The sequence below is a fragment of the Streptomyces sp. NPDC053755 genome, from assembly GCF_040677675.1.
GTDB lineage: Bacteria > Actinomycetota > Actinomycetes > Streptomycetales > Streptomycetaceae > Streptomyces.
Map to the genome: position 1 here is coordinate 1 of NZ_JBFASK010000033.1, position 56,355 is coordinate 56,355.

The window sequence follows — 56,355 nt, forward strand, 5'->3', positions numbered from 1 at the left end:
ACCACGCGGCGAGCGTGCGTGCCAGGCGTCGCGGGGCAGGCGGGACTCTCGAAACGCGCCCTAGAGCGCGAGACCGGTGAGGACCAGGACCCGCTCGTAGGTGTAGTCGTCCATGGCGTAACGGACGCCCTCGCGGCCGACGCCCGACTGCTTGACGCCGCCGTACGGCATCTGGTCGGCGCGGTAGGACGGGACGTCGCCGACGATCACGCCGCCGACCTCGAGGGCGCGGTGGGCGCGGAAGGCGGTCTGGAGGTCGTGGGTGAAGACGCCGGCCTGGAGGCCGAACTTCGAGTCGTTGACCTCGGCGAAGGCCTCGGCCTCGCCGTCGACCTTCTTGAGGGTGAGGACCGGTCCGAAGACCTCCTCGCAAGCGAGGGTGGTGCCGGCCGGCAGGTCGGCGAGCACGGTCGGGGCGTAGGTCGCGCCGTCGCGCTTGCCGCCGGTGAGGAGGGTCGCGCCGTCCTTCACGGCCTCCTCGACCCAGGCCTCGACACGCTTGGCCGCGTCCTCGCTGACGAGCGGGCCGACGTCGGTGGTGTCGTCCGACGGGTCGCCGGTGCCCTGCGCCTCGACGGCGGCGACGATCCTCGGGACGAGCCGGTCGTAGACCGCCGCGTCGGCGATGACGCGCTGCACGGAGATGCAGGACTGGCCGCCCTGGTAGTTCGAGAAGGTGGCGATACGGGTCGCCGCCCAGTCCAGGTCGGCCTCGGAGGCCCAGTCGCCGAGGACGACGGCCGCGGCGTTGCCGCCGAGCTCCAGGGTGCAGTGCTTGTGGGGCACGGACTCCTGGATGGCGTAGCCGACCTTGTCGGAGCCGGTGAAGGAGATGACGGGAAGGCGCTCGTCCTGGACGAGGGCGGGCATCCGGTCGTTCGGCACGGTCAGGACGGACCAGGAGCCGGCCGGGAGGTCGGTCTCGGCCAGCAGCTCGCCCAGGACGAGGGACGAGAGGGGGGTGGCCGGGGCCGGCTTGAGGATGATGGGGGCGCCGACGGCGATGGCGGGGGCGACCTTGTGGGCGCTGAGGTTCAGCGGGAAGTTGAACGGCGCGATGCCGAGGACGACGCCCTTGGGCATCCGGCGGGTGATCGCGAGACGGCCGACGCCACCGGCGTCGGTGTCGAGGCGCTGGGCCTCGCCGCCGTTGAAGCGGCGGGCCTCCTCGGCGGCGAAGCGGAAGACGGAGACGGCGCGGCCGACCTCGCCGCGGGCCCACTTGATGGGCTTGCCGTTCTCGGCGGAGATCAGCTGGGCGATCTCCTCGGTGCGCTCGACGAGACGCTTCGATACGTGGTCGAGGGCGGCGGCCCGCACGTGCGCCGGGGTGGCGGCGAACTCGTCGACGACGGCGTGCGCGGCGGCGACGGCCTCCTCGACCTGGGCCTCGGTGGGAACGCTCACCGTGCCGACGAGACGGCCGTCCCAGGGGGAGGTGACGTCGAAGGTGGCCTCGCCGGTGGCCTCGCGGCCGGCGAGCCAGAAGGCGTGGGTGGCAGTCATTGCGTCCCGGCCCTTTCGTATCGGTTGGTCCGTCAGTGGGTGTCGCTGACGTGTCTGCGTGCCACGTTAGAGCCGAGTGGGCGAGGCGTCGTTTGTCCGTGGTGGAGTAGTGGGGGGTGGGTCTTCCGACGGTTTGGCGGAAGGGGCGGGGCGGGCGCGGCGCGGCCGCTCCGGCGGGGCGGTCGCACGGGCGGGGCGTCGCGCCCCGGGCGCCGTTCCGGCTGCCCCCGGGTCGTGTCGACAACGCCGCGGGTCAATACACCTGGGGCGTGTTTCGAAAGTCCCGCCTGCCCCGCGACGCCTGGCACGCACGCTCGCCGCGTTGTCGGGATCGTCCACGTACGTCCCGTACGAGGGCGACCCTCCGCCGTGCGATCACACGCACCGGACGCCGCGCGGCCCGCCCTCCGGGCGGACGGCGCTCCTTTCGAAACACGCCCTAGGACCGTCGCTCGGTCGTGACGATGAGGCAGACGCCCGCGACGACGATGGCGCCGCCCAGGGCGATCGGCCAGGTCAGGGCCTCGTCGAGGACGAGGGCGCCGAGGAGGACGGCGACGACGGGGTTGACGTACGCGTAGGTGGCGACGAGCGAGAGGGGGGCGGACTGCAGGAGCCAGGCGTACGCCGTGAAGGCGATCAGCGACCCGAAGACGATCAGGTAGGCGAGCGCGGTCCAGGAGCGGGTGGAGACGGCGGCGAGATCGAGGCCGTGCTGCTCACCGCGGACCAGGCCGAGGGCGAGGCCGCCGAGACCGCCGGCCATCATCTCGTACGCGCTGGCGGTGAACGGGTTCGCGGGCATCGGGATCCGGGCGGAGGAGAACGACCCCACGGACCACATGACCGTGGCGAGGACGACCAGGAGGACGCCGCCGATCCGCACGTCGCCGCTGAGGCCGGGGAGGGTGAGGACGGCGAGGCCGGCGAGGCCGAGGAGCACGCCGGTGACGGCGCCGCCGCCGGGCCGCTCGCCGAACGCGGCCCGCAGGACGACGACCCAGGCGGGCACGACGGCGATGAGCAGCGCGGCGAGGCCGGACGGGATGGAGGTCTCGGCGAGCACGACGAGGCCGTTGCCGCCGAGGATCAGCAGCAGGCCGACGACGACCACGGAGGCGAGTTCCCGGCGCGTGACCTTGAGGGCGGCGGGCCCCTGCCGCCAGGCGATGAGCCCGGCGAGGAGGAGTCCGGCGGTGACGAACCGGGCGCCCGCGGAGAGGAACGGCGGCATGGTCTCGACGACGATCCGGATCCCGAGGTACGTGGAGCCCCAGACGACGTAGACGATGCCGAGCGCGGCCCACACGGCGCCGGAGATCCGGCGGGGCGCGCGCGGGGCGGGGGCCCCGGGGGTACCGGAGGCGGACGTCTGGACCTCGGAGGCCGGATCGACGGCGGGGCTTGTCATGAGCAGGAGACTAGGTAATCCGCGACGCGAAGGCCAGAAATCTGCCCGCCATCGGGCAGGAAGTGGAGGTTGGGCGGACCGGAGAGCGCGGCCCCCAGCGCGGCACGGGTGCGGGTACGAGCACCGGCACCCGCACCGGCACCCTCGCCCGCACCGGTGCGGGTACGAGCACCCGCGCCGTCACCGCTCCCCCGACGCCTCCGCGCCCGTCGCCTTCAACGCCAGCCACAGCTCCATCCGGACGTCCGGGTCGTCCAGGGAGCGGCCCAGGATCTCCTCCACGCGGCGCATGCGGTAGCGCAGGGTGTGGCGGTGCACGCCCAGGTCCGCGGCCGCCGCGTCCCACTGGCCGTGGCGGGAGAGCCAGGCCCGCAGCGACGCGACCAGATCGCCGCGGCCCGTGGCGTCGTGCTCGTAGAGGGCGCGGAGCATGCCGTCGGCGAAGGCGCGCACCGCGTCGTCGGCCAGCAGCGGCAGGACCGAGCCCGCCGCCAGGTCCTCGTGCTCGACCAGCGCCCTGCCCCGTCGCCGCGCCACCGACAGCGCCTGCTCGGCCTGCTTGTACGCGGCGGCCGCCGCGATCGGGCCCGTCGGCGCCGACAGCCCGACGACCACGCCGGCCTCCTCCGCCTCGCGTTCCGCGTATGCCTCGCACACCGTCACGACCGCTCCGCCGTCCCCCGCGAGGACCACCAGGCGGTCCTCGCCCTCGGGCACCGCGAGGACCGTCTCGCCCGCCCGGGCCGCCGCCGACTCCAGCGCGTCGGCGAGCGCCGGAAGCGGCGGCTCGCCCTCCGGTTCCCCGGGCGAGGGCTCCGCGATCAGCAGCCGGAAGGGCGCGTCGAGCAGCCCGCCGTACAGGTCCCCCGCCACGGCCCGCGCGTGGTCCGGCTGCCCCGACAGCATCATCCGCAGCACCGCCGCACCGAGCCGCCCCTCCGCCGCCCGCAGGGAGCGCGACCGCTCCGTCGTCAGCGTCAGCAGGGCGACGGCGGAGTGCACGGCGTAGCGTTCGGCCGTCCCCAGAGGCGCCGCCGTGCCGACCGCCAGCGCGCCCCGGACCCGCCGCCCGGTGCCCAGGGACTGCAGCTCGACCCGGTCGTCGGTGCCCCCGACCACCGCGCTCGCCGGCGCCGGCCGGTCCCGCAGCCGCTCGACGTCGGACGTCAGCCGGGCGGCCCTGCGGGCCGCCCACTCGGGGGACGCGGCGATGACGGTTCCGGAGGTGTCGTACAGCGCCGCCCATCCGTTCACGTGCGCCGCCAGCCGCGCCACGACCGCGTCCGGGCCTTCGGCGAGCGCCGCCCGGGTGAGTTCGCGCTGCGCCTCGAAGCCGGCGGTGACGGCCCGGTACTGGTCCGCCGCGATCGCCGCCGACACCGCCTTGCTGATCGCCAGGAACGGGGTGCGCCGCGGCACCTCCAGGAGGGGCAGGCCCTCCGCCCGGGCCGCGTCGAGGAGCGCCCCGGGGATGTCCTCGTAGTTGACGCCGATGGCGAAGCCGAGCCCGACCACCCCGGCGGCGAGCAGCCGCCGCACGTAGCGGTGCATCGCCTCGGAGTCCTCGGCGTCGAGGGTGAGGGCGGTGGTGAGCAGCAGTTCGCCGCCCTCCATGTACGGGACGGGGTCGGCGAGCTCGCTGACGTGGGCCCAGCGCACCGGGGTGTCGAGCCGGTCCTCACCGGCCCGGACGGTGAGCTTGAGCGCCGAGTGGTGGACGAGGGAGGCGAGGGTGGGCGGCATTGGAGACCGTCGGACCTTTGAGCGAGGGGGCGCCGCTCAGCCGAGCGGCGCCCCCGATTGTGCCAGGGCCCACCGGCTCGCGCGTGGGCTCGTCACCGCCCCGACGACACCGGCCCGGACCCGCGCCCCCCCCGGCCCCGCGCGCCTCGGCCCGGCCCGCGCCCGTGTCACCGCGCCCCGTCCTTCTCCCACCGCCGCGGCCCGGCGGCCCCTCCCGCCTCCGCCCGGCCCGCGCGGTCGAGCGCCCCCTCAGCTCCGCAGGTCCACCAGGAGCGGTGGCGTGTGTTCGCCCCGGACGTGCGCGAGGGAGAGCACGGCGTGCCCGGCCGGGACCGCGTGGGCCAGGTCGGAGGCCGACCAGCGTTCCCGCTCCACCTCGCGTACGGTCACGGCCTCGGCCGTCGCCGCCTTGCCGGTCACCACCCGCCGCATGAAGTGCAGGGCCTTGGTGAGGGGCTCGTCGGAGATGATCTGCCGGTTGGTGACGTCCCTGGTCTGCACCCATTCGGTGCCCCACGTCTCCGCGAACCGCCCGCCGTCCCAGGGGGCGATCCCGGCGAACGCCATCCGGCACCCCACCGCGCCGAGCAGCGCGCCGCGCAGCGTCTCGGGGACCTCCTCCAGACTGCGCAGGGCGAGGACGACCCCGGCGTTCGCCGAGCGCAGCCGCTGCACCGCGCGGACCGATTCGCCGGTGACGGTGTACGAGGCGTCGTCCAGGACCAGGCAGGCGAAGAGCGACCGGTCGCGGCGGGCGAGGGCGGCCTCGGCGAACTGCGCGAGCAGCAGCCGGGAGACGATCCGGGAGGCTTCGGCGTGGCCGCGTTCGGGCAGGTCGACGCGGACCCGGAGCGGGTGCTCGACGGTCCGCAGGGAGAATTGCCGCTCCGCGCCCTCCGTACGGAAGAAGCGGGCGAACGCGGGCCGGTCGAGGAAGGCGATCCGCTCGGCGAGCAGGACGCCGACGTCGTCGCCGCGTTCGGCCTGGCGGGCGCGGGCGTCGAGTTCGCGCAGCTGGGCGGGGTCGCCCGCGACGGCCTCGCGCAGCGCGCCGATCGCCGCCGGCGCTCCGGCCAGCAGTTCGCGCAGCTCGGGGACGGCGGGAAAGCGGTGGTAGGCGCTGTGGAAGGGGCCCAGGAGCTGCGCGAGCGCGGTGGCGGCCCGGCGGCTGTCGGCGGCCAGGTCGCCGACGAGAGCCTCGCCGAGGATCCGGGCGGCCTCGTCGGGGTCGTCGGCGCCGCCGTACAGGTCGAGGTCGTGGGTGGAGTCCGGGCGTCCGACGGAGACGACGACGTCGAAGGAGTCGTCGGGTCCGACGGCGGTGCCGTGGGCGGTGACGGCGATGACGGCCGCCCGGTTGGCGAGGGCCTGCAGGCAGAGCGACTCGACGACCGGCCGCACGAGGCGCACGGTCTTCCCCGAACCGGCGGGGCCGACGGCGAGCAGGGAGGTGCCGAGCAGGCCCGGTTCCAGGGCGACGCCGGTGGTGCGGCGGGCGTAGGGGTTGCGGGGGTGGTCGGCGGCGGTGCCGATGAGGACCTGCGCGGTGGCGAGGTCGTGCGTGGCGGTACGGACGGGCAGGTCGCGCACCCCCGAGGGGTGGGCGCAGGCGGCGGCGCCCCGGGTGCGCACCGCGTCGTCGAAGGCGGCGAGCCGCTCCGGCCGGGTGCGTACGCCCTGCCAGGCCCGGTGGATCCGGGCGTAGTCGACGTCGCCGAGGGTGCCCCGGCGCGTGGCGTCGGTGAGGGTCCCCGCGGCTTCGGTGAGTCCGGCCTCGCGGAGTTCCGGCCATTCGGCGGGGTCGGCGGTGGGCGGGGGTGGCGTCTCGGCGGCCGGGTCGGCCGTGCCCAGGCGGCGGCGGACGGCGGGCCAGGTGCCGACGCGGGTGACGGCCGCGGCCACGGCGGCGGCGAGCAGCACGTAATAGAGGTTGGAGGCCCAGGTGAGCCAGGTCTCGATGTCGCGGGGCATGTCGTTCCAGACGCCCTGGACGAGGACGAACAGCGGCCACAGCGGGACGCCGTAGCGCAGCCAGACCTCGCGCCAGTTGCCGATCCGCCCGAAGCCGACGGCGAGCAGGGCGAGGACGATGGCGTCCCACAGGTAGGTCGCGGCGATGAACCACTGGATGTGGGGGCTGTGCTGCGACTGCCAGGAGTCGGGGACGAGGAGGGTCATCGGCAGCAGCCACCAGTCGTCGACGAAGATCCACCACCCCTCCAGATAGCCGTTGAACAGCAGCGACCAGAGCAGCCAGCCGCAGAGGTAGGCGACGAAGGCCCCGGTGAGGAGCTGGCGGCCGGGCACGAGGTCCGGCTCCTCCTCGGGCCGCTCGCGGTGGCCGAACCGCCAGACGCCGGGGGCGGCCGCGGGCCGGGGCACACGCAGCCAGTCGGCGACGGCGGGCCGGGTGACCGGAGCGTGCCGGGGCATCGCGGGCGAACCGGCGGGCGGCGTGCCGAGCGCGTGCGCGGGCCGCGCCGCGGACGCGCCGTCCGGGGGCGGGGCGTGGGATCCGTACACGGGCGCCGCATCCGCCCCGGCCCCGGCCCCGGCCGGCGGCGGGGCGGCCGGCATCCGCGGGGGCGTCGCCGGGCGTGGCACGGGATTGGCCCGCGTGCCCCGTGCGTCGAATGTGCCTTCGGAATCCATGAACCGCTGCCCCCTGACCAGCCAGGCCCGCCTGTGCACGGTCAATCTAGTGCCCCCACGGGAGTGAGTTCAGCGACTCGCGCCGGTGTCGTGCGCGGGTGCCTATGTCCGCCACGGACAACGACGACCCTCGCAACACTCCCTATCGGCGCATGCCCACCCCCCTCCACCACGCCTAGCCTGCGAAGAGACCACAAGTGCGTCCAGAACATCCCAGGAGCCCCGCATGAACGCTGTCCCGCAGGAGCGGCGCGTCGTCACCGCCATTCCCGGTCCGAAGTCGCAGGAGCTGCAGGCCCGCCGCCTCGACACCGTGGCCGGCGGCGTGGGCTCCGTGCTGCCCGTCTTCACGGCTAAGGCCGGCGGCGGCATCATCGAGGACGTCGACGGCAACCGCCTGATCGACTTCGGTTCCGGCATCGCCGTGACCTCCGTCGGCGCCTCCGCCGAGGCCGTGGTCCGCCGCGCCGCCGCGCAGCTCGCCGACTTCACGCACACCTGTTTCATGGTCACGCCGTACGAGGGGTACGTCGAGGTCTGCGAGGCGCTGGCCGAGCTCACCCCGGGCGACCACGCCAAGAAGTCCGCGCTCTTCAACTCGGGCGCCGAGGCCGTCGAGAACGCGGTCAAGATCGCCCGTTCGTACACCAAGCGCCAGGCCGTCGTCGTCTTCGACCACGGCTACCACGGCCGCACCAACCTCACGATGGCGCTGACGGCGAAGAACATGCCGTACAAGCAGGGCTTCGGCCCGTTCGCTCCCGAGGTCTACCGCGTCCCGGTCGCCTACGGCTACCGCTGGCCCACCGGCGCCGAGAACTGCGGCCCCGAGGCCGCCGCCCAGGCGATCGACCAGATCAGCAAGCAGATCGGCGCCGAGAACGTCGCCGCGATCATCATCGAGCCGGTCCTCGGCGAGGGCGGCTTCATCGAGCCGGCCAAGGGCTTCCTGCCGGCGCTCGTGAAGTTCGCCAACGACAACGGCATCGTCTTCGTGGCCGACGAGATCCAGTCCGGCTTCTGCCGCACCGGCCAGTGGTTCGCGTGCGAGGACGAGGGGATCGTCCCGGACCTGATCACCACCGCCAAGGGCATCGCGGGCGGCCTGCCGCTCGCCGCCGTCACGGGCCGCGCCGAGATCATGGACTCCGTCCACGGCGGCGGTCTGGGCGGCACCTACGGCGGCAACCCGGTGGCCTGCGCCGGTGCGCTCGGCTCCATCGAGACGATGAAGGAGCTCGACCTCAACGCCAAGGCGAAGAACATCGAGTCGATCATGAAGGCCCGCCTGTCGGCGATGGCCGAGAAGTTCGACGCCATCGGTGACATCCGCGGCCGTGGCGCCATGATCGCCATCGAGCTGGTCAAGGACCGGACGACCAAGGAGCCGCACCCCGAGGCGGCGGGCGCGCTGGCGAAGGCCTGCCACGCCGAGGGCCTGCTGGTCCTGACCTGTGGCACCTACGGCAACGTGCTGCGCTTCCTGCCTCCGCTGGTGATCGGCGAGGACCTGCTGAACGAGGGCCTCGACATCATCGAGAACGCGTTCGCCGGAATCTGAGGCGTTCGACACCTGGTGTGAAGAAGCTGTGGGGGGCCGATGGCGGGATGGGGATCCGGCTGTCGGCCCCCTCTTCCGTGACGTACGGTTTCTGCAGATGAGAGAAACACCCCGCTCGCAGGAGACTGCGGGCGACACCAGGGCGGAGCCTCCCCAGCCCCGCCTTGACCGTGCCCTCGCGCACACCGCTGGAGCCTCGGGCTCCGGAACTCCTCACCGATCGGATGGCCGCCCGCCCCACACCCCCCGGGGCGAGCGGCAGCCCGGTCAAGGCGGCCTCCCCGGAACCACCCCCCCTGTTCCGGGGAGGCCGGCTGTCTTCTCGGCGCTCGTCGCCCTCGCCCTCGTCACCTGGCAGGTCCTCGTCGACGGCCCGGCCGCCCGGCTGGACGAACGCCTCTCCCGCGCCCTGGTGGACACCGTCCCGCGCGGCCTGTCCGAACTCGGCTCCGCCCTCGGCGACCTGGCCGTCGCCCTGCCGGTCCTCGCCTGCGCCATGGCGTACGCGTGGTGGCGCGGCCACCGCGCCCAGGCACTGTCCGCGGGCCTCGTCATGGCGCTCGTCCCGGCCCTGGTCGTCCCCCTGAAGGAGTGGACGGCCCGCCCGGGCCCGCTGGAACCCTGGGCCGCCGGCTACTACCCCTCGGGCCACACCGCGACGGCGATGGTCGCCTACTTCGGCGCCGCCTTCCTGGTCTCGAACCGACTGATCCCGGTCGCCGCCGTCCTGACGGCGCTGACGGGAACCGCCCTGATCCTGCGGGGCTACCACTGGCCCCTGGACGTGATCGCCTCGCTCGCCCTGTGCCTCCCCCTGCTGCGCTGGCCCGCGGTGGCCGAACGGTACGGCCGCCCCCCTGGGTGACCGGCGCACGCGCGGCCGGGCCGGAGCCCGTGTCGGCTCCGGCCCGGCTGTTCGACGAGGTGGTGGGCCGGCCGTCAGCTCCAGGCGTAGGCGTCGAAGTTGCGGCTGAACTCCCAGGCGTTGAACCGGTCCCAGTTGATGGACCAGGTCATCAGGCCGCGCAGGGCGGGCCAGGTGCCGTGGGTCTGGTAGGAGCCGCAGTCGGTCTTCCGCGTCAGGCAGTTCAGGGCCTTGTTCACCTCGGCGGGCGTGGTGTGGCCGTTGCCCGCCTGGGTCGATGCCGGGAGACCGATGGCGACCTGGTCGGGGCGGAGGGCGGGGAAGACGCGGTCGGTGTTGCCGGCGACCGGGAAGCCGGTGAGGAGCATGTCGGTCATGGCGATGTGGAAGTCCGCACCGCCCATGGAGTGGTACTGGTTGTCCAGGCCCATGATCGAGCCCGAGTTGTAGTCCTGCACGTGGAGCAGGGTGAGGTCGTCGCGCAGGGCGTGGATGACCGGGAGGTAGGCGCCGGCGCGCGGGTCCTGTCCGCCCCAGGGGCCGGAGCCGTAGTACTGGTAGCCGAGTTGCACGAAGAACGTCTCCGGAGCCATCGTCAGGACGAAGCCGGCGCCGTACTTCGCCTTGAGGGTCCTGACCGCCTGGATGAGGTTGACGATCACCGGGCTGGTCGGGTTGCGGAAGTCGGTGTCGCCGGTCTGGAGGGACAGCGAGTGGCCCTCGAAGTCGATGTCCAGACCGTCGAGTCCGTACTCGTCGATGATCTTCGAGACGGAGGAGACGAAGGTGTCCCGGGCGGCGGTCGTAGAGAGCTGGACCTGGCCGTTCTGGCCGCCGATGGAGATGAGGACCTTCTTGCCGGCCGCCTGCTTCGCCTTGATCGCCGCCTTGAACTCCGCCGGTGTCTCGACGCCGGGGCATTCCGTCGCCGGGCACAGGCTGAAGCGGATGTCGCCCGAGGTCACCGAGGTGGGCTCGCCGAAGGCGAGGTTGACGACGTCCCAGGAGTCCGGGACGTCGGCCATCCGGGTGTAGCCGGAGCCGTTGGCGAAGCTGGCGTGGAGGTAGCCGACGAGGGCGTGCGCGGGCAGCTGCCCGCCCGGGTTCCCGCCTCCGCCGGTGGTCGTGGTCGCCGTCACCGCCGCCGACTTCGGGGACTCGCCGGCGCTGTTCACGGCCGAGACCTGGAAGCTGTACGAGGTGGCGGGCGTCAGGCCGGTCGCCGTGGCGGTGGTGCCGGGGACGGTCAGGATCCGCGTGCCGCCGCGGTAGACGTGGTAGGACGTGGCACCCGGGACCGCCGACCAGGTCAGCGGGACGCTCGACGAGGTGGGGCTGCCCGCCGTGAGACCCGCGGGGGCGGCCGGGAGTTCCACGGGCGCTCCGCCGGGGCCGACGAGGCTCAGGTCGTCGGCGTGGTAGGCGGCGGTGCCGTACCAGCCGTGGGTGTAGACGGTCACCGCGGTGGTGGACGCGCCGGTCCTGAAAGTGGTCGTCAGACGCTGCCAGTCGGTGGCGGAGGGGGTCCAGGTCGAGACGTCGGTCGTGCCGGTGCCGGACGCGCCGAGGTAGACGTACCCGCCGCGGACCCAACCGCTCAGCGTGTAGTCGGAGTTCGGCTTCACCGTGACGGTCTGGGAGCAGCGGGCGTTGTCGCTGCCGGCCGGCGTCGCGCGCAGCGCCTTGGTGCCGCCGTGCACGGGCGAGGAGACGACGGCGCCGCTGCCCGCCGTGCAACTCCAGCCGTCCAGGCCGGACTCGAAGCCGCCGTTGCGCGCGAGGTCGGTGTCGGCGGCCTGGGCCGCGGGGGTGAGGGCGACGAGTCCGCCGGCGGCGAGCACGCCCGCCAGCAGAAGCGTGAGCGGTCTGGTGCGTGGGGAGGTGCGGTCCACAACTGCCTCCGGGGGTGGGGGAATCGAGGTGGAGCGCGCCACAGCATGGTCCAGACCAATCAAGTGGTCAAGACCTCTGCCCGGCCACGCGCCCGGGGCTACCTCCCGCCCGCACCCCTCTCCCCCTTGGCGAGCCGCCCCGCCGCCTCGTGCATCGCCAGCTCCAGGAGCGCCGCGTCGGTGAGCGTCCCCGCCCCGTCCGGCGGCACCAGCCAGCGCACGCCACCGGTCGCCCGGCCCGGGTAGGGCACCACGATCCAGGTACCGCGGCCGGCGCCCCGCACCCCCGTGCCGAGCCACCGCGCCGCCGTGCCCGGCGGCACGAAGAAGCCGGTCCGGGCGTCTCCGAAGTCGGCGAGGACCGGCCCCGGCCGGTCCACCAGCCGCCCCAGCACGTCGAGGGTGGGGTAGCCCAGCTCGCCGGGCAGGATCAGCACGTCCCACCGCCGGCCCGCCGGCAGCAGCGCGACGCCGAGGGGGTTGCGCTGCCACTCCCATCGGCAGGCGTCGGGATCCGGCGCCACCGACGCCAGCCACTCCACTGCGGTCCTGGCCCCCGAACCACTCATGACCAACGGCCTCCCTTCCCTACGCGGGCCCGCGGACGCGCGCCCACACACAGAGAGCGGGGCGGGCGACGATCATTACGCGGGTTCGCCCTCCGGAAGGGTGGTGATCCGGGTCACACGTCGATCAAGAGGTGCACGCCCCCGGCGCCCACCCGGCGCACGACTCCGGCGCAGGACACCGGCCGGCCTCCGGTCCGGGCGCACGGCAACGGCCTCGCCGCCACCGGCCCCCGGCACGCGCCCGATCGGGTGGACGGGACCTGGGCGCCCCGGGAGCCGCGTCACCGCCCGCCTCCGGCGTGTTCGGATGGGCGTTCCACGCGGAACGTCCGCGATGTCCGTGATGCCCGCGCCGTCGCGTCCCCCTCGGCGTCTCGGCGCGCCGCCCCGCACCGGGAGGACCCATGCCGTTCCCGCAGTCGTCGGAGCCCCCGCTGGGCGGTCCCGGCCCCGCTCCGGGCGGGAGGAGGACTCCCTCCACCCCCGCTCCGGGGTCGTCCGCCTCCGGCAAGGGGGCCCTGCGCCGGCTCGGCGAGTGGTCGGCCCGCCACTGCGTCATCGTGCTCGTCACCTGGGTCGTCGCCCTGGGCGCCCTGGTGGGGCTGAACCACGCCTACGGCGGCGAGTACTCCGACAACTACTCGCTGCCGGGCACCCAGTCGCAGGAGGGGCTCGACGTGCTCCGCGCGCACGAGCCCGCAGCCGGCGGCTACAGCGCCCAGGTGGTGCTCTACGACGGCGCGAAACCGCTCACCGACGTCGGCGACCAGGTCTCGTCCGCCGTGGACGCGCTGAAGAGGCTTCCGCACGTCCTGAACGCCACGAGCCCGCTGCCCGCGCCCGGCGCGCAGCCGACTCCCCCGCCGTCGGGCACGCCCGACGTCGGTCCGCTGTCCACCGACGGGAAGACCGGCTACATCACCGTCCGCTTCGACGTCCAGCCCGGCACCCTCGGCGACGACTACCTGACCGGGGTCGACAGCGCCGTGGAGCCCCTGCGCGCGGCCGGGGTCCAGGTCGAGTACGGCGGTGCGCTGGGTGAGCTGGCCCGGCCGGAGGCGGACGACAGGCTGAGCGAGGCGATCGGGTTCGGCGTCGCGATCATCGTCCTGATCATCGGCTTCGGCAGCCTGATCGCCGCCGTGCTGCCCCTGGTCACCGCCCTGGTGGCGGCCGTCTGCGGCCTCGCGCTCCTCGGCCTCCTCGCCGCGGTGTGGAACTTCGCGACCGTCTCCCCCACCCTCGCCACGATGATCGGCATCGGCGTCGGCATCGACTACGCCCTCTTCCTCATCACCCGGCACCGGCAGTTGCTGATGAACGGCCGGGATCCGGTCACCGCGGCCGGGGTCGCCACCGCGACCAGCGGGCGGGCCGTCCTCGTCTCCGGCTGCACGGTCGTCATCGCCCTCGGCGGCCTGTGGGTCTCCGGACTGAGCTTCATCGGCCTGCTCGGGCTCGCCGCGACCTCCACCGTCGTCACGGCCGTCGCCGGAGCCCTCACGCTCGTCCCCGCGATGCTCGGGCTCATCGGGCGCCACATCGACCGGCTCCATCTGCGCACCCCCGTCGCCGAGACCGACGAGACGAACGACGCGACGGGCGGAGGGACGAACCCCGCGACGAGCGGGGGGACGCACGGCGAGACGAAGGGAGCGACGACCGGGGCACCCGGCGAGGCCCACGGCACCTGGCACCGGTACGCCCTGCGCGTGGAACGCCGCCCCTGGTGGTTCCTGACCTCGGGCGTCGTCGTCCTCGTGGTGCTCGCCATCCCCCTGTTCTCCATCCAGCTCGGGCACATCGGCGACGGCGCGGACCCGAAGTCCTTCACCGACCGGCGTGCGTTCGACCTGATGTCCACGGCCTTCGGGCCCGGTTCCAACGGCCCGCTGACGCTGGTGATCGACCAGACGTCGGTCCCGGCGGCCGACCGCTCGGCCCTGGCGAGCCAGGCGCAGAAGGCGCTCACCGGGGTGCCCGACGCCGTCCTGATCACCCCGCTCACGCCCACCTCGGACGGGGACGTCCTGATCGCCACGGCCTACTCGGCCGCCGCCCCGCAGGACGAGCGGACCACGACCCTGACCAATCACCTGGCCGACGACGTCCTCCCGCAGGCGGTCGCCGGCACCACCGCGGCGACGTACGTCACCGGCACCACCGCCAGCCAGGTCGACTTCCTCGACATCGTCTCCAGTCGGCTGCTGCTCATCATCGCGGTGGTCGTCGCCCTGGCGTTCCTCGTCATCCTGGTCGTCTTCCGCGGCCCGCTGGTCGCCGCCAAGGCGGCGGTGCTCAACCTGCTGTCCATCGCCGCCTCGTACGGCGTCGTCGTCGCCGTCTTCCAGTGGGGCTGGGGCGGCCCGGCGCTCGGTGTCTCCGGCGACGTGCCCATCGAGAGCTATGTGCCGATGATGATGTTCGCCATCGTCTTCGGCCTGAGCATGGACTACGAGATCTTCCTGCTGTCCCGGGTCCACGAGGCGTGGCTGCGCACCGGCGACGCGAAGGCGAGCGTGGCGCACGCCCTGGAGATCACGGCCCGGGTCATCACCTGCGCGGCGCTCATCATGGTGAGCGTCTTCGCGGCCTTCGTCCTCAACGACAGCATCGTGGTGAAGATGATGGGGCTCGGCCTGGCCGCGAGCGTCCTCATCGACGCGACGGTCGCGCGGCTGCTGCTGGTGCCCGCCGTGATGACCCTGCTCGGCAAGTGGGCGTGGTGGACCCCCCGCTGGCTGGACCGGATCCTGCCGCACGTCGACACCGAGGGCGAGGGCGAGATGACCCGGGCGGGCGGTGACGGCCCGGCGGGGCCCCGGACGACTCCGTGACCCCGCCGGGTCGCGCCCTAGGTGTATTGATCACGGACGTTGTTGACACGGTTGGGTCTTGAACATGGCGAAGGCCCCCGTGTGTGGTGGAGGTGTCGAATCTCCACCACACGGAGGCCTTCGTGTCCCACCGTCATGCCCGACTGACCGTCTTCGGGAGACGACTGCCGGTCGAACGCCTAGCTGTCGAAGCCCAGGCCGACGCGGTCCATGGCCTTCAGCCACAGGTTGCGCCGGCCGCCGTTCTCGTCGGCGCGGGCGAGGGACCACTTGGTGAGGCCGATGCCGGCCCAGGCGATCGGCTCCGGGGGGAACGGCAGCGGCTTGGAGCGGACCATCTCCAGCTCCGTCCGTTCGGTGCGCTCCCCCGCCAGCAGGTCGAGCATCACGTCGCCGCCGAAGCGGGTGGCGCCCACCCCGAGACCGGTGAAGCCGGCCGCATACGCGACCTTGCCCTGGTACGCCGTGCCGAAGAAGGCCGAGAAGCGCGAGCAGGTGTCGATCGCTCCGCCCCAGGCGTGGCTGAAGCGGAGCCCTTCCAGCTGCGGGAAGCAGCGGAAGAAGTGCTCGGCGAGCTTGAGGTACGTCTCCGGACGGTGGTCCATCTCGGCGGCGACCTTGCCTCCGAAGCGGTAGATCGCGTCGTAGCCGCCCCACAGGATGCGGTGGTCCGCGGTGATCCGGAAGTAGTGGAACTGGTTGGCGCTGTCGCCCAGGCCCTGGCGGTTCTTCCAGCCCACGGCGGCGAGCTGCTCGGCCGAGAGCGGCTCGGTCATCAGGGCGTAGTCGTAGACCGGGACGGTGTAGTGCCGGACGCGCTTGACCAGCGACGGGAAGACGTTGGTGCCGAGCGCGACCCGGCGGGCGAGAACCCGGCCGTACGGGGTGCGCACGCCCATGCCGGCGCCGGCGGAGACCAGGTCGAGGCCGGGGGTGTTCTCGTAGATCCGTACGCCCAGGTCCCGGCAGGCGCGCTTGAGGCCCCAGGCCAGCTTGGCCGGGTTGAGCATGGCGACCCCGCGCCGGTCCCAGAGGCCGCCGAGGAAGGTCGGGGAGTCGACCTCCGCGCGGACCGCGTCGCCGTCGAGGAGCGCGAGGCCGTCGGCGAGGCCGAGCCGCTCGATCTCCTCGTACACCTCGTGCAGCTCGGCGAGCTGGTGCGGCTCGGTGGCGACGTCGATCTCGCCGGTGCGCTCGAAGTCGCAGTCCAGGGCGTAGCGGGCGACCGCCGCCTCGATGGCGTCGAGGTTGCGTTCGCCGAGCTCCTCCAGCTTCGGCAGCTCGCCCGGCCAGCGGGCGAGCCCGTTGCCGAAGCCGTGGGTGAGGGAGGCGGCGCAGAAGCCGCCGTTGCGGCCGGAGGCGGCCCAGCCCACCTCGCGGCCTTCGATCAGGACCACGTCCCGGGAGGGGTCGCGCTCCTTGGCGAGGAGCGCGGTCCACAGTCCGCTGTAGCCGCCGCCGACGACGAGAAGGTCGCACTTCTCGGTGCCGGTGAGGGCGGGCAGGGCGCCGGGCTTGCCGGGGTCTTCCAGCCAGAAGGGGACGGGCTGGGCGTCGGAGAGAGATTGTGCAGCGAGACGCATGGCGACGGGGGCCATGGTTTCCAACTCCTTCAGGTGCTTCTGTGCCTACTCAGCTTGCCGCTGTCTTCCTGCGCCGGCTCGTGATGATCTGTCCGGCCACCACCACCAGTACGGCGAGGACGAACATCGCCGTACCGATGACGTTGATCTGGACGGGCGTACCGCGCTGCGCCGAGCCCCAGACGAACATGGGGAAGGTGACGGTCGAGCCCGCGTTGAAGTTGGTGATGATGAAGTCGTCGAACGAGAGGGCGAAGGCGAGCAGCGCTCCGGCGGCGATGCCGGGGGCCGCGATCGGCAGCGTGACCCGTACGAAGGTCTGTACCGGGCCCGCGTAGAGGTCGCGCGCGGCCTCCTCGAGTCGCGGGTCCATCGACATCACGCGTGCCTTGACGGCGGTGACGACGAAGGACAGGCAGAACATGACGTGGGCGATCAGGACCGTCCAGAAACCGAGCTCGGCGCCCATGTTCAGGAAGAGCGTGAGCAGGGAGGCGGCCATGACGACCTCGGGCATCGCCATCGGCAGGAAGATCAGCGAGTTGATCGCGCCCCGCGCGCGGAAGCGGTAGCGGACCAGCGCGAAGGCGATCATCGTGCCGAGGACCGTGGCGCCCAGCGTCGCCCAGGCGGCGATCTGGAGCGAGAGGGTCAGCGAGCCGCACAGGTCGGCGACGCCGCAGGGGTCCTTCCAGGCGTCCAGCGAGAAGCGCTGCCAGGCGTAGTTGAAGCGGCCGTTCGGCTTGTTGAACGAGAACACCATCACGACGACGTTCGGCACGATCATGTACGCGAGCGTGAGCAGGCCCGCGATGACGACGAGGTTGCGACGAATCCAGCGCATCAGACCAGGTCCTCCGTTCCGGCGCGGCGGATGTAGACGGTGACCATGGCCAGCACGATCGCCATGAGGATGAAGGACAGCGCGGCCGCCGTCGGATAGTCGAGCACCCGGAGGAACTGCGACTGGATGACGTTGCCGACCATCTTGGTGTCGGTCGAGCCGAGGAGTTCGGCGTTGACGTAGTCGCCGCTCGCGGGGATGAAGGTGAGCAGCGTGCCCGAGACCACGCCCGGCATGGAGAGCGGGAAGGTCACCTTCCGGAAGGTGGTGACGGGCGAGGCGTAGAGGTCCCTGGCCGCCTCGTGCAGCCGCCCGTCGATCCGCTCCAGGGAGGTGTAGAGCGGCAGGATCATGAACGGCAGGAAGTTGTACGTGAGTCCGCAGACCACCGCCATGGGGGTGGCCAGCACCCGGTCGCCCTCGGTCCAGCCGAGCCAGCTGGTCACGTCCAGGACGTGCAGGGTGTTGAGGACGTCCACGACCGGACCGCCGTCGGCCAGGATCGTCTTCCACGCAAGCGTCCGGATGAGGAAGCTGGTGAAGAAGGGCGCGATGACCAGGACGAGGAGGAGGTTGCGCCAGCGGCCGGCCTTGAAGGCGATCAGATAGGCCAGCGGGTAGCCGAGCAGCAGGCACAGCAGGGTGGCGGTACCGGCGTACAGCAGGGAGCGGACGAACTGGGGCCAGTACTCCTGGAAGGCGTCCCAGTAGGTCCGGAAGTGCCAGGTGACCTCGAAGCCCTTCTCCAGGGAGCCGGTCTGCACCGAGGTGGAGGCCTGGTAGACCATCGGCAGCGCGAAGAAGACGAGCAGCCAGACGATGCCGGGGAGGAGCAGCCAGTACGGGACGAGCCGCTTGCGAGTGGCCGCCTTGCGGACCGGGAGGTCCGGCGCGGGGGGCGTGGGCGGCGCCTCCTTGGCGAGGGTGGTGCTCACGAGGCGTCCTCCAGCGTCTCCACGCCCGCGTCGATGGCCTGGGCCGCGTCGAGACCGAAGGTGTGGGCCGGGTTCCAGTGCAGGACGACCTCGGCGCCGGGCGTCAGGCGCGCGTCCCGCTCGATGTTCTGCTCGTACACCTGGAGCTCCGCGCCCGCCGGGCTGTTCACCACGTACTGCGTGGAGACGCCGATGAAGGAGGAGTCGACGATCCGGCCGGTGACCTTGTTGCGGCCGTCGGCGATGCTTCCCGCGTCGTCGGCGTGCGTGAGGGAGATCTTCTCGGGGCGGACGCCGACGAGGACCTTGCCGCCGGCGCGGACGGCCGCCGTACAGCGGTCGGCGGGCAGCCGGAGCTTGCCGCCGCCGGCCGTCACGACCAGGTCGTTGGCGCCGGTCTCGGCGACCTCGGCCTCGATGAGGTTGGAGGTGCCGAGGAAGTTGGCGACGAAGGTCGTGCGCGGGTTCTCGTAGAGGTCCGCGGGCGCGCCGAGCTGCTCGACCCGGCCGCCGTTCATCACCGCGACCTGGTCGGCCATGGTCATGGCCTCCTCCTGGTCGTGGGTGACGTGGACGAAGGTGATGCCGACCTCGGTCTGAATCCGCTTGAGCTCCAGCTGCATCTGGCGGCGCAGCTTGAGGTCGAGGGCGCCGAGCGGCTCGTCGAGCAGCAGCACCTGCGGGTGGTTGATGAGCGCGCGCGCCACGGCGACGCGCTGCTGCTGGCCGCCGGAGAGCTGGTGCGGCTTGTGCCTGGCCTTGTCGCCGAGCTGGACGAGGTCGAGCATGTCGCCGACCTGCTTCCTCACGGACTTGATGCCGCGCCGGCGCAGGCCGAAGGCGATGTTCTCGTGGATGTCCAGGTGCGGGAAGAGCGCGTAGGACTGGAAGACGGTGTTGACCGGCCGCTTGTACGGCGGGAGGTCGGTGACGTCCTTGTCGCCGAGGAAGACCGACCCGGTGGTGGGGTCCTCCAGGCCGGCGATCATGCGCAGGGTGGTGGTCTTCCCGCAGCCGGAGGCGCCGAGGAGGGCGAAGAAGGAGCCCTGCGGGACGGTCAGGTCGAGCGGGTGGACGGCGGTGAAGGAGCCGTACGTCTTGCTGATGCCGGTGAGACGGACGTCGCCGCCGGTGGTCGTGTCAGTCATGGGTTGCGATCCCGGTGTTCGTAAGAGGTGGACGACGGTTGCTCACGCACCGATGAGCTTGGCGAACTTCTCCTCGTACGCCGTCTCTTCCCGGCTCGTCAGCGAGCGGAAGGCGCGCGACTTCGCGGCCATGGCCTTGTCGGGGAGGATCAGCGTGTTGTTCGCGAGCTCGGGATCGATCTTGGCGAGCTCGTCCTTCACCCCGTCGACCGGGCAGACGTAGTTGATGTACGCGGCGAGCTGGGCGGCGACCGGAAGCTCGTAGTAGTGGTCGATGAGCTTCTCGGCGTTGGTCTTGTGCCGGGAGTTGGCCGGGACCAGGAGGTTGTCGCTGGAGGTGATGTAGCCGGCCGAGGGGATGGCGAACTTGATGTCCGGGTTGTCGGCCTGCAGCTGGATGACGTCGCCGGCCCAGGCGAGGCAGGCCGCGAGGTCGCCCTTGTCCAGGTCGGAGGTGTAGTCGTTGCCGGTGAAGCGACGGATCTGCTTCTTGTCGACGCCCTTCTGCAGCCGTCCGATCGCCTGGTCGTAGTCGGCGTCGGTGAAGGCCCCCGGGTCCTTGCCCATGTCGAGGAGGGTCATGCCGACGGAGTCGCGCATCTCGGTGAGGAAGCCGACCCGGCCCTTCAGGGAGGGGTCGTCGAGGAGCTGGGTGACCGAGTCGACCTTCTTGCCGCCGGTCGCCTTGGCGTTGTAAGCGATGACGGTGGAGATGCCGGTCCACGGGTACGAGTAGGCGCGGCCCGGGTCCCAGTCGGGGCGGCGGAACTGGGCGGAGAGGTTGGCGAAGGCGTGGGGGAGGTTCGACGGGTCGAGCTTCTGCGCCCAGCCGAGCCGGATGATGCGGGCGGCGAGCCAGTCGGTGACGCAGATCAGGTCGCGGCCGGTGTCCTGGCCGGCCGCGAGCTGCGGCTTGATCTTGCCGAAGAACTCGACGTTGTCGTTGATGTCCTCGGTGTACTTGACCTTGATCCCGGTGCGTTTGGTGAACGCCTCCAGGGTGGGGCGGGACTTCTCGTCCTCGCTGACGTCCATGTACTCGGTCCAGTTGGAGAAGCTCAGCTGCTTCTCCTTGGCCGAGAAGTCCGTGGACGCGGGGCCCTGGCCCTCCCGCTTGGCCGGCGGGATGCCGCAGGCGCTCAGGGACGCGAGGCCGCCGACCGTGAGCGCGCCGACTCCTCCGGCGCGCAGCATCGAACGGCGGCTGAGGGCTCCGCGGCCGCTCGTCAGACTGCGTCGCATCGCCGCGAGCTGGGCGGCCGAGAGGCGGTCGGGCTCGTACTGCTCCATGCGCTGTGCCTTTCGGGATGGTTTCGCCGCTGGTCGGACGGCAGGCCATGCGGCGTGAGCCGCGTTTCGGATGGTTATCGGTCCCCGAAGATCGTGCGGTGCCAGTCCTTCGCGGCGACCGCGGTGTTGTCGAACATCACATGCTTGACCTGCGTGTATTCCTCGAAGGAGTACGCCGACATGTCCTTTCCGAATCCCGACGCCTTGTAGCCGCCGTGCGGCATCTCGCTGATGATCGGAATGTGGTCGTTGACCCAGACGCAGCCCGCCTTGATCTCGCGGGTGGCCCGGTTCGCCCGGTAGACGTCGCGGCTCCAGGCGGAGGCGGCGAGTCCGAAGGGGGTGTCGTTGGCGAGCCGGATGCCCTCGTCGTCGCCGTCGAAGGGCAGGGCCACCAGGACCGGTCCGAAGATCTCCGAGCGCACGACCTCGCTGTCCTGCGCGGCGCCGGTGATCAGGGTCGGACGATAGTACGCACCGTTCTTCAGCTCGCCTCCCGGGGCCTCGCCGCCGGTGACGACGGTGGCGTGGCCGCGGGCACGGTCGACGAAGCCCGCGACCCGGTCGCGCTGGGCGTGGCTGATCAGCGGTCCGAGGTCGGTGGAGGGGTCGAAGGGGTCGCCGAGGCGGACGCTCTCCATGAGTTCGGCGACGCGGGCGACGAAGGCGTCGAAGAGCGGGCGCTGGACGTAGGCGCGGGTGGCGGCGGTGCAGTCCTGGCCGGTGTTGATCAGGGAGGCGGCGACGGCGCCGTGTGCGGCCGCCTCCAGGTCGGCGTCGTCGAAGACCACGAAGGGCGCCTTGCCGCCGAGTTCGAGGTGGAGCCGCTTGACGGTGGAGGTGGCGATCTCGGCGACCCGCTTGCCGACGGGGGTGGATCCGGTGAAGGACGTCATGGCCACGTCGGGGTGGCCGACGAGGTGTTCGCCGGCGGTCCGCCCGGCCCCGGTGACGATGTTGACGACGCCGTCGGGGATGCCCGCCTCGGTGGCGGCCTGGGCGAACATCAGCGAGGTGAGCGGGGTGAGCTCGGCCGGCTTGAGGACGATGGTGTTGCCGGCGGCGATGGCCGGGAGGACCTTCCAGGCGGCCATCTGGAGCGGGTAGTTCCAGGGGGCGATGGAGCCGACGACACCGATGGGCTCGCGCCGTACGTACGAGGTGTGGTCGCCGCTGTACTCGCCGGCGGACTGGCCCTGGAGGTGGCGGGCGGCGCCGGCGAAGAAGGCGGTGTTGTCGATCGTGCCGGGGACGTCGAACTCGGTGGAGAGCCTGATCGGCTTGCCGCACTGGAGGGACTCGACGCGGGCGAAGTCCTCGGCCCGCTCGGCGAGCACGCCCGCGAAGCGGTGCAGGGCGTCGGAGCGTTCGCCCGGGGTGGCGGCCGCCCATGCGGGGAAGGCCTCCCGGGCCGCGGCGACGGCGGCGTCGACGTCGGCGGTGGAGGCGAGGGCGTAGGTGTACACGCTCTCGCCGGTGGCCGGGTCGACGACGCTGTGCTCCTCACCCGAGGTTCCGGGCCGCAGCCGCCCGCCGATGTACTGTGCGCCGGCCGCGAAGCGGTCCGTCACCTGGAAGCGGTTGCCCATGACGCTCTCCGTTGTTCCAGCTCGAATTGAGTGCCGATCCTGACAGAGGCACGCTTGCCCAACAAGGGATTCCGTTGTTGCCTTTTGGTTACGCGACGGAATCGGTCGACCATGTGTCGAGGGACCCGGGAAATACCCGTACGGAGTGTCCGTGGCGACTGCCACACTCGCATGCATGGGGAAGATCGAGGAGCTGACGCAGCAGGTCAGCAGTGGTGAGCGCGTGAAGTGGCTGCACTTCTGGGGTCACCGGCCACGGCCGGACGGGGCCCTCTCGGCCAGCTGTCTCAGCCAGTGGTGGGAGTCACCGTTCGAGGTCGCCGGAGTGCGGTACGCGACCGCCGAGCACTGGATGATGGCCGAGAAGGCGCGGCTCTTCGGGGACGCGGACGCCGAGCGGGCGGCGCTGGCCGCGTCCTCGCCCGCCGAGGCGAAGAAGGCGGGGCGCCTGGTGCGGGGCTTCGACGGCGAGGTCTGGGAGCGGGAGCGCTTCGGGATCGTCGTGGAGGGAAGCGTCCACAAGTTCTCCTCCGACGAGCGGCTGCGGTGGTTCCTGCTCGGCACCCGGGGACGCGTCCTGGTCGAGGCGAGCCCGATGGACCGGATCTGGGGCATCGGTCTGGCCGCCGACGACGCCCGCGCGACGGATCCCTCCCGGTGGCGCGGCCTGAACCTCCTCGGCTTCGCCCTGATGGAGGCCCGGGAGCGGCTGGGCTGACGGGCGGGAGCGCCCGGGCCGACCGGCGGGGACGCCGAACGCCGCCTACGGCGAGCGGCGGGAGCGCGAGGGGTCGGGAGCGGCGGGAGCGTGGAGGGGCGGCAGCGTGCGGGGGCGCGACGCACCAGGGCGGAAACGCGGAGGGGCGGCCCCTCGGGGGCCGCCCCTCCCGCCGTCCGACCGCGCCGCCGCCTCGTGGCGCCGGGCCGGGCCGGTCCCGTGCCTACCGCCGGTCCGCGACCAGGCTCGTCGCGAACGGGTCCGACGGGTCCTCTTCGAAGGTCGACGGGTCCTGCTGGACCGCCCAGATCACGAAGGCCAGGAAGGCCGCGCTGATGAGGATCCCGATCGCGCCGAGCACGATGCCCGCGACCGCCATGCCCCGGTTCGTCGCCTCGCCCCGGCCCGCCTTCTTCACGCCGATGATCCCGAAGATCAGCGCGAGGACGCCCAGGATGCCGCCGAGGCCGTACAGGCAGAAGCCGACCACGGAGACGATGCCGAGCACCATCGCGGCCGTCCCCATGCCGTTGGCCGGGGCCTGCTGCCAACCGGTCTGGCCGTAGCCACCGGCGCCGTACCCGGTGGAGCCGTAAGGGGTCGAGCCGTACGCCGGATAGGCGGAGTAGCCGTACCCGGCCGTGCCCCCGGGGGTCGTCGGCGCGGTGGGCGCCGCGGGGTAGCCGTACGCCCCGGGCGCGGCCGCCGGGCCGCCGGGCGCCACCGGAGGCGGCGGCACCTGGCCCGTGCCGCCGTCCCCCGTCGGCATCGCCGTCATCGTCGGCTGGTCGTGGACCGGCGGACGGTCCTGCGCCGGCGGCGTGGCCGGCTTGCTCAGTTCCACCCCGTCGCGGTTCGGCGGAGCCCACGGATCCGCCGGGTCGTACCCGCCCTGCGGCTGGTCGCTCTTCTCTGACATGGGCCTCCCCCATCGTGGTGCCGCCATGCTACGACCTCGCCCCCACGGTGGAACGGCCCGCCTACGATGATCGGATGACCGATCTCCATCCTTTCATCGCCGGGCTCCCCAAGGCCGAGCTGCACGTCCACCACGTCGGCTCCGCCTCCCCCCGCATCGTCGCCGAGCTGGCCGCCCGCCACCCCGACTCCAAGGTCCCCACCGACCCGGAGGCGCTCGTCGACTACTTCACGTTCACCGACTTCGCGCACTTCATCGAGGTCTACCTCTCGGTCGTGGACCTCGTCCGCACCCCGGGGGACGTCCGGCTGCTGACCTTCGAGATCGCCCGTGACATGGCCCGCCAGAACATCCGCTACGCCGAGCTGACGATCACCCCGTTCAGCTCGACCCGTCGGGGGATCGACGAGGCCGCCTTCATGGAGGCCATCGAGGACGCCCGCAAGGCGGCCGAGGCCGAGCTGGGCGTCATGCTGCGCTGGTGCTTCGACATCCCCGGCGAGGCCGGTCTGGCCGCCGCCGAGGAGACCACCCGGCTCGCCGTCGACCTGCACCCCGAGGGCCTGGTCTCCTTCGGTCTCGGCGGCCCGGAGATCGGGGTGCCGCGCCCGCAGTTCAAGCCCTACTTCGACCGCGCGATCGCGGCCGGCCTGCACTCCGTTCCCCACGCGGGCGAGACAACGGGGCCGCAGACGATCTGGGACGCCCTGCACGACCTGCGCGCCGAGCGCATCGGGCACGGCACCAGCGCGGTGAAGGACCCGGCCCTGCTGGCCCACCTCGCCGAGCACCGCATCGCCCTGGAGGTCTGCCCGACCTCCAACATCGCGACCCGCGCGGTCACGCACCTGGACGAGCACCCCCTCAAGGAGATGGTGGACGCCGGGGTCCTGGTCACGATCAACAGCGACGACCCGCCGATGTTCGGGACCGACCTGAACAACGAGTACGCGGTCGCCGCCCGTCTCCTGGACCTCGACGAGCGCGGCCTGGCCGCCCTCGCCAAGAACGCGGTGGAGGCGTCCTTCCTCGACGCGCCCGGCAAGGCCCGGATCAGCGCCGAGATCGACACGTACACCGACACCTGGCTGGGCCGCTGACAGCCGCCACAATGGGGCCCATGGACCACGTCACTGCCGTAGGCCACCGCGGCGACCCCTACCGCGTCCGCGAGAACACCGTGCCCTCGATCGTCTCGGCGATCGAGGCCGGTGCGGACGCCGTCGAGATCGATGTACGGCTCACCGGCGACGGTGTCCCCGTCCTCCTGCACGACGACACCCTCAAACGGCTCTGGGGCCACGACCGGGCACTCTCGGCCCTCTCCCTCGCACAGCTGCGGGAGCTGACCCGCGACGGCGTCCCCACCCTGCGCGAGGCCCTGATCGCGGCGGGGCCGCACCGGCTGCTGCTCGACCTGCCCGGAGGGGACGAGACGTCGGTCCGCACCATCGTGGGCACGGTCCGCGAGTGCGGCGCGGCCGAGCGCGTCTACTACTGCGCGGGCGGCGTCGCCATGCTCCAGATCCGGGCGGCCGACCCGTCCGCCGAGATCTCCCTGACGTGGAACTCGCTCTCCCCGCCCCGTGCCGTCCTGCTGGACGCGGTCCGGCCTCGCTGGCTCAACTACCGCTTCGGCCTGGTGAGTCGGGAGCTGGTGGACAAGGTGCACCGCGACGGCTACCTCGTCTCGGCCTGGACCGCCGACACCCGGCGGAGCATGCGTAAGCTGATCACCCACGGCGTGGACTCGATCACCACGAACCGTGTGGACGCGCTCGCCGCCGAACTGCGAAGGGATGTCCCCAGGTGACCGGCACCGAGAGAATCCGTACGGACGTCGCCCACAACGCCCGGGTGTGGAACTACTGGCTGGGCGGCAAGGACAACTACCCGGTGGACCGCGCGGTCGGTGACCAGGTCACCGGCTTCTATCCCGGCATCGGCGAAGTGGCGCGCGCGGACCGGGCGTTCCTCGGCCGTGTCGTGACCCATCTGGCCGCGGACGCCGGGGTGCGCCAGTTCCTCGACATCGGTACGGGACTGCCGACCGCCGACAACACCCACGAGGTCGCCCAGCGGATCACGCCGGACGCCCGGGTCGTGTACGTCGACAACGACCCGATCGTGCTGACCCACGCCCGCGCGCTGCTGACCAGCTCCCCCGAGGGCGTCACCGAGTACGTCGACGCGGACGCCCGGCAGCCGGAGCGGATTGTGGAGGCGGCGGCGAAGACGCTGGACCTCGGGCAGCCGGTCGCGGTGATGATGCTCGGCATCCTCAACTTCGTCCTGGACACCGACGAGGCACGGCGCATCGTCCGCACGCTGATGGACGCGGTGCCGTCGGGCAGCCATCTCGTGCTGACCCATCCGACCCTGGAGCCGGAGCTCGGCGGCGAGGGCAACGTGGCGGCGATGGAGTTCTGGAACGAGAACGCCACCCCGCCGATCACCGCCCGCAGCCGCGCCGAGTTCGTCTCCTTCCTCGACGGCCTGGAGATCCTCGACCCCGGCGTCGTCTCGTGCGCGAGCTGGCGCTTCGCCCCGGCGAGCGAGGTGGCCCAGTTCGGCGCGGTGGGCCGCAAGCCCTAAGGGCGGCGGGGGATAGGGATGTGGGGGGCGGGGATACGGGCGGCGGGGCGGGGCTGGTGGGACCGGGGCAGGACCCTGCTCGGCGCCCGGCCCTGGGCGGTCGACATCGGCCTCGCCCTGCTCGTCCAGGCGGCGATGACCATGCCGTTCGTCGTACCGCGCGCCCCCGGGCTCGAGCCCGCGACGTGGCAGGCGTACGGGCTGACCACCCTCACCGTCCTGCCGCTGGCGTGGCGGCGGCGCGCGCCCATGACCGTCCTCCTGGCGATCCTGGCGACGAGCGCGCTGTACCGGATCGCCGTGGACGGCCCCGGGCAGCCCCTGCCGTACACCGGCCTGGTCATCGTCTACACGATCGCCGCGATCTGCCCGCCCCGCGACCGTCTGGTCACGGTCGTCCTGCTCATGCTCGCGGTGCCCGTCTCCGTGTGGCTGAACACCCGGTCGGTGCGCGAACTGACCTTCTCGCTCTTCGTGTTCGCGGCGGCGTACGTCTTCGGCCGGCTGACCGACGCCCGTCAGCGGGCCCACCGGGTCGAGGCGGAACAGGCCGCCGCGCGCGAGCGCGCCAGGATCGCGCGGGAGATGCACGACATCCTCTCCCACGCCGTGAGCCTCATGATCGTGCAGGCGGAGGCGGGTCCGGTGGCGGTCCGGACGGCTCCGGAACGGGCGGAGGCCGCCTTCGACGCGATCTCCGAGACGGGCCGGGAGGCCATGGCGCAGCTGCGCCGGATGCTGGGGGTCCTGCGGGAGGGCGACGGCCCGCCGGACGGGTCCGGCGACGCCCCGCGCGCGCCGCAGCCGGACCTCGCGGGCCTGCCCGGCCTGATGGAGCGGGTGCGGGCCGGCGGGCTCGACGTCACCTATGCCACGGCCGGCGAGGTGCGGGCGCTGCCCGCCGCCACCGGGGCGACGGTGTACCGGATCGTCCAGGAGGCGCTGACCAACGTGGTCAGGCACGCCCGCGCCCGGACGGTGTCCGTCCTGCTCGCCTACGAGGACCGGGCCCTGGAGATCGTGGTGCGGGACGACGGTCGGGGCCCGCAGCCTGGCTCCGGCGGGCACGGTCTCGTCGGGCTGCGCGAGCGCGCCGCCGCACACGGCGGTACGGCCGTCACGGGTCCTGGACCGCACGGCCGGGGTTTCGAGGTGCGGGCCCGGGTGCCCGTCACCTCTCGGGCGGAGGTGGCGCGTTGACGATCCGCGTGGTGGTGGCCGACGACCAGGAGCTGGTGCGCAGCGGGTTCTCGATGATCCTCGACGCGCAGCCGGACATCGAGGTCGTCGCGGAGGCCGGGGACGGGATCGAGGCGGTCGAGGCCGTGCGCCTGCACGCGCCCGACGTGGCGCTGCTCGACATCCGGATGCCGCGCATGGACGGCATCGAGGCGTGCCGGACGATCGGCGCCGGCTCGGGGTGCCGGACGGTCATGCTGACGACCTTCGACTCCGACGAGTACGTCTACGACGCCCTGCACGCGGGGGCGAGCGGCTTCCTGTTGAAGGACGTCCGCCGCGACGACCTGGTCCACGCGGTCCGGGTGGTGGCGCGGGGGGACTCGCTGCTCGCGCCGTCCGTGGCCCGGCGGCTCGTGGAGCAGTACACCTCGGGCGGCCCGCGTCGCACGGATCCCCGGCTCGAACGGCTCACGACCCGGGAACGCGAGACGCTGCTGCTGCTCGCCCGCGGTCTGTCGAACGCGGAGATCGCGGCGGAACTGGTCGTCAGCGACCACACGGTCAAGACCCACGTCGGCAACGTGCTCGGGAAGCTGGGCCTGCGCGACCGGATCCAGGCGGTGATCTGCGCGTACGAGACGGGGCTGGTCACGGCGGGCTCTCCCCCCGCCGGGGGAGACGGGGGCGGGTCCTCCTCCCCCGCGTCGGCGAGGAACTGACCGCGCGAAGACCGCCGGTGCGGGCGATCCGGATCCGGGCTCCGGTCGACAGGATGGAGCCATCGACGACAACGGCTCACCTCCACGGAGTTCACCATGAAGAGCACCACCCGCACGCTGCTCGCCGCCGCCCTCGTCCTCGGGGTCGCGGCCGGTCCGGCCGTCCTGCCGGCCGCCGCCGCCCCGGCCGGCGCCTCCGTCGCCTCGCCCGCGCTGCACGCGCCCGTGTCGGACTCCGCCCTGGAGGCGGCGATCGCCGGGCTGCCGACGGGGCGCACGACGGCGGCGCTGGCCCGGGTCGGGGGCACGGAGGGCACCTGGCGGGGCAGTGCGGGCGTGCACGATCTGGAGACCGGCGCCCCGGCCGATCCGGACGCCCGTTTCCGGGCCGGCTCGGTGACCAAGGTGTTCACGGCGGCGGTCGTCCTCCAGCTGGCCGCCGAGCGACGGCTGGATCTGGACCGGTCGGCCCGCTCCTATCTGCCGGAGCTGATCCCCGCCTCCTACGGGAGGGTGACGGTCCGTCAGCTGGTCAACCACACCCACGGCATCCCGGCGCCCGACTTCGCCGGGACCACGGTCGAGGAGTGGTACGCCGACCGCTTCCGGGTGTACGACCCCCGGGAGATGGTCCGTTCGGCGACGGCGAAGGAGCGCGAGTTCGCGCCCGGGACCCGGCAGCACTACCTCAACATCGGTTACACGATCGCCGGTCTGCTGATCGAGCGCGTGACGGGTGACACCTTCGAGCACCAGGTCACCGCCCGTGTCCTGCGGCCGCTCGGACTGCGCGACACGTACCTGCCGGGGGCCGACCCCCGCATCCGGGGGCCGCACAACCACGGCTACCAGGCGATGGTGCTGGAGGACGGCACGACCGGGCTGCGCGACGTGTCGGTGTGGGGGACGACGGACGGCTGGGCGGCCGGTGACCTCATCTCCACGACGGCCGATCTGGAGCGCTTCACCCGGGCGCTCTTCCAGGGACGGGTGGTGCGCGGCCCCCTCCTCGAGGAGATGTTCACGCTTCCGGAGGTGACCGACGTCAAGACCGGCGCCCCGGCCGCGTACGCGGCGGGGCTCTCGATGCAGAAGCTCGGAGGGCGCGAGGTCTGGGGCAAGACGGGCGGCCGCTGGGGCTACAACGCGGCGATCGCGTCGACCCGGGACGGCTCGCGCACGCTGGTCTACAGCGTCAACTCCACGGACACGAAGGGTCAGGGCATGAACGAGGTGGCGAGGAACCTCGTGGTGGCGGCCTACGGCGCGCCGACGGCCTGAAGCGCCTCCAGGCGCTTGATCATCCTGCGCACGACGAGCAGCGGGACGATCCCGACGACGCCGAACGACATGTCGATGACCGACCACCAGAAGGGGATGCCGCGGATCGGTCCGCAGATCAGGGCGAGGGGGATGACTCCGGCACAGGCGATCATGCCGAACTCGACGACCCAGATGTTGCGGACCGGGTCGCGGTAGGGCCCGTAGAAGGCGACGGCTATGACGAGGTGGGCGAAGGCCAGCCAGTCGGTGCCGTAGAGCAGGAAGGGGTAGCGCGTGTCGGCGGTGTCGAGGCCTTCGCCGACGCGCCGGATCCATTCCAGCAGCCCGGGGAGGACGTCCGCGACGGGGGCGGCCCAGGAGGTCAGGGCGCTCTCCAGCAGGCGCACTTCGGTGACCAGGGGAAAGGCGGTGACCCCGCTGAGCACCAGGCAGACGATGAAGACGACCAGCCAGACGCGGATGCGCTTGAGGAGGGCTCTCGGCCCGTTCGTGTCGCTCATGATCGCAGCGTACGCCCCTCATGAACGCGTTCAAAAACTGGGGGTCGCGCGGCGCACGGCGCCCGGGCACGGGCCGCCCCGCGTGGACTCTCCGGCTCCGTGAGCGCCACCGCCCCGACATCCCGCCGATCACGCCGCCGCCGGGCGCGGTAGCCGCCGACGGGCGGACCGGGGGCGAGTACGCCGACGGGCGGCCGGGAAGGATTCCCGGCCGCCCGCGACTTCGGACGCGCCGTCCCCGGCCGCCCGCTCGGATCGCCCTTCCCTAGCCCAGGGACGTCATCACGTGCTTGATGCGCGTGTAGTCCTCGAAGCCGTACGCCGAGAGGTCCTTGCCGTAGCCGGACTTCTTGTAGCCGCCGTGCGGCATCTCCGCGACCAGCGGGATGTGGGTGTTGATCCACACGCAGCCGAAGTCGAGCGACTTCGACATGCGCATCGCACGGGCGTGGTCCTTCGTCCAGACCGAGGACGCGAGCGCGAACTCGACGCCGTTGGCGTACTCCAGGGCCTGCTTCTCGTCACGGAAGGACTGCACCGTGATGACCGGGCCGAAGACCTCGTTCTGGACGATCTCGTCGTCCTGCCGCAGGCCGGAGACGACGGTCGGGGCGTAGAAGTAGCCCTTGTCGCCGACCTGGTGGCCACCCGCCTCGACCTTGGCGTGGGCCGGGAGGCGGTCGATGAAGCCGGAGACCTGCTTCAGCTGGTTGGCGTTGTTCAGCGGGCCGTACAGCACGTCCTCGTCGTCCGGCTGACCCGTCTTGGTGTCGGCGGCGGCCTTGGCCAGCTGCGACACGAACTCGTCGTGGATCGACTCGTGCACGAGGACGCGGGTCGCGGCGGTGCAGTCCTGGCCCGCGTTGAAGAAGCCCGCCACGGAGATGTCCTCGACGGCCTTGGCGATGTCGGTGTCCTCGAAGACCACGACCGGGGCCTTGCCGCCCAGCTCCAGGTGGACGCGCTTGACGTCCTTGGCCGCCGACTCGGCGACCTGCATGCCGGCGCGTACCGAACCGGTGATGGAGGCCATCGCCGGCACCGGGTGCTCGACCATCGCGCGGCCGGTCTCGCGGTCGCCGCAGATCACGTTGAAGACGCCCTTGGGCACGAGGGAGCCGATGATCTCCGCCATCAGGACGGTCGACGCGGGGGTCGTGTCCGAGGGCTTGAGGACGACCGTGTTGCCCGCGGCGAGAGCCGGGGCGAACTTCCACACGGCCATCATCATCGGGTAGTTCCACGGCGCGACCTGGGCACAGACGCCCACCGGCTCACGGCGGACGATCGAGGTCATGCCCTCCATGTACTCGCCGGCCGAGCGGCCCTCGAGCAGCCGGGCGGCGCCCGCGAAGAAGCGGATCTGGTCCACCATGGGCGGGATCTCCTCGCTCGCGGTGAGGGCGACCGGCTTGCCGGTGTTCTCGACCTCGGCGGCGATCAGTTCCTCGGCCCGCTCCTCGAAGGCGTCCGCGATCTTGAGAAGGACCTTCTGGCGCTCGGCGGGCGTGCTGTCGCGCCAGGCCGGGAACGCGGCCGCGGCGGCCTCCATGGCGGCGTCGACGTCGGCCTGACCGGAGAGCGGAGACGTGGCGTAGGCCTCACCCGTGGCCGGGTTGACCACCTCGATGGTCCGCCCGTCGGCGGCGTCCCGGAACTCCCCGTTGATGTAGTTACGCAGCCGGCGCAGCTCGGTGGTCACTTGCCACCCCTCCTGTCGTTCAGAGTTCGATCTGTCCCGATGGATGAGACACCACCACAGTAGTCGCTCGGCGGACGCTTTCGACAGGCCCGCCCTCCCGCAACTTCGGATTCAGTGTCATTGCGAAGTCGAAACGACGAATTTCATCGCTCCTGGCTTGCCAGACAGACGAGTCTCGGTGCACAGTGAGGTTGTGGCCAGTCAAAGCACGAACTCCAGGACCGCATCCGGTTCGTCCCCGACGATCGATGCCGTCTCCCTGGCGATCATCGAGCAGCTCCAGGAGGACGGTCGCCGTCCGTACGCCGCCATCGGCAAGGCCGTGGGCCTGTCGGAGGCCGCCGTACGGCAGCGCGTCCAGAAGCTGCTCGACCAGGGCGTCATGCAGATCGTCGCCGTCACCGACCCGCTCACCGTGGGATTCCGGCGGCAGGCGATGGTCGGCATCAACGTCGAGGGCGACCTCGATCCGGTCGCCGACGCGCTGACTGCCATGGCCGAGTGCGAGTACGTGGTGATGACCGCGGGCTCGTTCGACCTGATGGTGGAGGTCGTCTGCGAGGACGACGACCACCTGCTGGATGTGATCAACAAGCGCATCCGCACCCTCCCCGGCGTGCGCTCCACCGAGAGCTTCGTCTACCTCAAGCTCAAGAAGCAGACCTATATGTGGGGAACCCGATAGCCGTGAGCAAGGACCTCTCCAAGACCGCCTACGACCACCTGTGGATGCACTTCACCCGCATGTCGTCGTACGAGAACTCGCCCGTTCCCACCATCGTGCGTGGTGAGGGCACCTACATCTTCGACGACAAGGGCAAGCGCTACCTCGACGGTCTCGCGGGTCTCTTCGTGGTCAACGCCGGACACGGCCGCCAGGAGCTGGCCGAGGTCGCGTACAAGCAGGCCCAGGAGCTCGCGTTCTTCCCCGTGTGGTCGTACGCGCACCCCAAGGCCGTCGAGCTCGCCGAGCGTCTGGCCCACTACGCTCCCGGCGACCTGAACAAGGTCTTCTTCACCACCGGTGGCGGCGAGGCCGTCGAGACCGCATGGAAGCTCGCCAAGCAGTACTTCAAGCTGCAGGGCAAGCACACCAAGTACAAGGTCATCTCGCGTGCCGTCGCCTACCACGGCACCCCGCAGGGCGCCCTGTCGATCACCGGCCTGCCGGCGCTGAAGGCCCCCTTCGAGCCGCTGGTCCCCGGCGCGCACAAGGTGCCGAACACCAACATCTACCGCGCCCCGATCCACGGCGACGACCCGGAGGCCTTCGGCCGCTGGGCCGCCGACCAGATCGAGCAGCAGATCCTCTTCGAGGGCCCCGACACCGTCGCCGCCGTCTTCCTCGAGCCGGTGCAGAACGCCGGCGGCTGCTTCCCGCCGCCGCCCGGGTACTTCCAGCGGGTCCGCGAGATCTGCGACCAGTACGACGTGCTCCTCGTGTCCGACGAGACGATCTGCGCCTTCGGCCGCCTCGGCACGATGTTCGCCTGTGACAAGTTCGGCTACGTGCCGGACATGATCACCTGCGCCAAGGGCATGACCTCGGGCTACTCCCCGATCGGCGCCTGCATCGTCTCGGACCGCCTCGCGGAGCCGTTCTACAAGGGTGACAACACCTTCCTGCACGGCTACACCTTCGGTGGCCACCCGGTGTCGTCGGCGGTCGCCATCGCCAACCTCGACATCTTCGACAAGGAGGGCCTGAACCAGCACGTGCTGGACCAGGAGGGCAACTTCTTCGACACCCTGAAGAAGCTGCACGACCTCCCGATCGTCGGCGACGTCCGCGGCAACGGCTTCTTCTACGGCATCGAGCTCGTCAAGGACAAGGCCACCAAGGAGTCCTTCACGGACGAGGAGACCGAGCGCGTGCTCTACGGCTTCCTCTCCAAGGCGCTCTTCGACAACGGTCTGTACTGCCGGGCCGACGACCGCGGCGACCCGGTCATCCAGCTGGCCCCGCCGCTGATCGCCGACCAGGGCACCTTCGACGAGATCGAAGGCATCCTGCGCTCGGTGCTCACCGAGGCGTGGACCAAGCTCTGATCCTCCCCGCAGGACCTCACGCCGCCCTCACGGCGTGACCCCCGGCCCGGGCATGCCCGCCATCCGAGTGGATGGCGGCGGCCCGGGCCGCGTGCTGTCCGTACAAACGGATCTGAATCCTTACGGTGCCCAGTGACCCGAAGGCCCGTCCTTTCGTTCCCCCGTACGGGGGAACACGGGGGACCAGACATCAGATCCGACTTCGATCGACCTCGAGGTGTACGCGATGGCCCCACCGGACAACGACGTGCTCTGGGCGCGTTCCCTGCACTACTCCCTGGAGGGCTCCGCCGCGCTCAGTGGTGTCTCCCTCGGGGTCCGCGAGGGAGAGATCCTCGCCCTGCTCGGGCCGCGCGGCAGCGGCAAGACCGCCCTGATGCACTGCCTGTCGGGGCAGGCCGTCGCCCAGCAGGGCGAGGTCTGGTTCAACAGCAGCCCCGTGCACACCCTGAGCCAGGCCCAGCGGGAACGGCTCCGCCGGGACCGCTTCGGCTGGATCGGTCCCGAGCCCGGACTCGTCCCCGAGCTGACCGCGTGGGAGAACGCGGCCCTGCCCCTCCTGCTGCGCGGTGTCTCGCACCGGGTTGCCAGGACCACCGCCGGGGAGTGGCTGGAGCGGCTCGACATCGGCATGTGCGCCCGCAAGCGGCCGCACGCCCTGACCCAGTCGCAGCGCCAGCGGATCGCGATCACCCGGGCCCTGGTCACCATCCCCTCGGTGCTCTTCGCCGACGAGCCGACCGCCTCGCTCCACCAGGCCGACGGGTCGCAGGTGCTGCGCACCCTGACGGCCGCGGCCCGCTCGCACCGGATCACGGTGCTGCTCGCCACCCACGACACCGAAGTGGCCACCCTCGCCGACCGCACGGTCGCCCTGCTCGACGGGCGCCGGGTGAGCGGCGCGGGTACGACAGGGGCGGAGGGCGTCGCCACGTGCTCGCTCTCCGTCTAGTCCGCGGAACCCACCCCCTCGTCCTGCTGCGGCGGCTCCTGGTCGCCGCGGCGTCCGCGGGTGTCGGATTCCTGCTGCTGTGCACGCTGGGGTACGCCCTCGGCCACCCCGCCGACTCGGCCGCCTCCACGCTGCGTCTGCTGTGGTGCGCGATCCCGATGGCGGCGACCGTGCACTTCGCGGTGGCGGTGGCCCGTACGGATCCCAGCACCCGGCCCCGGCCGGGGCTCTCGGCGGTCGGACTCGGCCCCGCCCGGCTGACGGCCCTGGCCGCCGCGTCCACGGCGGTCTCCTGCACGCTCGGCTCCATGGTCGCGCTGCTGCTCTTCCTGCACCTGCGCGGGGACATCACCGGGCTGCCGTTCGACGGGGCGGGCGCCGACCTGCTCGCCGCCGGGCAGCCGCTCCCGGTGGCCGCCGCGCTCACCCTGCTCGCGATCCTGCCGGTGGCCGCCTCGACCGCGGCCGCCCTCGCGCTGCGGCCGAGGAAGCCGGCCGCCCCGGAGGGCGCGGCGAAGGCGGCCCCGTCCGGCCTGCCGTGGGGCGTGGCGCTGCTGGCCGTGGGCCTCGCGGTGGAGACGTACGCGGGGCAGGGCGGCGGCGACGCCTTCCCCCTGCCGGGACGCTTCGAAGGCAGCCCCGCCGGCGTGCTCGCCGGCTGGATCCTCACCGCGGCCGGCCTGGCGATGGCGGGTCCCGGCATCACCCACTGGTGCGGCCGCCTCCTCCAGTCCGTCCGCCCGGGCGCGGTCCGGCTGCTGGCCGGCCGCGTCCTGATGGACGAGTCCCGGCGCATCGGGCGGCCGCTCGGCGTCGTCTGCGCGGTGGGCTCGGGCGGCCTCGCGGCGGCCACCCTGTACGACGCGGGCACGGGAGACTTCGGGCTGCTGACGGGCCTCGGCGCGGGTCTGGTGATGGCCTGCACGACGGCGACGCTGCTGACGGCGGCCCTGGAGTCCAAGCAGTGCCGCGCGCACACGACCGAGGCCCTCCTGCGCCTCGGCGCCCCGCCCACGGTCCTGCGCACGGCGGCGCTGCTCCGCGCGGGCGTCCTGCTCGCGGTGTTCCTCCCCCTGACCTGGCTGGTGGCCGAACTGGCGGCGGTCCCGCTGCGGTGACGCGCGCGGCGCTGCACCCCGAGGCGGGATGCCCGTCCTCGGAGTCCGGCGGGTCCGCGGGCGCCGGTGGTTCCGGGATTCCGGCGGTGCCGGGGTTTCGGCGGTCCGGGGGCCGCCGGCGCCCGCGGTTCCCGGGTTTCGGCTCCGGCTACAGCCTGCGGACCGCCTGCGCCTCCGCCCGCTCCACCGAGGCCCTGCCGTGCACGTGCACGAGCGCGAGGTGGAAGAGGGCGGGTGCGAGCGGCGCCCAGCGGTGGATCCGGTCCGGCCGCAGGAGGTAGCGGGCGACGTCGGCCGAGCGGAAGGGCACGTACTCGATGCTGTCGTGCTCCCAGCGGTCGGCGACTCCCCTGCCCATCCGTTCCCGCAGCCGGTCGCCCGTCATGTCGGTGAGCCGGGCGTAGAAGTGCGCGCTCCAGTGACGCTTGTGGACATCGAGGACGAAGGCCAGCAGGGAGAGCGTGTACTCGTTCGGCTCCAGGGCCATCTCCTCCCGCATGCCGCGCCGGGCGACCGCGTGCAGGTCGGGGGCGTTGCGGCCGGAGGAGTCGATGTGCCGGGAGAGCCCTTCGTTCACGGAGGAGTTCCACACGCCCGGGGCCATGCGGACCCGGTTGCTGCGGCGGCTCACGACGAGCAGGTGGTCGGAGGTCACCACGGCGACGTTGACGGCGAAGCTGCACTGGAGGAACGCGGGCGCGGTGAGCGGCTGTTCGGGGTCGAGGTAGCGGGTACGGGGCGTGGAGCCGTCCGGGAGGCGCCGGTCCAGTTGCTGGGCGGCGAGGAAGGTGTAGTAGTCGGTCGGCCGCAGCCGCAGATGGACCTCCGACTGTTCGTCGAGGGCGGTCCTCGACACCTCCAGGCTCTCCACCGCGTAGCGGGGGCCGTTCCAGACCGGCGCCCGGTCGCCCTCCGACCGGGCACGGGCCTCCTCGGCCACGATCTCCGCGTGCCAGCCCGCCATGTCGTCCGGCAGGGCGACCTCGCCGTCGAGCACCTGGACGTGGATCGACTCGGCGGCGATGGCGCGGTCGCCGTCGCCTTCGACGATGAGCGCGGAGGTGTGCAGCGGGCCGAGGGAGAAGGTGGACCAGGCCGGCCCGGCACCGGCCCGGAAGGTGAGGCTGCGGACCACGCCCGCCGAGCGTCGTCTGATCCGGAACCACACGTCCTGGGTCCACTGCTGGAACAGGGTGGCGAACACCAGCCCCAGGACGGCGCCGACCACTCCGTTGCCCACGTCTATTCCGCTCATCCGCAGCAGCGTAGGGCAGTTGATCAACGCCGATGGGCGGGAGAGGCAACTTCGGGGGCCGAATCGTCGTCTGGCAGACGGAACGAATCCCCAGGAACCGAACGGAGCCTCCCGTGCTCATAGGACTGCTGACCGCCGTCGCCGCCTCGATCTGTTACGGCACGGGCTCGGTGCTCCAGGCCGTCGGCTCCCGCAAGTCCGCCCGCCGTGAGGCGGCGGCCGGGCAGGTCACCGAGCACGGCGGGCCGAGCCTGTCGTCCACCGCGAAAGCTGCGATGACCTGGGAGTTCGTCGTCGGCACGATCCTGGACTTCGTCGGCTTCGGGCTCGGGGCGCTGGCCGCCCGGATGCTGCCGCTGTTCCTGTCCCAGACGGTGATCAGCGCCAATCTCGTCATCACGGCCGTACTGAGCGTCCGGCTGCTCGGGATCCGTCTGACCCGCGCGGAGTGGACCTCGATCGGCGTGGTCTGCTCGGCCCTGGTGCTGCTGGCGAGCGCGGCGGGCCCCGAGGGCAGCGGCCACACGCCGGTCTCCACCCACTGGTGGCTGCTGGCGATCGCGCTGCTCCTGATGGTGGGCGGCACGGTCGTCGTACGGCTGCTCGGAGCGCGCGCCGCGATCCTGGCGGGCCTGCTGTCCGGTCTTGGGTTCGGCGCGCTCGGTGTCGGCGTCCGGGTCCTGAACGGCGTCGACCCCTTCGACCTGGGTGTACTGCTCGCGGACCCGGTCCTCTACGCGATCCTGGTGGCCGGCGTCGGCGGCATGTACCTGCACACCGTCGCGCTGCAGATCGGCTCGGTGAACGGGGCGACGGCGGCCCTCGTCGTGGGCGAGACCGTGCTCCCCGGCATGATCGGCGTCTGGTGGCTCGGCGACGCCTCGCGCCCCGGCTTCGCCTGGCTCGCCGTGGCCGGCTTCCTCCTCGCGGTCGCGGGCGCGGTGGCCGTGGCGTGGTTCGGCGCTCCGGAGGACGGACCGGGGGACGCCCCGGGCGGCACCCCGGGCGCGGAGCCCGCCGCACGCGAGGACGCCCCCGAACCGGTACGCCTCGGCTAGGTCGTGTATCGAAAGTGGATCTCGGGCCTGTGAATGATCACGGTTCATGGGTCGGATCATGGGTCGGGGAGATCTCACGGACGAGCAGTGGGCGGTGCCGGCGCCGCTGTTGGCGGAGCGTCCCGGGTCGGGGCGGCCGCCGGTCCGGGCTCGGCGACAGTTGATCGGCGGCATACGGATCCGGGCGCGGACCGGAGTTCCGTGCCGGGAACGTCCCGGTCGAGTACGGACCGTGGAACCGGGTCTGCGACCTGTTCGCCGGTGCCGGCGGAACGGCATCTGGCAGCGGATCCCCCGCCGCCCCCGTCGCGCATCACGCGCGGTCTGATGCGATGAGGAGCAGGCTGCTTCGGCTCGATTTCGGTGCCGGCCTATCCGGCTCCCCCCGTATCGGCTTCGGATCCCGTGGAAAGAAATGCTTCGGCGTGTGCGGTGGCCCACTGAGCGAAGGACCTGGGAGGGCAGCCTGTGACGCGCTCCACCGAAGATGTCACCTCGGCCACTGTGTCGGGCACCGTCGCCCACATGCGCAGCATGAAATCGATGCCCTCCTCCGGCCACCCCTCGGCCCGCCACCTCGCGCGCGCCTGGTCGTCCGTCAGGTGCGTGAAGTGAATCTCGCGGCCGGTTGCCACCGCGAGGGAGGCGACCTTGTCGGCCGGGGTAAGTGGCTGGGGCCCGGTCAGGACGTAGCTGCGACCGGCATGCCCGCCGTCGGTCAGGATGGCACAGACGACGTCGGCGACGTCCTCCTCGTGCACTGAAGCGGTGCGCCGATCCCCGTACGGCTCGCAAACCCGCCCTTCGGCTCGGATGCCGTCGGCCCACCCCAAGGTGTTTGCCATGAGGTCGATCGGCCAGAGGAACGTCCACTCCAGGTCACTGCCACGCACCGCGTCGTCCAGCTCCTGCCCGGTGCCGGGCGACAGGACGGTCATGCGGCGCACACCCGCATCGGATGCCATCGCCAGGATCTCGACTCCGGTCCGCAGCGGTGTATGGTCCGCCCCGGTGGCACTGAGCAGGTGAACGGCGCCGGCGCCGTCCAGCGCTGTAGCCAGTGACGTCGGCTGGGTCAGGTCGCCTTCCACCACTTCCACCTCCCGCGGCAGTTGGACGGCGTCGGCGTCTCGGGTCAGCACGCGGACCGTCCGGCCCGTGCGGAGCAATCGCTTCACGATGTGACGGCCCATGGTCCCCGTCCCGCCGGTCACCAGAATCGTCATGAGGCCCCTCTCCACGGAATTCGCGGGCTTTCCTGTCGAAGAGCCAATCTAGGGTGCGTCCAGGACGGTTCATGTCCTACATCCGGTCTCGCGCCACTGCGCAGAGTTCGGTCCGCCATGCCAAGGACTTCACCCGACGCCTCTCGAGGGCCGGGAGGACCGACTATCCGCGTGCCTCACAGGTGACCACCAGTGCGGCCCGGACACTCCCCGGCGAGCGCGACCACTTCCGACGGCGTGAACGTCACCCCGACCCTCGCCCCCTCCTCCGGAACGTCGCGGAGCGGGCACTCGGCCTCCAGGACCGGGCCGTCGGCCGGCCGCAGCAGGACGGCGACACGGCTGCCGCGGAAGGTGCGGCCCTCGACCACGCAGGGCAGGCCGTCCGCCGGGGCGCCGAGGCGCACGCCGGCCGGGCGGACGAGGATCCTCACCGCTCCCTCGGGAGTCCCCTCGGGCACGGGGACCTTCCCCCACACGGTGTCGGCCGCGCCCCCGCTCACCATGGCGGCCACCACGTTGTCGAAGCCGAGGAAGCGGGCCACGAACTCCGAGGCCGGCCGCTGCCACACCTCCAGCGGTGTACCGGACTGGGCGATCCGGCCGTCCCGCATGACCACCACCCGGTCGGCGAGCGCGAACGCCTCGCCCTGGTCGTGGGTGACGGCGAGCACCGTCGTACCCAACCGTCCGAACAGCCGGCGCAGTTCGACCACGAGCCGCTCCCGCAGCCCGCGGTCGAGCTGCCCGAGCGGCTCGTCCAGCATCAGCAGCCGGGGGCGGGGGGCGAGCGCCCGGGCCAGCGCGACACGCTGCTGCTCGCCGCCGGAGAGGGAGGCGACGGCCCGCCGGCCCGCTCCGGGCAGGCCCACCAGCTCCAGCAGCTCCGTCGCCCGTACGGCCTGTTCGGCCCGGCCGACGCCGTGCATCCGCAGGCCGAAGGAGACGTTGCCGGCCACATCCCGCTGCGGGAAGAGCTGGTGGTCCTGGAACATCAGGCCCACGCCCCGCCGGTGGACCGGGATCCCGGCCTGGTCGGCTCCACCGAGCAGCACCCGCCCGCCGTCCAGCGCCTGGAGACCGGCGACGGCCCGCAGCAGCGTGGACTTTCCGCTGCCGCTCGGCCCCAGGACGCAGACGATCTCGTGCTCGGCGACCTCCAGGTCCACCGAGTCGAGCACGGCGCGCCGCCCGAACCGTACGGTCGCGTCCTCGAGCGTCAGCATCAGAACTCCCCGGATGTCCGGTCGGTGCGCAGCCGTTCGAGCAGCAGCAGGGCCACCGCGCACACCACCATCAGAATCGTCGAAAGGGCCATGGCCTGGCCGTAGTTGAGTTCGCCGGGCCGGGCGAGCAGTCGCGCGACGGCGACCGGCAGCGTCGGGTTGTCGGGCCGGGCGATGAAGACCGTCGCGCCGAACTCGCCGAGCGAGACGGCGAAGGCGAACCCGGCCGCGATGAGCAGCGCCCGCCACACGAGCGGCAGGTCGACCTCGCGCCAGGCCCTCAGCGGCGAGGCGCCGAGGACGGCCGCCGCCTCCCGCAGCCGTTCGTCGACCGCCCGCAGGACGGGCAGCATCGTGCGCACGACGAACGGCACGCCGACCAGTGCCTGCGCGAGCGGTACGAGGATCCAGCTCGCCCGCAGGTCGAGCGGTGGTTCGTCCAGGGCGATCAGGAATCCGAAGCCGACGGTGACGGCGGAGACTCCCAGCGGCAGCATGAGCAGCGCGTCGAAGCCGCGCACGAACCGCCCGGCCCGCCGGGTGAGGGCGGCCGCGGCGAGCCCTCCGACGGCGACGGCGATGACGGTGGCGACGAGGGCGTACCGCAGGGAGTTGCCGATGGTGTCGGCCAGCGGGACGAGGAAGGTGCCGGAGGCGTCCACGCTCCACAGGGCGCGGTAATAGTCGAATCGGTACCCGCGTGGGGTGTCGAGGGAGCGCTCGACCAGCACGCCCAGCGGCAGCACGATCAGCAACGCGACCGACAGCAGCACGCCGCCGAGCAGCGTCCACTGGCCGGCGCCCTCCGGCCGGTGCGCGGTCCGCTCGGGCGGGACGAGCCGCAGGGCCGTCTCGCGGCGCCGTACCGTCCGGGCGTGGAAGGCGAGGACCGCACCGACGGCGACGAACTGCGTCAGCGTGAGGACGGCGGCCGTCGACAGGTCGAAGCGGTCGACCGTCTGCCTGTAGATCTCGGTCTCCAGGGTGGAGTACGCCGGCCCGCCGAGGATCTGGACGATGGCGAAGGAGCCCGCGGTGAAGAGGAACACCATCAGCGCGGCCGCGGCGACGGCGGGGCCGAGGGCGGGCAGGGTCACGGTCCGCCAGGCGGTCCAGCGGGAGGCGCCGAGGACCCGGGCGGCCTCCTCCTGGCGCGGGTCGAGCTGGGACCACAGTCCGCCGACGGTCCGGACGACGACGGCGTAGTTGAAGAAGACGTGCGCGAGGAGGATCGCCCAGACGGTGGTGTCGAGGCGGACGCCCCACTGTTCGTCGAGGAGCCCGCCGCGCCCGACGAGGGCCAGGAAGGCCGTGCCGACGATGACGGTGGGCAGCACGAAGGGCACGGTGACGAGGGCGCGCAACAGCGCCTTGCCGGGGAAGTCGAAGCGGGCGAAGACGTACGCGCCGGGCAGGGCGATCAGCAGGGTCAGCGCGGTGGAGGCGAGCGCCTGCCACAGCGTGAACCAGAGGACGTCGAGGATCTCCGGCCGGCTCAATGTCTCGCCGAACCGGCCGAACTGCCACGACCCGTCCACCCGGATTCCGCGCTCGACGATCGAGGCGACGGGCCAGGCGAAGAAGAGCGCGAAGAAGGCGACGGGCACGGCCATCAGGCCGAGCCGCGCCGCGCTCCCGCGCGCCGCCCGGGCGGGCTTGCCCCGAGCGGGCACGTCCTCGGCGGGCTCTACTTCAGGACGAGTGACGACCACTGCTGGATCCACTGGTCACGGTTCTCGGCGATCTTCTCGGGCGCCATGGTGTGCGGCTTGTCGATCACCACACCGTGCCGGGTGAAGAGCGCGGGCAGGGTGGCGTCCTTGGCCACCGGGTTGACGAACATCTGGAGCGGCACGTCGTCCTGGAACTTCTTGGAGATCAGGAAGTCGATGAGCTTCTTGCCGCCCTCGGGGTTCTTCGCCCCGTTCAGGAGGCCCGCGAACTCGGTCTGCCGGAAGCAGGTGCCGGTGGAGACGCCGGTGGGGGCGGTCGCCGGCTGCGGCTCGGAGTAGAGCACCTCGACCGGCGGGCTGGAGGCGTACGACACGACCAGCGGCCGGTCGCCCTTGGCCTTCCTGCCGCCCGCGGATCCGGAGAACTCCTGGTTGTAGGCGAGCTCCCAGCTGTCGACGGTCTTCACGCCGTTGGCCTTGAGCTTCTTCCAGTAGTCCTGCCAGCCCGCGTCGCCGTAACGGGCTGCGGTGCCGAGGAGGAAGCCGAGGCCCGGGGAGGACCGCTCGGGGTTCTCCACGACGAGCAGGTCCTTGTACGCGGGCTTCGCCAGGTCGTCGAAACTCTGCGGGGGCGTGAGCCTCTTGTCCGCGAAGTACTTCTTGTCGTAGTTGACGCAGATGTCGCCGGAGTCGATCGGGGTGACCCGGTTCTCCTTGTCGACCCTGGCCTCGGGGGCGACCCGGTCCAGGCCCTTCGCCTCGTACGGCACGAAGATGCCGTTGTCGAGCGCGCGGGACAGGAGGGTGTTGTCGACGCCGAAGAAGACGTCGCCCTGGGGGGAGCCCTTGGTCAGGATCTCCTTGTTGACGGCCTCGCCGGCGTCGCCGCTCTTGAGGACCTTGACCGTGAGGCCGGTCTGCCGGGTGAACTCCGCCAGCACCTCCTTGGAGGCGTTGAAGGAGTCGTGGCCGACGAGGGTCACGGTCTTCGGGGCGCGCGCGGCGTCGCCCTTGTCGCTCGCGCCGCCGCCGCACGCGGCGAGGGTGGTGACGCCGAGCGCGCCGACGAGCGCGGCGGCCACCGTCTTCTTGGTGCTCACTGGAATTCCTCCTGGGTATGACCAGGAAGAGACGCGGCCCTGCCCACCCGAGGGTGGGCAGGGCGCAACAGCTCGAGTAACGACCGAACTTCCTACCCAGAATGACCTGGGCGAGGTTCAGAGGGTCTGCGGTCCGGTGACCGCACTCTCAGCGCTGTGGCGCTCCCCTGTCGGAATATGGAGATGTGTTCGACCTCAGACTACAAGGTCAGCGCTCCGAGGCCGCGAGCTGTCCACAGGCACCGTCGATCTCCTGCCCGCGGGTGTCGCGGACGGTCACCGGCACGCCGTGCGAGGCGATGGCCTCGACGAACGCCTTCTCGTCCTCGGGACGCGAGGCGGTCCACTTGGATCCGGGTGTGGGGTTGAGCGGGATCAGGTTGACATGGACGCGCTTGCCCTTGAGGAGCCGTCCGAGCAGGTCACCCCGCCATGCCTGGTCGTTGATGTCCCGGATGAGGGCGTACTCGATGGAGATCCGGCGGCCGGACTTCTCCGCGTACTCCCAGGCGGCGTCGAGGACCTCGCGGACCTTCCAGCGCGTGTTGACGGGCACGAGGGTGTCGCGCAGCTCGTCGTCGGGGGCGTGCAGGGAGACGGCGAGCCGGCACTTGAAGCCCTCGTCGGCGAAGCGCAGCATGGCGGGCACGAGGCCGACGGTGGAGACGGTGATGCCGCGCTGGGAGAGCCCGAGGCCGTCCGGCTCGGGGTCGGTCAGCCGCCGGATCGCCCCGACCACCCGCTTGTAGTTCGCGAGCGGCTCGCCCATGCCCATGAAGACGATGTTGCTGAGCCGCGCGGGGCCTCCGGGGACCTCCCCGTCGCGCAGGGCCCGCATGCCGTCGACGATCTGGTGCACGATCTCGGCGGTCGACAGGTTCCGGTCGAGCCCGGCCTGCCCGGTGGCGCAGAACGGACAGTTCATGCCGCAGCCGGCCTGCGAGGAGATGCACATCGTGACGCGGTCGGGGTACCGCATGAGCACGGACTCGACGAGCGTGCCGTCGTGCAGCCGCCACAGGGTCTTGCGGGTGGTGTCGTCGTCGCACGAGATGTGCCGGACGACGGACATCAGATCGGGCAGCAGCTCGCCCTGCAGCTTCTCGCGGGAGGCGGCGGGGATGTCGGTCCACTCGGCGGGGTCGTGGGCGTACCGCGCGAAGTAGTGCGTGGACAGCTGCTTGGCGCGGAACGGCTTCTCGCCGATCGCGGCGACGGCCTCCTTGCGCTCGGCGGGCGTGAGGTCGGCGAGGTGCCGCGGCGGCTTCTTGGCTCCGCGGGGGGCGACGAAAGTGAGTTCTCCGGGCTTGGGCATGGTGCTACCAGTGTCGCAGACGCGCGCTGGTGGCCCGGGGCGCCCAGGACCGCCTCGGCCCGTCTCGGGCCGCCTTGCCGCCGTGGGCCGCCGTGGGCCGGGTGCGGGCCGCCCTTGCCGCCGTGGGCCTCCGTGGGCCGTCCCCGGCCCCGTACCGGCCGGTGCGCGGCTCGGGACACCCGGCCCAGGTGGCGGCGCCTGCCAGGCCCGCGCGTGACCCCACCCCGTCGGACGTCGTTCGCCCGGCGTGAAGAACACCACGCGCGTACGCGCCGCCGCCGCCCTCGCCGGGGCCGCTCTCGCCCTGTCCGCGGCCCCCCACGCCACGGCCGACGCTTCGGGAGGGGCCGGGCTCGTCGACCTCCTGGGCATCGCCGGATCCGCCGGCGGTGAGGAGGGCTCGTCCTCCCGGCACGCCGATGGCCCGGGCCGGGACCTCCGGTCCCCCGGCGGCGACTCCGGAACCCGGACGACGATCAGCGGCAACGCGGCCGAGCAGAGCATCGGGAGCTGAGTTCCAAGGCGGCATCGGGGCCGGTCGGAGCACGAGAGGGCCCCCGCTTCCGACGCGGGGGCCTCTCTCCGCCTGCCGGCTCATGCGTACCGGCGCGGCCGGGGCTCTACTCCTTGGGAATGGCGTTCACGCACTCGGAGAACGGCTTGCTCGACACGCACTCGAACACCGGACCCCACTTGCCGCCCTCGCTGGCGCCCTTGGTCACCGTGTCGGCGCACGACGGGTCCGACAGGCCCCACAGCGATCCGTCCGGCCAGCCGGCCTCGCTCGTGCGGCTCTCGATCGCGTTGACGCAACCGGTGGGCGCACCGAGGCTCTTGACCGCCTCCAGGAACTCCTTGTACTGGGAATTCTGGGTGGCGCCGTCGAGCTGGTCGACCGTCGCCTGGGCGGCGTTTCGCTCATCGTCCGACGCGTCCGGGTTCTGGACCGTCACCAACGCCTGGGCGTTGGTCTCCAGGACCTGCTGGATCTTCTGCTGATCCTTCGGGTCCTTCGGCTTCGTCTTCGGGCTCGCGGCCGCCTTCAGACCGCCCAGGGTCTTCTTCACTCCCGTCTCGATCTTCTTCTTCTCCTCGGGAGGCTTCGCCGGGCCCTTAGGCTGGGACAGGGCGATCATCGCGTCGCTGAGCAGCTCCACGTTGGCCTTGTAGTACGCCTTGTCCGCCGCCGACGTGTTGGGGTCCTGGAGCCGCGTCACGAAGTAGGCGAGGTCATCGGCGACGTCCCTGTAGGCGGCACGCTCGTTCGCCGACTTGGTCGGGTCCTGGGCGATCTTCAGGGCTCCGGTGATCCCCTGCAGGAACTTCGTGTACGTGGCCTTGTCCTCGGCCGTGGTGTTCGGGTTGTCGATGGCGTTCAGCGTCTTGCTGATGTCCGCGACGATGTCGCCGTAGATCGCCTTGTCCAATGCCGACGCCGTCGGACTGTTGATCACCTTCAGCGCCTCGGCCAGCACCGCGTTCAGCTCGGCCTTCACCTGCTCCGGCGCCTTCGCGGCCTGACCCTTCACCTCTTGCTGCTGCTGAGGCGTCACGAACTTCGGCTGGCCGTCCTGCTGTTGCTGCTGCTCCTCCGGTGGCTGTTCTTCCGGCTGCTGCTGCTCCTCGGGCTGCTGCTCGGGCTGCTGCTCCTCCGGCTGCTGCTCGGGCTGCTGCTCCTCCGGCTGCTGCTCCGGCTGCTGTTCCTCCGGCTGCTGCTCGGGCTGTTGCTCCTCCTCCTGCTGGGGCGGCGGGTCCGGGGGATCGAGAAGTCCGGTCGCCGAGGCGTGCGAGGAGGCGTCGGGTACCGCTGCCACCGCGGTGCCCATGCCTACGGGCACCGCCAGCGCGGCAGCCAGACAAGAGGCGCCGACAGTGCGGGAGATCCTTCGCCGGGCAGTTTTGGCCATGACGATTCCAGATGCGCTCGTGGTGTATTGCTCTGCCTTTGTGGGCTTGACCCTCGGGCGGGCCCGAAACCACCGGAGCCGCATGGCTCAACGGTGCACTGGCATTCCACGTACGAGTCTTCGCCCCCTGGAAGCGTCTCGCAACTCGGCCCTCCCGCCAGGGCAGTTGCTTCAGCCTTCAACAGGGGGCCCGGACACCGGTGACGGACCGTCACCCGCCACCCCCCGGGCGAGGCCGCCGCGACGGCCGCCGCGCCCGGAGCGCCCCCATCGAGTTCGTCACCGAGCGTCACGGACCATCACGACCACCGCTCCGCCGAGAGGGGCAGGTCCACGGCCGGGCGGGGCGACATGCGCGATTATTCGAACAGGTGATCTAATCGAAACCATGAGGCACCATCCCTTCCCCCACGACCTCGTCACCGCCCAGCGATCCTGGTCCGAGACCTACGAGGAGCTCGCCGGCGCCGGCGCGCCCCGCCCCACCGTGTTGCGCCGCCGGCTGCTGCGGCTGTCGGCGGAGGTGTACTTCCACCCCTACTGGAAGCACCCCCGCCCCACGGCGGGCCGCGCCGAGTTGCTGGATCTGGTCAGGGCCGAACGGGAGCGGGTGCGCGGCGCGGCATGACCGCGGCCGGCGCGACGCCGTCGGCCGGGGGCGCCCTCAAGACCGCACCCGCCGGACACCCCCCGTCGCCTCAGCCCCCTGCGTTCCCGTCCCCCGCGGTCCCGTCCGCCTTTCCCCCCGGGCCGAGCAGACCGGTGGGGGCGAGGTCCGTGCCGGCCTCGTCGAGGCGGGACAGGGCGCGCCGCGCGCCGAGGGTGACCAGGGCGGGCAGCAGCGGACCGAGGGCGGGGACCAGACGCAGCCAGGGCTGGAGGTGCAGGACGGCGCCCCGGCGCTCGATGCCCCGGACCAGGAGTTCGCCGACCCGGTCGTCGCGGTGCACGCGGTCGGCGGGCCACGGCAGCCGGCGCCGTAGCTCGCGCATCACGCGGTGGTCGTCGGACGCCCGGATCAGGTCGGTGTCGTACCAGCTGAGCCGGGCCAGGCCCACCGCCACACCACGGTGGGCCACCTCCGCGCGGAGCCCCGACGCGAACGCCTCGGCGCCTGCCTTCGACGCCCCGTACGCCGTCATCATCGGCACCGGCGCCAGGGCCGCGAGCGAGGAGACCTGGAGGTAGTAGCCCCGGGTCGTGAGGAGCGCGGGCAGGAAGGCCCGCGCGGTCACGGCGCTGCCGACGAGGTTGACCTCGACGATCCGGCGCCAGGTGTCCGGGGCGGTCCGCTCGAACGGCCCTCCGGCCGCGATCCCGGCGTTGGCGACGACGACCGACGCGGGCCCCATCCGCCGTCCGACCTCCCGGGCCACGTCCGCCATCCGCGCGTCGTCGGTCACATCGACCGGCCAGGGGAGGGCCGTCCCACCGGACTCCCGGCAGCGGACGGCCACCTCGGCGAGTCGCCCCTCCTCGTGCCCCAGGAGCGCGACCCGCGCCCCCCGCCGCGCCAGCGCCAGCGCCACCCGCTCCCCCACGCCGCGCGCCGCGCCCGTGACGACCGCCGTTCGGCCCTGCAGTGGTGAGACCTCGCCCATGGGCCCACCGTAGGCACGGGGGGGATGTCCCGCGCGCGACGGGGAACCCGCACGCCGGGAGGACCGATCTCGCACACGGAGGACCCCATGGCCGTACGACACCAGTTGATCCGCCGGAGCCCCGAGGCCGTCTGGGCGGTCCTCGCCGATCCCGAGCGCTACGGCGACTGGGTGGTGGGGACCTCGGACTCGGACGCCCTGGACGGGGACTGGCCCCAGGTGGGGTCGCGCCTGCGGTACACGGTCCGGATCGGGCCCTGGTCCGGCGACGGGGAGACCGTCGTACGCCGCTGCGAGCCCGGAAAGATCCTGGAACTGGAGGCCGTCGCCGGCGCCCTCGGGACGGCGCGGATCGCCCTGGAGGTCCGGCCCTGGGGCGAGGAGAGCCTGGTCGTCTGCGACGAGCACCCGCTGCGCGGCCTGGGCGGACGCTGGCACAACACCCTCTCGGACGCGGTGATCCAGCTGCGCCACCGGGACATGCTCGCCCGGCTGGCCAGGACCGTCGAAGGCGACACGGAAACGGCGGGTACGGCAGCGGGCGCTACGGGGGCCACGGGCGGGGGCCATGCACGGGGCGGTGCCCGGCCCAGGGCGGTGTGACCGGTGCCGGACGCCGTGGTGATCGGAGCCGGCCCCAACGGACTCGTCGCCGCCAACCTCCTCGCGGACGCCGGCTGGAGCGTGGAGGTACTGGAGGAGCAGCCCGAACCGGGCGGCGCGGTGCGCAGCGACCGCGGCGTCCACCCCGACTACGTCAACGACCTCTTCAGCTCCTTCTATCCGCTCGCCGCGGCCTCCCCCGTCCTGGCCGGCCTCGACCTGGCGCGCCACGGGCTGCGGTGGAGCCACGCCCCCCACGTGCTGGCGCATCCGCTGCGCGACGGCCGGTGCGCGGTGCTCGCCCGGGACGCGGCCGGGACGGCTGCGGGCCTCGAGGCGTTCGCCGACGGCGACGGCGAGGCCTGGCAGGGCATGTGCGCCCTGTGGGAGCGCCTCGGCGGGGACATCCTGCGGGCGCTGTTCACTCCGTTCCCGCCGGTGCGCCCGGCGCTGCGGCTCGCCACCCGGATGAGCCCGCCGGCCGTGCTGCGGCTGGCCAGGAACCTCGCGCTGCCGGTCCGCCGCCTGGGCGAGGAGGAGTTCCGCGGCGAAGGGGGGCGCCTGCTCCTCGCGGGCAACGCGCTCCACGCCGATCTGGCCCCCGAGGCCGCGGGCAGCGGCGGGTACGGCTGGCTGATGTCGATGCTCGGCCAGTGCCACGGCTTCCCGGTGCCCGTGGGCGGGGCCGGAGAGCTGACCGCCGCCCTCGTCCGCCGCCTGGCGAGCCGGGGCGGCGCGGTGCGGTGCGGGGAACAGGTCACCTCCGTCGTCGTACGGGAGGGCAGGGCCGTGGCGGTCCGTACGGCGGCCGGGGAGGAGGTCCCGGCGCGGCGGGCGGTGCTCGCGGACGTGTCGGCGCCGGCGCTCTACACCCGCCTGGTCGACCCGGCGCACCTGCCCGACCGGCTGCTGCGGGACCTGCGGCGATTCCAGTGGGACTTCGCCACCTTCAAGGTCGACTGGGCGCTCGACGCCCCGGTGCCCTGGACGGCGCCGGGAGCGGCGGGGGCCGGGACCGTCCATCTCGCCGACGGCGTGGACGGGCTGACGCGGTTCGCCGCGCAGATCGCCATGGGACTCGTCCCCGAGGAGCCCTTCGCCCTCTTCGGGCAGATGACCACGGCCGACGCCGGACGGTCACCGGCGGGGACCGAGTCGGCGTGGGCGTACACGCACCTGCCCCAGCACATCCGTGGCGACGCAGGACCCGACGGCATCACCGGCCGCTGGGACGCGCGGGAGCGGGAGGCGATGGCGTACCGCGTGGAGGCACAGGTGGAGCGCTACGCCCCCGGCTTCCGCGACCGCATCCGCGCGCGGCGCGTGCTGGCCCCGCCGACGATGGAGTCGATGGACGCGAACCTGCACCGCGGCGCCCTCAACGGCGGCACGGCCTCGCTCCACCAGCAGCTCGTCTTCCGTCCCACGCCCGGCACGGGCCGCCCCGAGACACCGGTCAGGGGCCTGTACCTCGCCTCGGCCTCGGCACACCCGGGCGGCGGCGTCCACGGCGCACCCGGCGCCAACGCCGCGCGGGCCGCCCTGCGCGGCCGTCTGCTCCGCCGCCGCTGACCCGAGCCGTCCCGGCCGTCTGCCCCCACACCGCCGGCCCGAGCCGTGCCCCGGCCGCCGCCTCGGGGCGGACGACGACGAAGGGCTCGCCGTCCGGAGACGGCGAGCCCTTGCGTACGAGGGGTGACGGCCGCGGGTCAGGTCGTACCGACGAAGACCACCAGCAGCAGCCAGACCACCGGAGCGGTCGGGAGCAGCGAGTCGAGCCGGTCCATGATCCCGCCGTGGCCGGGAAGCAGGGTGCCCATGTCCTTGATCCCCAGATCCCGCTTGATCATCGACTCGCCGAGATCGCCGAGCGTCGCGCTCGCCGCCACGGCGAGACCGATGAGCAGGCCCTGCCACCAGGTCCCGTCGTCGATCATGAACTCCATGCACAGCGCGCCCGCCGCCATCGCGAAGGCGACCGCTCCGAGGAGACCCTCGCGGGTCTTTCCGGGGCTGATGCGCGGTGCCAGTTTGTGCTTCCCGAAACGCCAGCCGATCGCGTACGCCCCGGTGTCACTGACCACGGTCAGCAGCAGGAACGTGAGCACGCGCCACGGCCCGTCGTCGGCGGTGAGCATGAGCGCCACGAACGTCGCGAGGAACGGGACGTAGAACGCCGCGAAGACGCCCGCCGTGACGTCCTTCAGATAGCCCTCGGGGGGCTCTGTCATCCGCCACACCAGCACGGCGAGGGCCGTCAGGGCCATCGCGACCCAGGCCCCCTCGACGCCACGGACGTACCCGGCCACGACCATCGCCGCGCCGCCGACGGCCAGCGGCACCAGCGGCGCCTTGATGCCCTTGCGCTCCTGGAGGCGGGAGGTGAGCTCCCACAGGCCCACGACCACGGCGACCGCTATGACGCCGACGAACGCGGCCTTCCAGATGAACAGCGACGCGATGATGACGGCGCCGAGGCCGACCCCGACCCCTATGGCCGCGCCCAGATCGCGCCCCGCACTCTTCTTCTGCGGGCCGACGGGCTGGGACGGGCTGGACATGGGCTCCTGCGGGTGCTCGTTCGGCGTCTCGTCACGGAACAGGGGACCGCTCCGCGGAGCGGCCCCCCGATCGTGATCGTCCTGGTGGTCGCCGGCGGGGACGTCGGGAACGATGGGCATGGGCCGAGTCTGCGCCGCCCTCACCCCATCGTATGCGGGACCCGCCGGGGCAGGTCCCTGGTCGGGCCCCCAGAAGCCGGAAGCGGCCGGGGCCCCCCAGGAAGAGTCGTTCATCAGACCTCGAGGAGCTCGGCTTCCTTGTGCTTGAGCAGCTCGTCCACCTGCGTGACGTACTTCGCGGTGGTGTCGTCGAGCTCCTTCTCGCCGCGCCGGCCCTCGTCCTCGCCGACCTCGCCGTCCTTGACCAGCTTGTCGATGGTCTCCTTGGCCTTGCGGCGGACGGAGCGGATGGAGATCTTCGAGTCCTCGGCCTTGCCCTTGGCGACCTTGATGTACTCGCGGCGGCGCTCCTCGGTGAGCTCGGGGAACACCACCCGGATGATGTTGCCGTCGTTGCTCGGGTTGACGCCGAGGTCCGAGTCGCGGATCGCCTGCTCGATGTTGCGCAGCGCGCTCTTGTCGAACGGGGTCACCACGGCCATGCGCGGCTCGGGCACCGAGAAGGACGCCAGCTGGTTGATGGGCGTGATGGCGCCGTAGTAGTCCGCCACGATCTTGTTGAACATCGCCGGGTGCGCACGGCCGGTGCGGATCGCGGCGAAGTCCTCCTTGGCGACCACGACGGCCTTCTCCATCTTCTCCTCGGCCTCGAGGAGGGTCTCTTCGATCACCAGTTGCTCCTGCGTGTCGTCGCGTCTTGTCCTGCACGGTGTACGACCGGCAGGGCTCTGTCCATCCCCTCGCGGGGCGGTACCCGGATTCAGGCCCGGGTGCCCTGGTCGCTCACGAGAGTGCCGATCTTCTCACCCTTGACCGCGCGCGCGATATTGCCCTCCGCGAGCAGTTCGAAGACGAGGATCGGGAGGTTGTTGTCACGGCACAAGGTGATGGCGGTGGCGTCGGCGACCTTCAGGTCGCGCGAGAGCACCTCGCCGTACTCCAGCGCGTCGAACTTGACCGCGTCGGGGTTGGTCTTCGGGTCGGAGTCGTAGACCCCGTCCACGCCGTTCTTGCCCATGAGCAGGGCCTCGGCGTCGATCTCCAGGGCACGCTGGGCGGCCGTGGTGTCGGTGGAGAAGTACGGCATGCCCATGCCCGCGCCGAAGATGACCACGCGGCCCTTCTCCAGGTGGCGCACGGCCCGCAGCGGGATGTACGGCTCCGCGACCTGACCCATGGTGATGGCGGTCTGGACGCGGGAGTCGATGCCCTCCTTCTCCAGGAAGTCCTGGAGGGCGAGGCAGTTCATGACCGTGCCGAGCATGCCCATGTAGTCGGAGCGGGCCCGGTCCATGCCGCGCACCTGCAGCTCGGCGCCGCGGAAGAAGTTCCCGCCGCCGATCACGACCGCGATCTCCGCGCCGTCGCGGACGACGGCGGCGATCTCGCGCGCGATTTTGTGCACGACGTCGGGGTCGACGCCGAGTGCGCCGCCGCCGGCGAATGCCTCACCGGACAGCTTCAACATGAAGCGTCCGGCCTTATTGCCGTGGATGTCGTCGCCCTGTGCGGCGCCCTGGTTCATGGAGATCTCCTCGTGCACATACGACGAAGGCCATTGCCGGTGGGTCCTCGCGGTTTCCCCTACGGCAATGGCCTCCTCGTCAGATCTGCGGTCGTCCTACGCGAACGCGGACAACTGCTTCAGACCCTACCGGGGTCCGGCGTCCGTCGCGTACGGACTCAGATGCCGACCTTGATGCGCGAGAAGCGCTTCAGGGTGACGCCGGCCTCGTCCAGGACCTGCTGGACGGACTTCTTGTTGTCGAGCGCGTACGGCTGGCCAAGGAGCGTGGCGTCCTTGAAGAAGCCGTTGACGCGACCCTCGACGATCTTCGGGAGCGCGGCCTCGGGCTTGCCCTCGGCGCGGGTGGTCTCCTCGGCGACGCGACGCTCGGTCTCGACGACCTCGGCCGGGACGTCCTCACGGGTGAGGTACTTCGGCGCGAAGGCGGCGATGTGCTGCGCGACACCCTTGGCGATCTCGGCGTTCTCCTTGTCGAACTCGACGAGAACACCGATCTGCGGGGGCAGGTCGGGCATGGTGCGGTGCATGTACGCCGACACGAAGCCGTCGGAGAACTGCGCGAAGCGGTCCAGGACGATCTTCTCGCCCAGGTTGGCGTTGGCCTCGTCGACGTACGCCTGAACCGTCTTGCCGGGCTCGATCTCGGAGGCGAGCAGCGCCTCGATGTCGGCCGGGGAGGTGGCGGCGACGTGCGCGGCGAGCGCGGCGGCGACGGCCTGGAACTTGTCACCCTTGGCGACGAAGTCCGTCTCGCACTTCAGCTCGACGAGGACACCGGAGGTGTTGTCGTCGGCGATCAGGGAGACCACGGCGCCGTTCTCGGCCGAACGGCCCTCGCGCTTGGCGACGCCCTTCTGGCCCTTGATACGGAGCGCCTCGACGGCCTTGTCGACGTTGCCGTCGGCCTCGTCCAGCGCCTTCTTGCAGTCCATCATGCCGGCGCCGGTGAGCTCACGGAGCTTCTTGACGTCAGCGGCGGTGTAGTTCGCCATGAGTCTGAGTTTCTCTCTCGAAGTCTGAAAGATCTACGGGTGGACGGCGGGGGCCACGAGTGCCCCCGCCGTCTCCATCCGATATCCGAAACAACCGGACCCGTGAAGGTCGGGCCGTTGGGTCAGGCCTGCTCGGCCTCGGCCTCGGCGGCCGGGGCCTCGTCGGCCGGAGCCTCGGCGGCGGGGGTCTCGGCCTCAGCGGCGGGCGCCTCGGCGGCGGCCTCGGCCGGCTTCTCGGCCTCGTCGGCCTTCTTCTCGCCCTCGAGGAGGTCGCGCTCCCACTCGGCGAGCGGCTCGCCCGCGGCCTTCTCGCCCGGCTTCGAGTCGCCGGTCGCGGCGCCGGAACGGGCGATGAGGCCCTCGGCGACGGCGTCGGCGATCACGCGGGTGAGCAGGGTGACGGAGCGGATCGCGTCGTCGTTGCCCGGGATCTTGTAGTCGACCTCGTCGGGGTCGCAGTTGGTGTCGAGGATCGCGACGACCGGGATGTGGAGCTTGCGCGCCTCACCGACGGCGATGTGCTCCTTCTTGGTGTCGACGATCCAGACGGCGCTCGGCACCTTCTGCATCTCGCGGATACCACCGAGGGTCTTCTCCAGCTTGGCCTTCTCGCGGGAGAGGACCAGGAGCTCCTTCTTGGTGAGACCCGAGGCGGCGACGTCCTCGAAGTCGATCTGCTCGAGCTCCTTGAGGCGCTGCAGACGCTTGTAGACGGTGGAGAAGTTGGTGAGCATGCCACCGAGCCAACGCTGGTTGACGTACGGCATGCCGACACGCGTCGCCTGCTCGGCGATGGCCTCCTGGGCCTGCTTCTTCGTACCGACGAACATGATGGAGCCGCCGTGCGCGACGGTCTCCTTGACGAACTCGTAGGCGCGGTCGATGTACGACAGCGACTGGAGCAGGTCGATGATGTAGATGCCGTTGCGCTCGGTGAAGATGAAGCGCTTCATCTTCGGGTTCCAGCGACGGGTCTGGTGACCGAAGTGGACGCCGCTTTCCAGCAGCTCCCGCATCGTGACGACGGCCATGGCCGTATCTCCTTGGTTTTCTCGGTTATGTCCTGACGCCCCGACGCGCCGTGCCACGAGGGACCGAAAAGGCGCTGCCACGACCGGTGAGGGTGATGGCGGGGCGTGCGAAGTCGACCCGGTGACCCGGATCGCCATAAGAAGTGTACGGGACCCGGGGGGCACCGGGTGACGGCGCTGTCCACAACCGGCCGGTCGTCCACAGACCCCCGCCCACACCCCCATCAGCCGGGTGATCTGCGGGAGCGTGACACCCATGCACCTGACGACACTGCTCCTCGCGCTCTCCCTGGCGTGGCCCGTGGGGCCGCCGCCTCCCGAGATCCTCCGCCGCTGGGACCCGCCCGCCGGGCCGTACGCCCCCGGCCACCGCGGCCTCGACCTCGCGGCCGCCCCCGGCACCACGGTCCACGCGACCGCCCCGGGCGTGGTCACCTTCGCGGGCCCGGTCGGCGGCCGCGGCGTCCTGACCATCACCCTGCCGGCCACGGGCACCCCGCCCCTGCGCACCACCTACGAACCGGTGACCCCGCTCGTGCCCGTGGGCACGCCCGTCACCCCCGGACGGCCGGTCGCCACCCTCTCCGCCCCGGCCACCCGGGCCCACTGCCCGCGGTCCTGCCTTCACTGGGGCCTGCTGCGCGGAGACACCTACCTCGACCCCCTCCGCCTCCTCCGCCCGGGACCCAGCCGGCTCCTCCCGGTGACCGGGGTGCCCTAGGACGCGCCGGAGGAAGGGGAAGGGGGCGGGGGGGGGAGGGAGGGGGGAGGGGGTCAGCCCCCGACGCCGCGCAGTGCCATGGCGACCGCCGCCTCCGCGATGCGGTCCGGCTCCTCGGCCGCTCCGAGCTCGATCCGGCGTACGGCAGCGTCGACGACGCCCTGGAGGAGCATCGCGCCGAGGCGGGGCTGCTCCTGACCCAGCTCTGCGAGGGCTTCGACGATCATGGCGACGAGGCCGCCGTGGGCGGCGCGGATCTTCTCGCGGGCGCCGTC

The 56,355-nt window shown here is 72.1% G+C and carries 50 protein-coding genes and 1 riboswitch (1 of these 51 only partly in view); of the genes, 21 read left to right on the forward strand and 29 right to left on the reverse strand.

What is annotated here, in order from left to right; genetic code table 11:
- Positions 1-60 precede the first annotated feature (60 nt).
- From AB0K65_RS26070 to AB0K65_RS26085, 4 genes are all read right to left on the reverse strand, one after another.
- Complete coding sequence (locus AB0K65_RS26070) at positions 61-1,506, reverse strand: aldehyde dehydrogenase family protein (protein WP_365720550.1); 1,446 nt, start codon at positions 1,504-1,506, stop codon at positions 61-63.
- 439 nt (positions 1,507-1,945) lie between these two features.
- Positions 1,946-2,917: an EamA family transporter gene (locus AB0K65_RS26075; RefSeq protein WP_365720552.1), complete on the reverse strand. Its 972-nt coding sequence runs from the start codon at positions 2,915-2,917 to the stop codon at positions 1,946-1,948.
- Between the two features lie 180 nt (positions 2,918-3,097).
- Positions 3,098-4,660, reverse strand: coding sequence for a PucR family transcriptional regulator (locus AB0K65_RS26080; RefSeq protein WP_365720554.1), 1,563 nt, complete (start codon positions 4,658-4,660; stop codon positions 3,098-3,100).
- A gap of 249 nt (positions 4,661-4,909) precedes the next feature.
- The gene (locus AB0K65_RS26085) at positions 4,910-7,093 is read right to left on the reverse strand and encodes an ATP/GTP-binding protein (RefSeq protein WP_365720675.1); all 2,184 of its coding nucleotides are present in this window, start codon (positions 7,091-7,093) and stop codon (positions 4,910-4,912) included.
- 445 nt (positions 7,094-7,538) lie between these two features.
- Here AB0K65_RS26085 and gabT point away from each other — a divergent pair, with 445 nt between their 5' ends.
- Entirely contained in the window at positions 7,539-8,873 is a 1,335-nt protein-coding gene (gene gabT / locus AB0K65_RS26090; RefSeq protein WP_365720556.1) for a 4-aminobutyrate--2-oxoglutarate transaminase, read from the forward strand.
- 97 nt (positions 8,874-8,970) lie between these two features.
- The gene (locus tag AB0K65_RS26095; RefSeq protein ID WP_365720558.1) at positions 8,971-9,738 is read left to right on the forward strand and encodes a phosphatase PAP2 family protein; all 768 of its coding nucleotides are present in this window, start codon (positions 8,971-8,973) and stop codon (positions 9,736-9,738) included.
- A gap of 74 nt (positions 9,739-9,812) precedes the next feature.
- On the opposite strand, the gene AB0K65_RS26100 is transcribed toward AB0K65_RS26095, so the two are convergent.
- Together AB0K65_RS26100 and AB0K65_RS26105 are read right to left on the reverse strand one after the other, a co-directional pair.
- Positions 9,813-11,630, reverse strand: coding sequence for a glycoside hydrolase family 18 protein (locus AB0K65_RS26100; protein WP_365720560.1), 1,818 nt, complete (start codon positions 11,628-11,630; stop codon positions 9,813-9,815).
- Between the two features lie 98 nt (positions 11,631-11,728).
- On the reverse strand, positions 11,729-12,199 hold the full coding sequence (locus tag AB0K65_RS26105; RefSeq protein WP_365720562.1) for a hypothetical protein: 471 nt from the start codon (positions 12,197-12,199) through the stop codon (positions 11,729-11,731).
- 404 nt (positions 12,200-12,603) lie between these two features.
- Here AB0K65_RS26105 and AB0K65_RS26110 point away from each other — a divergent pair, with 404 nt between their 5' ends.
- Positions 12,604-15,036, forward strand: a complete 2,433-nt coding sequence (locus AB0K65_RS26110) for an MMPL family transporter (RefSeq protein ID WP_365720564.1) — start codon at positions 12,604-12,606, stop codon at positions 15,034-15,036.
- Between the two features lie 179 nt (positions 15,037-15,215).
- Here the strand turns inward: AB0K65_RS26110 and AB0K65_RS26115 are convergent, their stop codons facing one another.
- From AB0K65_RS26115 to AB0K65_RS26140, 6 genes are all read right to left on the reverse strand, one after another.
- Complete coding sequence (locus tag AB0K65_RS26115; protein WP_365720566.1) at positions 15,216-16,634, reverse strand: FAD-binding oxidoreductase; 1,419 nt, start codon at positions 16,632-16,634, stop codon at positions 15,216-15,218.
- A gap of 34 nt (positions 16,635-16,668) precedes the next feature.
- Positions 16,669-17,463: an ABC transporter permease gene (locus AB0K65_RS26120; RefSeq protein WP_365720568.1), complete on the reverse strand. Its 795-nt coding sequence runs from the start codon at positions 17,461-17,463 to the stop codon at positions 16,669-16,671.
- Positions 17,463-18,398, reverse strand: a complete 936-nt coding sequence (locus AB0K65_RS26125) for an ABC transporter permease (protein WP_365720570.1) — start codon at positions 18,396-18,398, stop codon at positions 17,463-17,465. Before AB0K65_RS26125 ends, AB0K65_RS26120 begins: the two co-directional genes overlap by 1 nt.
- Positions 18,395-19,546: an ABC transporter ATP-binding protein gene (locus AB0K65_RS26130; protein ID WP_365720572.1), complete on the reverse strand. Its 1,152-nt coding sequence runs from the start codon at positions 19,544-19,546 to the stop codon at positions 18,395-18,397. Before AB0K65_RS26130 ends, AB0K65_RS26125 begins: the two co-directional genes overlap by 4 nt.
- Before the next feature lie 42 nt (positions 19,547-19,588).
- A complete protein-coding gene (locus AB0K65_RS26135; protein ID WP_365720574.1) occupies positions 19,589-20,836 on the reverse strand; it encodes a spermidine/putrescine ABC transporter substrate-binding protein in 1,248 nt (415 codons plus the stop codon).
- A 74-nt stretch (positions 20,837-20,910) separates the two neighbouring features.
- Entirely contained in the window at positions 20,911-22,425 is a 1,515-nt protein-coding gene (locus tag AB0K65_RS26140) for a gamma-aminobutyraldehyde dehydrogenase (protein WP_365720576.1), read from the reverse strand.
- Positions 22,426-22,600: 175 nt separating this feature from the next.
- Here AB0K65_RS26140 and AB0K65_RS26145 point away from each other — a divergent pair, with 175 nt between their 5' ends.
- Positions 22,601-23,143 (forward strand): NADAR family protein, encoded by a 543-nt coding sequence (locus tag AB0K65_RS26145; protein ID WP_365720578.1) that lies wholly within the window; start codon positions 22,601-22,603, stop codon positions 23,141-23,143.
- Positions 23,144-23,366: 223 nt separating this feature from the next.
- On the opposite strand, the gene AB0K65_RS26150 is transcribed toward AB0K65_RS26145, so the two are convergent.
- Positions 23,367-24,062, reverse strand: coding sequence for a DUF4190 domain-containing protein (locus AB0K65_RS26150; RefSeq protein ID WP_365720580.1), 696 nt, complete (start codon positions 24,060-24,062; stop codon positions 23,367-23,369).
- 74 nt (positions 24,063-24,136) lie between these two features.
- Between AB0K65_RS26150 and AB0K65_RS26155 the strand changes: the two genes are divergently transcribed.
- The 6 genes from AB0K65_RS26155 to AB0K65_RS26180 all read left to right on the forward strand — a co-directional run bounded on the left by AB0K65_RS26155 (position 24,137) and on the right by AB0K65_RS26180 (position 29,839).
- Positions 24,137-25,162, forward strand: coding sequence for an adenosine deaminase (locus tag AB0K65_RS26155; RefSeq protein ID WP_365720582.1), 1,026 nt, complete (start codon positions 24,137-24,139; stop codon positions 25,160-25,162).
- Between the two features lie 20 nt (positions 25,163-25,182).
- Positions 25,183-25,875, forward strand: coding sequence for a glycerophosphodiester phosphodiesterase (locus AB0K65_RS26160; protein ID WP_365720584.1), 693 nt, complete (start codon positions 25,183-25,185; stop codon positions 25,873-25,875).
- Complete coding sequence (locus AB0K65_RS26165) at positions 25,872-26,657, forward strand: SAM-dependent methyltransferase (RefSeq protein WP_365720586.1); 786 nt, start codon at positions 25,872-25,874, stop codon at positions 26,655-26,657. Before AB0K65_RS26160 ends, AB0K65_RS26165 begins: the two co-directional genes overlap by 4 nt.
- Before the next feature lie 18 nt (positions 26,658-26,675).
- Positions 26,676-27,857, forward strand: a complete 1,182-nt coding sequence (locus tag AB0K65_RS26170; protein ID WP_365720588.1) for a histidine kinase — start codon at positions 26,676-26,678, stop codon at positions 27,855-27,857.
- Positions 27,854-28,558: a response regulator transcription factor gene (locus AB0K65_RS26175; RefSeq protein WP_365720590.1), complete on the forward strand. Its 705-nt coding sequence runs from the start codon at positions 27,854-27,856 to the stop codon at positions 28,556-28,558. Before AB0K65_RS26170 ends, AB0K65_RS26175 begins: the two co-directional genes overlap by 4 nt.
- 96 nt (positions 28,559-28,654) lie before the next feature.
- A complete protein-coding gene (locus AB0K65_RS26180) occupies positions 28,655-29,839 on the forward strand; it encodes a serine hydrolase domain-containing protein (protein ID WP_365720592.1) in 1,185 nt (394 codons plus the stop codon).
- Here AB0K65_RS26180 and AB0K65_RS26185 read toward each other — a convergent pair.
- Together AB0K65_RS26185 and AB0K65_RS26190 are read right to left on the reverse strand one after the other, a co-directional pair.
- On the reverse strand, positions 29,818-30,342 hold the full coding sequence (locus AB0K65_RS26185) for a hypothetical protein (protein ID WP_365720594.1): 525 nt from the start codon (positions 30,340-30,342) through the stop codon (positions 29,818-29,820). The genes AB0K65_RS26180 and AB0K65_RS26185 overlap by 22 nt on opposite strands.
- Positions 30,343-30,607: 265 nt before the next feature.
- Entirely contained in the window at positions 30,608-32,044 is a 1,437-nt protein-coding gene (locus AB0K65_RS26190) for a gamma-aminobutyraldehyde dehydrogenase (protein ID WP_365720596.1), read from the reverse strand.
- A 178-nt stretch (positions 32,045-32,222) separates the two neighbouring features.
- Here AB0K65_RS26190 and AB0K65_RS26195 point away from each other — a divergent pair, with 178 nt between their 5' ends.
- The 4 genes from AB0K65_RS26195 (at position 32,223) to AB0K65_RS26210 (ending at position 36,163) form a co-directional block, all read left to right on the forward strand.
- On the forward strand, positions 32,223-32,729 hold the full coding sequence (locus AB0K65_RS26195) for an Lrp/AsnC family transcriptional regulator (RefSeq protein WP_365720598.1): 507 nt from the start codon (positions 32,223-32,225) through the stop codon (positions 32,727-32,729).
- Entirely contained in the window at positions 32,714-34,093 is a 1,380-nt protein-coding gene (locus AB0K65_RS26200; protein ID WP_365720600.1) for an aspartate aminotransferase family protein, read from the forward strand. The genes AB0K65_RS26195 and AB0K65_RS26200 overlap by 16 nt, the downstream gene beginning before the upstream one ends.
- Positions 34,094-34,319: 226 nt before the next feature.
- On the forward strand, positions 34,320-35,045 hold the full coding sequence (locus AB0K65_RS26205) for an ATP-binding cassette domain-containing protein (protein WP_365720602.1): 726 nt from the start codon (positions 34,320-34,322) through the stop codon (positions 35,043-35,045).
- Positions 35,027-36,163, forward strand: a complete 1,137-nt coding sequence (locus AB0K65_RS26210) for a hypothetical protein (RefSeq protein WP_365720604.1) — start codon at positions 35,027-35,029, stop codon at positions 36,161-36,163. Before AB0K65_RS26205 ends, AB0K65_RS26210 begins: the two co-directional genes overlap by 19 nt.
- A 148-nt stretch (positions 36,164-36,311) precedes the next feature.
- On the opposite strand, the gene AB0K65_RS26215 is transcribed toward AB0K65_RS26210, so the two are convergent.
- Positions 36,312-37,418: a hypothetical protein gene (locus AB0K65_RS26215; RefSeq protein WP_365720606.1), complete on the reverse strand. Its 1,107-nt coding sequence runs from the start codon at positions 37,416-37,418 to the stop codon at positions 36,312-36,314.
- A 113-nt stretch (positions 37,419-37,531) separates the two neighbouring features.
- Here AB0K65_RS26215 and AB0K65_RS26220 point away from each other — a divergent pair, with 113 nt between their 5' ends.
- On the forward strand, positions 37,532-38,476 hold the full coding sequence (locus AB0K65_RS26220; RefSeq protein ID WP_365720608.1) for a hypothetical protein: 945 nt from the start codon (positions 37,532-37,534) through the stop codon (positions 38,474-38,476).
- Between the two features lie 58 nt (positions 38,477-38,534).
- On the forward strand, positions 38,535-38,804 hold the full coding sequence (locus AB0K65_RS26225) for a transposase (RefSeq protein WP_365720610.1): 270 nt from the start codon (positions 38,535-38,537) through the stop codon (positions 38,802-38,804).
- Between the two features lie 43 nt (positions 38,805-38,847).
- On the opposite strand, the gene AB0K65_RS26230 is transcribed toward AB0K65_RS26225, so the two are convergent.
- The 5 genes from AB0K65_RS26230 to rlmN form a co-directional block, all read right to left on the reverse strand.
- Positions 38,848-39,702 (reverse strand): NAD(P)H-binding protein, encoded by an 855-nt coding sequence (locus tag AB0K65_RS26230; protein WP_365720612.1) that lies wholly within the window; start codon positions 39,700-39,702, stop codon positions 38,848-38,850.
- 176 nt (positions 39,703-39,878) lie between these two features.
- Positions 39,879-40,928, reverse strand: a complete 1,050-nt coding sequence (locus AB0K65_RS26235; protein ID WP_365720614.1) for an ABC transporter ATP-binding protein — start codon at positions 40,926-40,928, stop codon at positions 39,879-39,881.
- Positions 40,928-42,541 (reverse strand): iron ABC transporter permease, encoded by a 1,614-nt coding sequence (locus tag AB0K65_RS26240; protein WP_365720677.1) that lies wholly within the window; start codon positions 42,539-42,541, stop codon positions 40,928-40,930. Before AB0K65_RS26240 ends, AB0K65_RS26235 begins: the two co-directional genes overlap by 1 nt.
- A gap of 74 nt (positions 42,542-42,615) precedes the next feature.
- Positions 42,616-43,701: a thiamine ABC transporter substrate-binding protein gene (locus AB0K65_RS26245; protein WP_365720616.1), complete on the reverse strand. Its 1,086-nt coding sequence runs from the start codon at positions 43,699-43,701 to the stop codon at positions 42,616-42,618.
- A gap of 71 nt (positions 43,702-43,772) precedes the next feature.
- Positions 43,773-43,880: riboswitch (TPP riboswitch) on the reverse strand.
- 29 nt (positions 43,881-43,909) lie between these two features.
- The gene (rlmN, locus tag AB0K65_RS26250) at positions 43,910-45,016 is read right to left on the reverse strand and encodes a 23S rRNA (adenine(2503)-C(2))-methyltransferase RlmN (protein ID WP_365720618.1); all 1,107 of its coding nucleotides are present in this window, start codon (positions 45,014-45,016) and stop codon (positions 43,910-43,912) included.
- 247 nt (positions 45,017-45,263) lie between these two features.
- Here rlmN and AB0K65_RS26255 point away from each other — a divergent pair, with 247 nt between their 5' ends.
- Positions 45,264-45,530, forward strand: a complete 267-nt coding sequence (locus tag AB0K65_RS26255; RefSeq protein WP_365720620.1) for a hypothetical protein — start codon at positions 45,264-45,266, stop codon at positions 45,528-45,530.
- Between the two features lie 106 nt (positions 45,531-45,636).
- On the opposite strand, the gene AB0K65_RS26260 is transcribed toward AB0K65_RS26255, so the two are convergent.
- Complete coding sequence (locus AB0K65_RS26260) at positions 45,637-46,830, reverse strand: hypothetical protein (protein WP_365720622.1); 1,194 nt, start codon at positions 46,828-46,830, stop codon at positions 45,637-45,639.
- Between the two features lie 481 nt (positions 46,831-47,311).
- Here AB0K65_RS26260 and AB0K65_RS26265 point away from each other — a divergent pair, with 481 nt between their 5' ends.
- A complete protein-coding gene (locus tag AB0K65_RS26265) occupies positions 47,312-47,551 on the forward strand; it encodes a hypothetical protein (protein WP_365720624.1) in 240 nt (79 codons plus the stop codon).
- A 70-nt stretch (positions 47,552-47,621) separates the two neighbouring features.
- Here the strand turns inward: AB0K65_RS26265 and AB0K65_RS26270 are convergent, their stop codons facing one another.
- Positions 47,622-48,524 carry an SDR family oxidoreductase gene (locus AB0K65_RS26270; RefSeq protein WP_365720626.1) on the reverse strand — a complete coding sequence of 301 codons (903 nt, stop codon included), beginning with the start codon at positions 48,522-48,524 and terminating at the stop codon, positions 47,622-47,624.
- A gap of 87 nt (positions 48,525-48,611) precedes the next feature.
- Here AB0K65_RS26270 and AB0K65_RS26275 point away from each other — a divergent pair, with 87 nt between their 5' ends.
- Positions 48,612-49,127: an SRPBCC family protein gene (locus AB0K65_RS26275; protein ID WP_365720628.1), complete on the forward strand. Its 516-nt coding sequence runs from the start codon at positions 48,612-48,614 to the stop codon at positions 49,125-49,127.
- Positions 49,128-49,130: 3 nt separating this feature from the next.
- On the forward strand, positions 49,131-50,699 hold the full coding sequence (locus tag AB0K65_RS26280; protein ID WP_365720630.1) for an NAD(P)/FAD-dependent oxidoreductase: 1,569 nt from the start codon (positions 49,131-49,133) through the stop codon (positions 50,697-50,699).
- Positions 50,700-50,836: 137 nt separating this feature from the next.
- Here AB0K65_RS26280 and AB0K65_RS26285 read toward each other — a convergent pair whose 3' ends face one another.
- The 5 genes from AB0K65_RS26285 to rpsB form a co-directional block, all read right to left on the reverse strand.
- Positions 50,837-51,922, reverse strand: a complete 1,086-nt coding sequence (locus tag AB0K65_RS26285) for a phosphatidate cytidylyltransferase (RefSeq protein WP_365720632.1) — start codon at positions 51,920-51,922, stop codon at positions 50,837-50,839.
- Positions 51,922-52,479 (reverse strand): ribosome recycling factor, encoded by a 558-nt coding sequence (gene frr / locus AB0K65_RS26290; RefSeq protein WP_361603651.1) that lies wholly within the window; start codon positions 52,477-52,479, stop codon positions 51,922-51,924. Before frr ends, AB0K65_RS26285 begins: the two co-directional genes overlap by 1 nt.
- 89 nt (positions 52,480-52,568) lie before the next feature.
- On the reverse strand, positions 52,569-53,333 hold the full coding sequence (pyrH, locus tag AB0K65_RS26295; RefSeq protein WP_365720633.1) for a UMP kinase: 765 nt from the start codon (positions 53,331-53,333) through the stop codon (positions 52,569-52,571).
- Between the two features lie 158 nt (positions 53,334-53,491).
- Positions 53,492-54,328, reverse strand: coding sequence for a translation elongation factor Ts (gene tsf / locus AB0K65_RS26300; protein ID WP_365720634.1), 837 nt, complete (start codon positions 54,326-54,328; stop codon positions 53,492-53,494).
- Positions 54,329-54,450: 122 nt separating this feature from the next.
- Positions 54,451-55,359 carry a 30S ribosomal protein S2 gene (rpsB, locus tag AB0K65_RS26305; protein ID WP_365720636.1) on the reverse strand — a complete coding sequence of 303 codons (909 nt, stop codon included), beginning with the start codon at positions 55,357-55,359 and terminating at the stop codon, positions 54,451-54,453.
- Between the two features lie 256 nt (positions 55,360-55,615).
- Between rpsB and AB0K65_RS26310 the strand changes: the two genes are divergently transcribed.
- Positions 55,616-56,080 carry a M23 family metallopeptidase gene (locus tag AB0K65_RS26310; RefSeq protein ID WP_365720638.1) on the forward strand — a complete coding sequence of 155 codons (465 nt, stop codon included), beginning with the start codon at positions 55,616-55,618 and terminating at the stop codon, positions 56,078-56,080.
- A 53-nt stretch (positions 56,081-56,133) separates the two neighbouring features.
- Here AB0K65_RS26310 and AB0K65_RS26315 read toward each other — a convergent pair whose 3' ends face one another.
- Positions 56,134-56,355, reverse strand: the final stretch of a protein-coding gene (locus AB0K65_RS26315; protein ID WP_365720679.1) for a helix-turn-helix domain-containing protein. The gene runs 336 nt beyond the window's last position; only the last 222 of its 558 coding nucleotides appear in the window; its start codon lies beyond the right edge, outside the window; its stop codon occupies positions 56,134-56,136.

Coding starts and splice junctions, on each gene's coding strand:
- AB0K65_RS26070 (WP_365720550.1), bottom strand. CDS start 1,506: ATGACTGCCACCCACGCCTTCTGGCTCGCCGGCCGCGAGGCCACCGGC.
- AB0K65_RS26075 (WP_365720552.1), bottom strand. CDS start 2,917: ATGACAAGCCCCGCCGTCGATCCGGCCTCCGAGGTCCAGACGTCCGCC.
- AB0K65_RS26080 (WP_365720554.1), bottom strand. CDS start 4,660: ATGCCGCCCACCCTCGCCTCCCTCGTCCACCACTCGGCGCTCAAGCTC.
- AB0K65_RS26085 (WP_365720675.1), bottom strand. CDS start 7,093: ATGCCCCGGCACGCTCCGGTCACCCGGCCCGCCGTCGCCGACTGGCTG.
- gabT (WP_365720556.1), top strand. CDS start 7,539: ATGAACGCTGTCCCGCAGGAGCGGCGCGTCGTCACCGCCATTCCCGGT.
- AB0K65_RS26095 (WP_365720558.1), top strand. CDS start 8,971: ATGAGAGAAACACCCCGCTCGCAGGAGACTGCGGGCGACACCAGGGCG.
- AB0K65_RS26105 (WP_365720562.1), bottom strand. CDS start 12,199: ATGAGTGGTTCGGGGGCCAGGACCGCAGTGGAGTGGCTGGCGTCGGTG.
- AB0K65_RS26110 (WP_365720564.1), top strand. CDS start 12,604: ATGCCGTTCCCGCAGTCGTCGGAGCCCCCGCTGGGCGGTCCCGGCCCC.
- AB0K65_RS26115 (WP_365720566.1), bottom strand. CDS start 16,634: ATGGCCCCCGTCGCCATGCGTCTCGCTGCACAATCTCTCTCCGACGCC.
- AB0K65_RS26120 (WP_365720568.1), bottom strand. CDS start 17,463: ATGCGCTGGATTCGTCGCAACCTCGTCGTCATCGCGGGCCTGCTCACG.
- AB0K65_RS26130 (WP_365720572.1), bottom strand. CDS start 19,546: ATGACTGACACGACCACCGGCGGCGACGTCCGTCTCACCGGCATCAGC.
- AB0K65_RS26135 (WP_365720574.1), bottom strand. CDS start 20,836: ATGGAGCAGTACGAGCCCGACCGCCTCTCGGCCGCCCAGCTCGCGGCG.
- AB0K65_RS26140 (WP_365720576.1), bottom strand. CDS start 22,425: ATGGGCAACCGCTTCCAGGTGACGGACCGCTTCGCGGCCGGCGCACAG.
- AB0K65_RS26145 (WP_365720578.1), top strand. CDS start 22,601: ATGGGGAAGATCGAGGAGCTGACGCAGCAGGTCAGCAGTGGTGAGCGC.
- AB0K65_RS26150 (WP_365720580.1), bottom strand. CDS start 24,062: ATGTCAGAGAAGAGCGACCAGCCGCAGGGCGGGTACGACCCGGCGGAT.
- AB0K65_RS26155 (WP_365720582.1), top strand. CDS start 24,137: ATGACCGATCTCCATCCTTTCATCGCCGGGCTCCCCAAGGCCGAGCTG.
- AB0K65_RS26160 (WP_365720584.1), top strand. CDS start 25,183: ATGGACCACGTCACTGCCGTAGGCCACCGCGGCGACCCCTACCGCGTC.
- AB0K65_RS26170 (WP_365720588.1), top strand. CDS start 26,676: ATGTGGGGGGCGGGGATACGGGCGGCGGGGCGGGGCTGGTGGGACCGG.
- AB0K65_RS26180 (WP_365720592.1), top strand. CDS start 28,655: ATGAAGAGCACCACCCGCACGCTGCTCGCCGCCGCCCTCGTCCTCGGG.
- AB0K65_RS26185 (WP_365720594.1), bottom strand. CDS start 30,342: ATGAGCGACACGAACGGGCCGAGAGCCCTCCTCAAGCGCATCCGCGTC.
- AB0K65_RS26205 (WP_365720602.1), top strand. CDS start 34,320: ATGGCCCCACCGGACAACGACGTGCTCTGGGCGCGTTCCCTGCACTAC.
- AB0K65_RS26215 (WP_365720606.1), bottom strand. CDS start 37,418: ATGAGCGGAATAGACGTGGGCAACGGAGTGGTCGGCGCCGTCCTGGGG.
- AB0K65_RS26225 (WP_365720610.1), top strand. CDS start 38,535: ATGGGTCGGGGAGATCTCACGGACGAGCAGTGGGCGGTGCCGGCGCCG.
- AB0K65_RS26230 (WP_365720612.1), bottom strand. CDS start 39,702: ATGACGATTCTGGTGACCGGCGGGACGGGGACCATGGGCCGTCACATC.
- AB0K65_RS26235 (WP_365720614.1), bottom strand. CDS start 40,928: ATGCTGACGCTCGAGGACGCGACCGTACGGTTCGGGCGGCGCGCCGTG.
- AB0K65_RS26240 (WP_365720677.1), bottom strand. CDS start 42,541: ATGGCCGTGCCCGTCGCCTTCTTCGCGCTCTTCTTCGCCTGGCCCGTC.
- rlmN (WP_365720618.1), bottom strand. CDS start 45,016: ATGCCCAAGCCCGGAGAACTCACTTTCGTCGCCCCCCGCGGAGCCAAG.
- AB0K65_RS26265 (WP_365720624.1), top strand. CDS start 47,312: ATGAGGCACCATCCCTTCCCCCACGACCTCGTCACCGCCCAGCGATCC.
- AB0K65_RS26270 (WP_365720626.1), bottom strand. CDS start 48,524: ATGGGCGAGGTCTCACCACTGCAGGGCCGAACGGCGGTCGTCACGGGC.
- AB0K65_RS26275 (WP_365720628.1), top strand. CDS start 48,612: ATGGCCGTACGACACCAGTTGATCCGCCGGAGCCCCGAGGCCGTCTGG.
- AB0K65_RS26285 (WP_365720632.1), bottom strand. CDS start 51,922: ATGAACGACTCTTCCTGGGGGGCCCCGGCCGCTTCCGGCTTCTGGGGG.
- pyrH (WP_365720633.1), bottom strand. CDS start 53,333: ATGAACCAGGGCGCCGCACAGGGCGACGACATCCACGGCAATAAGGCC.
- tsf (WP_365720634.1), bottom strand. CDS start 54,328: ATGGCGAACTACACCGCCGCTGACGTCAAGAAGCTCCGTGAGCTCACC.
- rpsB (WP_365720636.1), bottom strand. CDS start 55,359: ATGGCCGTCGTCACGATGCGGGAGCTGCTGGAAAGCGGCGTCCACTTC.
- AB0K65_RS26310 (WP_365720638.1), top strand. CDS start 55,616: ATGCACCTGACGACACTGCTCCTCGCGCTCTCCCTGGCGTGGCCCGTG.